Annotated in this window: 44 protein-coding genes and 1 pseudogene (1 of these 45 running past the window's edge); 12 read left to right on the plus strand and 33 right to left on the minus strand. The window is 57.9% G+C overall.

Features of this window, described 5'->3' with window-relative positions:
- The first annotated feature begins 118 nt into the window (after positions 1-118).
- Positions 119-946 (plus strand): ParA family protein, encoded by an 828-nt coding sequence (locus K6T25_RS15090; RefSeq protein ID WP_222918184.1) that lies wholly within the window; start codon positions 119-121, stop codon positions 944-946.
- 14 nt (positions 947-960) lie between these two features.
- Positions 961-1,377, plus strand: a complete 417-nt coding sequence (locus tag K6T25_RS15095; RefSeq protein ID WP_222918185.1) for a DUF7970 domain-containing protein — start codon at positions 961-963, stop codon at positions 1,375-1,377.
- Positions 1,378-1,410: 33 nt separating this feature from the next.
- Here the strand turns inward: K6T25_RS15095 and K6T25_RS15100 are convergent, their stop codons facing one another.
- The 11 genes from K6T25_RS15100 to K6T25_RS15145 form a co-directional block, all read right to left on the minus strand.
- Positions 1,411-2,013: a hypothetical protein gene (locus K6T25_RS15100; protein ID WP_222918187.1), complete on the minus strand. Its 603-nt coding sequence runs from the start codon at positions 2,011-2,013 to the stop codon at positions 1,411-1,413.
- 59 nt (positions 2,014-2,072) lie between these two features.
- Positions 2,073-2,714, minus strand: a complete 642-nt coding sequence (locus tag K6T25_RS15105; RefSeq protein WP_222918188.1) for a ribonuclease H-like domain-containing protein — start codon at positions 2,712-2,714, stop codon at positions 2,073-2,075.
- 129 nt (positions 2,715-2,843) lie between these two features.
- On the minus strand, positions 2,844-3,683 hold the full coding sequence (locus tag K6T25_RS15110; RefSeq protein WP_222918189.1) for a hypothetical protein: 840 nt from the start codon (positions 3,681-3,683) through the stop codon (positions 2,844-2,846).
- Positions 3,680-4,477, minus strand: a complete 798-nt coding sequence (locus K6T25_RS15115) for a helix-turn-helix domain-containing protein (RefSeq protein ID WP_225917877.1) — start codon at positions 4,475-4,477, stop codon at positions 3,680-3,682. Before K6T25_RS15115 ends, K6T25_RS15110 begins: the two co-directional genes overlap by 4 nt.
- 652 nt (positions 4,478-5,129) lie before the next feature.
- On the minus strand, positions 5,130-6,395 hold the full coding sequence (locus K6T25_RS15120; RefSeq protein WP_222918191.1) for a Cdc6/Cdc18 family protein: 1,266 nt from the start codon (positions 6,393-6,395) through the stop codon (positions 5,130-5,132).
- A gap of 545 nt (positions 6,396-6,940) precedes the next feature.
- On the minus strand, positions 6,941-10,546 hold the full coding sequence (locus K6T25_RS15125) for a hypothetical protein (protein WP_222918192.1): 3,606 nt from the start codon (positions 10,544-10,546) through the stop codon (positions 6,941-6,943).
- Positions 10,547-11,847: 1,301 nt separating this feature from the next.
- Complete coding sequence (locus tag K6T25_RS15130) at positions 11,848-12,534, minus strand: hypothetical protein (RefSeq protein ID WP_222918193.1); 687 nt, start codon at positions 12,532-12,534, stop codon at positions 11,848-11,850.
- Positions 12,531-13,097: a winged helix-turn-helix domain-containing protein gene (locus K6T25_RS15135; protein WP_222918194.1), complete on the minus strand. Its 567-nt coding sequence runs from the start codon at positions 13,095-13,097 to the stop codon at positions 12,531-12,533. The genes K6T25_RS15130 and K6T25_RS15135 overlap by 4 nt, the downstream gene beginning before the upstream one ends.
- Entirely contained in the window at positions 13,094-13,435 is a 342-nt protein-coding gene (locus tag K6T25_RS15725) for a PadR family transcriptional regulator (protein WP_222918240.1), read from the minus strand. Before K6T25_RS15725 ends, K6T25_RS15135 begins: the two co-directional genes overlap by 4 nt.
- Before the next feature lie 9 nt (positions 13,436-13,444).
- Positions 13,445-13,690, minus strand: a complete 246-nt coding sequence (locus K6T25_RS15615; protein WP_225917878.1) for a DUF7563 family protein — start codon at positions 13,688-13,690, stop codon at positions 13,445-13,447.
- Entirely contained in the window at positions 13,687-13,995 is a 309-nt protein-coding gene (locus K6T25_RS15145) for a hypothetical protein (RefSeq protein ID WP_222918195.1), read from the minus strand. The genes K6T25_RS15615 and K6T25_RS15145 overlap by 4 nt, the downstream gene beginning before the upstream one ends.
- Before the next feature lie 208 nt (positions 13,996-14,203).
- Here K6T25_RS15145 and K6T25_RS15150 point away from each other — a divergent pair, with 208 nt between their 5' ends.
- Positions 14,204-14,464 (plus strand): helix-turn-helix domain-containing protein, encoded by a 261-nt coding sequence (locus K6T25_RS15150; RefSeq protein WP_222918196.1) that lies wholly within the window; start codon positions 14,204-14,206, stop codon positions 14,462-14,464.
- An 816-nt stretch (positions 14,465-15,280) separates the two neighbouring features.
- Here K6T25_RS15150 and K6T25_RS15845 read toward each other — a convergent pair.
- Both K6T25_RS15845 and K6T25_RS15155 read right to left on the minus strand, forming a co-directional pair.
- Positions 15,281-15,496 (minus strand): annotated as a pseudogene (locus K6T25_RS15845) (ISNCY family transposase); the annotation flags it as partial.
- Positions 15,497-15,608: 112 nt separating this feature from the next.
- Positions 15,609-16,514, minus strand: coding sequence for a DNA adenine methylase (locus K6T25_RS15155; protein WP_222918198.1), 906 nt, complete (start codon positions 16,512-16,514; stop codon positions 15,609-15,611).
- 150 nt (positions 16,515-16,664) lie between these two features.
- Between K6T25_RS15155 and K6T25_RS15160 the strand changes: the two genes are divergently transcribed.
- On the plus strand, positions 16,665-16,871 hold the full coding sequence (locus K6T25_RS15160; RefSeq protein ID WP_222918200.1) for a DUF8069 family protein: 207 nt from the start codon (positions 16,665-16,667) through the stop codon (positions 16,869-16,871).
- 2 nt (positions 16,872-16,873) lie between these two features.
- Here the strand turns inward: K6T25_RS15160 and K6T25_RS15165 are convergent, their stop codons facing one another.
- The 8 genes from K6T25_RS15165 to K6T25_RS15200 form a co-directional block, all read right to left on the minus strand.
- The gene (locus tag K6T25_RS15165) at positions 16,874-18,403 is read right to left on the minus strand and encodes a DNA-methyltransferase (RefSeq protein WP_222918202.1); all 1,530 of its coding nucleotides are present in this window, start codon (positions 18,401-18,403) and stop codon (positions 16,874-16,876) included.
- A gap of 76 nt (positions 18,404-18,479) precedes the next feature.
- Entirely contained in the window at positions 18,480-21,407 is a 2,928-nt protein-coding gene (locus K6T25_RS15170) for a DNA methyltransferase (RefSeq protein ID WP_222918204.1), read from the minus strand.
- Between the two features lie 129 nt (positions 21,408-21,536).
- The gene (locus K6T25_RS15175) at positions 21,537-22,526 is read right to left on the minus strand and encodes a hypothetical protein (RefSeq protein WP_222918206.1); all 990 of its coding nucleotides are present in this window, start codon (positions 22,524-22,526) and stop codon (positions 21,537-21,539) included.
- On the minus strand, positions 22,523-23,656 hold the full coding sequence (locus K6T25_RS15180; RefSeq protein ID WP_222918208.1) for a hypothetical protein: 1,134 nt from the start codon (positions 23,654-23,656) through the stop codon (positions 22,523-22,525). Before K6T25_RS15180 ends, K6T25_RS15175 begins: the two co-directional genes overlap by 4 nt.
- A gap of 72 nt (positions 23,657-23,728) precedes the next feature.
- On the minus strand, positions 23,729-24,157 hold the full coding sequence (locus K6T25_RS15185; RefSeq protein WP_225917879.1) for a hypothetical protein: 429 nt from the start codon (positions 24,155-24,157) through the stop codon (positions 23,729-23,731).
- On the minus strand, positions 24,150-26,120 hold the full coding sequence (locus K6T25_RS15190) for an AAA family ATPase (RefSeq protein WP_222918210.1): 1,971 nt from the start codon (positions 26,118-26,120) through the stop codon (positions 24,150-24,152). The genes K6T25_RS15185 and K6T25_RS15190 overlap by 8 nt, the downstream gene beginning before the upstream one ends.
- A 3-nt stretch (positions 26,121-26,123) precedes the next feature.
- Positions 26,124-26,318, minus strand: coding sequence for a hypothetical protein (locus K6T25_RS15195; protein WP_222918212.1), 195 nt, complete (start codon positions 26,316-26,318; stop codon positions 26,124-26,126).
- 45 nt (positions 26,319-26,363) lie between these two features.
- Positions 26,364-28,415 (minus strand): DEAD/DEAH box helicase family protein, encoded by a 2,052-nt coding sequence (locus K6T25_RS15200; protein WP_222918213.1) that lies wholly within the window; start codon positions 28,413-28,415, stop codon positions 26,364-26,366.
- Positions 28,416-28,578: 163 nt separating this feature from the next.
- Between K6T25_RS15200 and K6T25_RS15205 the strand changes: the two genes are divergently transcribed.
- A complete protein-coding gene (locus K6T25_RS15205) occupies positions 28,579-31,143 on the plus strand; it encodes an HNH endonuclease signature motif containing protein (RefSeq protein WP_222918215.1) in 2,565 nt (854 codons plus the stop codon).
- Positions 31,144-31,183: 40 nt separating this feature from the next.
- Here the strand turns inward: K6T25_RS15205 and K6T25_RS15210 are convergent, their stop codons facing one another.
- The 4 genes from K6T25_RS15210 to K6T25_RS15225 all read right to left on the minus strand — a co-directional run bounded on the left by K6T25_RS15210 (position 31,184) and on the right by K6T25_RS15225 (position 35,072).
- Positions 31,184-31,744, minus strand: a complete 561-nt coding sequence (locus tag K6T25_RS15210) for a DUF8115 family protein (RefSeq protein ID WP_222918218.1) — start codon at positions 31,742-31,744, stop codon at positions 31,184-31,186.
- 128 nt (positions 31,745-31,872) lie between these two features.
- Complete coding sequence (locus tag K6T25_RS15215; RefSeq protein WP_222918220.1) at positions 31,873-34,080, minus strand: type B DNA-directed DNA polymerase; 2,208 nt, start codon at positions 34,078-34,080, stop codon at positions 31,873-31,875.
- Positions 34,081-34,374: 294 nt separating this feature from the next.
- Positions 34,375-34,716 (minus strand): PemK-like protein, encoded by a 342-nt coding sequence (locus K6T25_RS15220; protein ID WP_222918222.1) that lies wholly within the window; start codon positions 34,714-34,716, stop codon positions 34,375-34,377.
- A complete protein-coding gene (locus K6T25_RS15225; protein ID WP_222918224.1) occupies positions 34,713-35,072 on the minus strand; it encodes a MarR family transcriptional regulator in 360 nt (119 codons plus the stop codon). Before K6T25_RS15225 ends, K6T25_RS15220 begins: the two co-directional genes overlap by 4 nt.
- Positions 35,073-35,583: 511 nt before the next feature.
- Between K6T25_RS15225 and K6T25_RS15230 the strand changes: the two genes are divergently transcribed.
- Positions 35,584-37,344 (plus strand): hypothetical protein, encoded by a 1,761-nt coding sequence (locus K6T25_RS15230; protein ID WP_225917880.1) that lies wholly within the window; start codon positions 35,584-35,586, stop codon positions 37,342-37,344.
- A gap of 130 nt (positions 37,345-37,474) precedes the next feature.
- On the opposite strand, the gene K6T25_RS15235 is transcribed toward K6T25_RS15230, so the two are convergent.
- The 6 genes from K6T25_RS15235 to K6T25_RS15260 all read right to left on the minus strand — a co-directional run bounded on the left by K6T25_RS15235 (position 37,475) and on the right by K6T25_RS15260 (position 45,919).
- Complete coding sequence (locus K6T25_RS15235) at positions 37,475-37,759, minus strand: DUF8156 family protein (protein ID WP_222918246.1); 285 nt, start codon at positions 37,757-37,759, stop codon at positions 37,475-37,477.
- Between the two features lie 2 nt (positions 37,760-37,761).
- Positions 37,762-38,508, minus strand: a complete 747-nt coding sequence (locus K6T25_RS15240) for a P-loop NTPase family protein (protein ID WP_222918225.1) — start codon at positions 38,506-38,508, stop codon at positions 37,762-37,764.
- 525 nt (positions 38,509-39,033) lie between these two features.
- The gene (locus tag K6T25_RS15245) at positions 39,034-39,225 is read right to left on the minus strand and encodes a hypothetical protein (RefSeq protein ID WP_222918227.1); all 192 of its coding nucleotides are present in this window, start codon (positions 39,223-39,225) and stop codon (positions 39,034-39,036) included.
- A gap of 119 nt (positions 39,226-39,344) precedes the next feature.
- Positions 39,345-39,803 carry a hypothetical protein gene (locus K6T25_RS15250; protein WP_222918229.1) on the minus strand — a complete coding sequence of 153 codons (459 nt, stop codon included), beginning with the start codon at positions 39,801-39,803 and terminating at the stop codon, positions 39,345-39,347.
- A 622-nt stretch (positions 39,804-40,425) separates the two neighbouring features.
- A complete protein-coding gene (locus tag K6T25_RS15255) occupies positions 40,426-40,854 on the minus strand; it encodes a hypothetical protein (RefSeq protein WP_222918231.1) in 429 nt (142 codons plus the stop codon).
- Positions 40,855-42,268: 1,414 nt separating this feature from the next.
- The gene (locus K6T25_RS15260) at positions 42,269-45,919 is read right to left on the minus strand and encodes a hypothetical protein (protein ID WP_222918232.1); all 3,651 of its coding nucleotides are present in this window, start codon (positions 45,917-45,919) and stop codon (positions 42,269-42,271) included.
- A gap of 159 nt (positions 45,920-46,078) precedes the next feature.
- Here K6T25_RS15260 and K6T25_RS15265 point away from each other — a divergent pair, with 159 nt between their 5' ends.
- Positions 46,079-46,348 (plus strand): hypothetical protein, encoded by a 270-nt coding sequence (locus K6T25_RS15265; protein WP_222918234.1) that lies wholly within the window; start codon positions 46,079-46,081, stop codon positions 46,346-46,348.
- On the plus strand, positions 46,326-46,685 hold the full coding sequence (locus tag K6T25_RS15270; protein WP_222918236.1) for a hypothetical protein: 360 nt from the start codon (positions 46,326-46,328) through the stop codon (positions 46,683-46,685). The genes K6T25_RS15265 and K6T25_RS15270 overlap by 23 nt, the downstream gene beginning before the upstream one ends.
- 17 nt (positions 46,686-46,702) lie before the next feature.
- Here the strand turns inward: K6T25_RS15270 and K6T25_RS15275 are convergent, their stop codons facing one another.
- A complete protein-coding gene (locus K6T25_RS15275; protein WP_222918238.1) occupies positions 46,703-46,993 on the minus strand; it encodes a hypothetical protein in 291 nt (96 codons plus the stop codon).
- Positions 46,994-47,596: 603 nt separating this feature from the next.
- Positions 47,597-50,260, minus strand: a complete 2,664-nt coding sequence (locus K6T25_RS15280; RefSeq protein WP_222918121.1) for a helix-hairpin-helix domain-containing protein — start codon at positions 50,258-50,260, stop codon at positions 47,597-47,599.
- Positions 50,261-50,399: 139 nt separating this feature from the next.
- Here K6T25_RS15280 and K6T25_RS15285 point away from each other — a divergent pair, with 139 nt between their 5' ends.
- From K6T25_RS15285 to K6T25_RS15300, 4 genes are all read left to right on the plus strand, one after another.
- On the plus strand, positions 50,400-51,557 hold the full coding sequence (locus K6T25_RS15285; RefSeq protein WP_222918122.1) for a hypothetical protein: 1,158 nt from the start codon (positions 50,400-50,402) through the stop codon (positions 51,555-51,557).
- Positions 51,558-51,634: 77 nt separating this feature from the next.
- Entirely contained in the window at positions 51,635-53,881 is a 2,247-nt protein-coding gene (locus K6T25_RS15290) for an AAA domain-containing protein (protein ID WP_222918124.1), read from the plus strand.
- A 346-nt stretch (positions 53,882-54,227) separates the two neighbouring features.
- A complete protein-coding gene (locus K6T25_RS15295; RefSeq protein WP_222918126.1) occupies positions 54,228-56,219 on the plus strand; it encodes a vWA domain-containing protein in 1,992 nt (663 codons plus the stop codon).
- A protein-coding gene (locus K6T25_RS15300; protein ID WP_222918127.1) for an MBL fold metallo-hydrolase crosses the window boundary here: on the plus strand, positions 56,216-57,671 show its 5' portion. Its footprint extends 809 nt past the window's final position; only the first 1,456 of its 2,265 coding nucleotides appear in the window; it begins with the start codon at positions 56,216-56,218; its stop codon lies off the right edge, out of view. The genes K6T25_RS15295 and K6T25_RS15300 overlap by 4 nt, the downstream gene beginning before the upstream one ends.

A 57,671-nucleotide genomic window follows, 5' to 3' on the forward strand; every position in this document is an offset into this window, starting at 1 on the left:
GGCTACGACCAAATTCTGTAGCAATTCGGCCCAGTATTGTAGTTAGTCTAGTTAGCCTAACTACCTAGCCTAACTCGGTAGGGTAACTACTAAGGCTCATAGAATAGATCCTCAGAATGTGCTAACGTATGCGACCTACTCGGAGTCCGGGGGGATTGGGAAGACCTCCCTGTGTGCAGCGCTCGCGAGAGCGCACTCCGACAACGGGCTCGATGTCCTCGTCGTGGATATGGACCCACAAAACGGCGACGTGAGCCGGTTGCTCGGCGTCGATGAAGATCGAGAGCAAGAGAACGTCGATACGCTCTCCCACCATCTCGTCGACCGACCACAAGGCGCGCTCAAGGACCTCGTCCGCGGGAGCGGCGAAGGATTCGACGTCTTGCCCGCGCACAACACACTCTCACGGCTCGCTGACTGGCTCGATAAGGCTGAGGCCCTCGCCGACGACATGGGTGAGGAATTCCATCGGCACGAACGCCTGTTCGAGGTGCTGCGCGACAGCGGTCTCGTAAACGAGTACGACGTGTTGATCGTCGACCCACCCGCGACAGAGGGGCCGCATCTCTACAACGCGCTCGCGGCGACGCGGAACCTCGTCGTCCCGACGGAGTTGTCTGGGAAGGGGATGGCCGCCATCGAGGGACTGTCGAGTCTCGTGACCGGGTTCGAGAAGGAGATCGGTGCCGAAATCGGTGTCCTCGCAGTCGTCCCGAACGGGATCAAACACACGACGGACCAGCAGCACTATCGCCAAGAGATCGAAGCACTCGGCTACGATGTTCCGATCATCATCGGTGAACGGTCGTCGCTGTTCGAAGGCTGTTGGCGCCAGCAGTGTACGCCGTTCCACCTCGTCGAGGAGCACCGCTCGCGAAAGCGCGACTACGAACAGGAGACGCTCGAGCAGCTGCGTGAGCTTGCGACGTTCATCGAAAACGCATGAGTGAGGGACCTACCATGAAAGCCGGATCATCCAACGACCCATTCAGCGACGACGACCAGGACGAACAGCCCGAGGAAGAGCCTGTCGAGGAGATTGACGACGAGGGGGCCGATGCGAACACGTCGGAGCCAGTCCCTGAATCGCGTCCGGAACGCGAGGAGGTCGTCGACGAGCGCGATACCAACAGTGGGTCGCGACTCGATCAGTATCCGTACAAGCTGCGTCGGGACTCCGTAAAAGACGAGCGCGATATGGTCCAGTTGTACGTTCAAAATTCAACTGAGCGGCGCTCAACAGCCCGGAAAGCCGAGTTTGAAGAAGAACATGAGGTGGATGTCTACCTGACCGACTGGCGTGAGGCAGCGTTCCTCGCCGGTGTTGAGGAACGCGGGATCGCCGATGTGCTTCGCGAGTGGGGATACGATTTGTAAGAGACTCTCTGATATCCCGTAGTTCGGTCAGAATTATTCGTCCGAACGCGACTGATCAAACCGATCTGAGTATTCTCCCTGTCTCGTCTCCTCGTTGGTCTTGTACCCCCGAAAGCGGACGTCTGGCGGATTGTGATGCGCCTCACGGACATCGTACCAGTAGCGATTGTCTTCCTGATACAGGCACAGAACCCAGTCTTCCTTCTTCCCAAGTTTCGTCGGCAGTTTGGCGCTGCTGTAGGGTCTCCTCGGGAATTCATCTAACACGATATCCTCGAGGTTCTGTGCTTCAGTTGGGGTAAAGAAGAGATATTTCCCGTCCTTAGTCTCGTTCGCATCATCGATTGGTCGTGAGTGTTCGACCCCGTGGTTGCTAAAGTAGTACACCCACCCGTCTGTCGTCGTTCGATCTACTTCATCAGGAAGTTCAGCTAGTGAGCGTAGTGAGTCTGGGCGAATCTCTTCTCGGTATTGGATACAGGCTTCGACGTACTCGAGGGCAGTCTCACGGAAGGTGCCATCTCTCGGTGGCGTGTCCTCGTCAGGTGGAGCGAAGTGTGTCAATTCCTCGAACACGTCATCAGTGAGGTCCGATGTCAACGACTCGCGCAGTTGTTCCAACCGACTATCGCTCACTACGCCCGGTTGAGTACCCAAGTCGGTGACACCGTTCGGTGGCGTAGGTTTGGATCGGGTCATGGTTCTTCGACGCCAATGTCGTAGTAGAACAGCCGAAAGTTTGCGTAGAGATCTCCCTCGAGGTACTCCTCTATCGTTCTCAGTAGATCGGCTTTGACTCCTGTTTCGCCGAAACGGGCGGCTTGGAGGTATGTCGGACCGAGCTCTTCCCCAAACCGAGTATTGTCAAGTGGTTCTCCCTTCCACATTACCTGCGGAGGATCCTCGCCGTAGGCCTCCAGTGACGATTCCAACGACGGGAATGATTTGCCCTGAGATCGCGCCAAGTCGACGCGGTCGTCCTGCATTAGGTCAACGTGTAACTCGGGACTGAAGAGGCTGGGTCTCTGAGCTTCGACACCAAGGATTTCGAGGCGGTCAGTGAGATAGTCGAGATCGAACCACTTCCCGTTGTAGGTAACAAGGAAGTCAGCGTCAAGCTGCTCCAGATATCGGTATGCAGACTGGATAACGTCCGCTTCGTCATCGCCACTGTTCCGGTGGAACATCTCGACAGAGGCCTCGTCAACCGGCTCATCTCGGTCGTGGATACCGATTCCAACCGAGACAGTCTCGCCGTCGTCGGGCTCCAATGACGTTGTCTCGATGTCCAGCGTCGCCACCCGGTCATGGCCGGGATCGTCTCTATCAATCTGCACGGATTACATCCAAGATGATACTAACTTAAACCTCCGTTTCGATAGAATCGGGCCACGTCAGATTACGCGTTTCCTCGGTTCTCAAGTACGCTTTCGCGTGGAACGTCGAAGGCGGCCGCCAAGTTGTAATCAGCGAGAGAATCGATCTCGTTGCCCCGTCGCACAGTATCCACCGTCGCTAGTACGCTCTGCGACACCATACTGCTCAAGATAGTCGATCCGAGCCCTCACTTCCTCTTCTGGAAGCGAGAGCTCGTCGGCAAGTTCGGAGATCGATTTCGGCGTGGTCTCATCAAGAGCGAGCTGCAGTTCGTAGCCATCCATATACCGTTCATGAATGTCAGGAACGACATCATCAAGGGGAGTTTGGATCCCTGCCTGTTCGTCTAGTTCCTCGAGGGCCTCGGAGACGTAGGTGACAAATCGCTCACCGCCGAGAAGATCAGCTTGCCGATCTAATTCTCGTTCAATCCCGTCGAATTCCAATCCTGTCTGCACGAGTGTGGCCATGTCACCGATGTCGTCTGGCCGGCCGGCAACGGATTTGAACAAGAAAATATCCTCGAAGGAGACGAGACCCACGGAGAGGGTGTCAGTCGACAGAAACGGCTCACTTCGGGCTTTCATTCCGTCACTGAAGAACAGCTTGTTGGCTATCTGGCGGTGGAACAGATCGATTTGGCACCCATCGTCGTTACGGACACAATGACGTGCTCCGAGCGCATCATACTCTTCGCCTAAGTCTGTGACCTCCTCGTATCCTAACGACTCAAGCCCTCCGAGCAGGCGCTTGTACCCATCTTCGTTTGCAACGACCAGGTCGATGTCTTTCGTCGTGTCCTTGAGATCACGTAACGACATCGCACCGCCGCCGATAAGATACGCATCAACGGGAGTTGCTAACGCATCCGCGATTCGCCCGAGTTCGCGTTCAATATACCCCCGGTCGAACCGGTTCCGCTTACTCATAGATCAATTTCGTAGTCTGCTGCGGTTTGTTTGAACTCTTTCCATTCTGGGAACTGGTCGCCCGAACGACTGCCGTCGGTTTCGAGATACTCACACAACGCTTCTACAAGCTCAACTAGACTCTGAGCGGCTTCTGGATCGTACTGGGTTGCACTCTCGCGAAGGGAATCAACGTCGAGCGACTGTGCAGCGATCAACAGCAGACAGTACGTCCGATACCGTGAGCCGTCGTCGATGAGGAGCGTGTGGGAAACAAGTTCTGCAGGAGAGATCCCAGCGAGGCGGTCAGACCGAATGTAGTACTGCCGTTGTTTGGTGAGCAGCGGGATTCCGAACTGTTCGAACGCCGGCGGCCCTGTCTCATAGAATGCGTCCGCATCAACGGTCGATTCACACGCGAAGAGGTACTCGTCGTGCCGCTCCCAAATGATATTCACACCACTCGTGTATTCTTCCGCTTCGAGTCGGTGGGCCTGGTGGCTGAGGCCCCGAGCAATCGACGGGAGCGTCGAGAATGGGTCGTTGACTCGGTACTGAGAGTTGTGTTTGCCAACGATGCCAACCATCTGGAGATCATCCAGTCGGCGATAGACTGTCGAGCGACCCAAGCCACTCAACTTGGCCAGCTCCGTCGCAGTGTGAGGGCCCTTAAGATAGTAGAGAATTGTGAGCCCAGCCCCTCCGAGTAGATCTGGAAAATCGACGTGCTGGTATTCGACAAAGAGTGTTTCCAGTTCTTCGACCGGCTTCGTCTCTGCGGGTGAGACCAACTTCTGCTCGTTGGTGGCTTCCACTCTAACAACCCCAGCACTCGCTAGTGAAGACACGAGTCGGGACGTCTGACTCAAACTCCTGTTAATCTCTCCTGATAGCGTACTAATTGATAGCTTAGAACCCTCATGCGCTACGAGCGCTGACAAAACATCGAATTGGCGTTTGGAGATCATATTGTCCCACAGAACGCAACCACTGTATATACTACTTTCTCTTTTTGGGACAACTAACTATGAGACAGACAAGTCAGATAGTAGATATTACAAGAATCGTATATGTTTTGATTGGGAGTTCGCCTGTCAAGGAGCGGACGGGGATCATCAGTGAGATTCTATTCGAACAACGGTGTGTTGGAGTCTGAATTACCCCACAATCAAAATTGTGGGATATAAGGAGAGCCAGTGGATCAATCAGTGCGCCGGTGGATATTGGATTCCAGAATACCGGCTATTCGGTGGGATTCACCCCCACCATTTCCAGTAATAGCGATTCCCCCTACCCCACGCCGTTGATATCAGCGTGCCCCAGGGCTCCGATTCACGATCGTTGATGTCGAGTTTTCCAGCGAGTGCGGAGAGCGCTGACTCAAACCTTACATCGGACATACCCCCCTCCAGTAGACACACCCCCAGTTTACATTGGACGCACCCCCGTCAGACGCGGTGCAGTCTGCTATTTGTGTCGGGGACGGAGCGTCTCTTCGACGAAGTCGCCAAGTCGTGAATCCGGTTCGAGGTTGTCGAGGACCGTCTCGATTTTCACGTCGAGCTCGTAGCGGTTCGTCTTCCCCAGGCCCTGCCCACGACCGCGGGTCTCTTTCGTGAGGATCCCGCTGTCAGCAAGGTCGTTGAGTTTGTCGCGGAACCGGCGCTCGGAGATCGTATTGGCGTCAACGTCGTTGCAGAACACCTGGTAGATATCGTGGAGATCCTTCGTCTCTGCCGCCTTCGTGCCGGTGATCGTCGCCTGTGTCACAGTCAGCAGCGCGAGTGCACGCTGCATCGGCAGCGAACGGATACCTCGTTCGACAGCGGCGCGCTCGAGGTACTCGTGGGCTTCTTGGACGTGCTCGGCTGTGACCGCACCCTCGCCGGCTTCGTCAGCAAACCGGCATGCCCGGAACATGAGCTTGATCGCCTCGCGGGCGTCGCCGGAGTCTTGCGCGGCGTACGCCGAGGCCAGCGGGATCGCATCATCAGCGAGAACGTCGCTTTCGAGGGTTTCAAACGGGTTGTCAGGGTCGGAGAACGACGTATCGCGAAGGCCGCCAGCGGCACGTCGGGCAAGAATATTCCGGAGCTGGTTCGCATCGTAGGGTGCGAACTCGATCTCATCCTCGCCAAGCGAGGACCGAACGTCTGCGTTGAGATTGTCGCGGAACCGGTAGTCGTTCGTGATACCGATCAGCGAGAGACGCACGCCCTCAGGATTCGCCCTGGACAGCTCATACAACACGTAGTCATCGTTGCCGATGGCGTCGATCTCGTCGAGGATCACGATCACGGTGCCGCCAATCGCCTCGAGCTCCGAGATGATCATCTCGAAGAGCGTCTTCTTCGGATGTCCGCTCGGGAGTTCCTCACCTGGTCCGTACTGCTTCTCGCGAAGCGCCTTGATCAGGTGCGTCATCACGTGGTACGACTTCTCCATCCCCTTGCAGCGGACGTGGACCACGCAGACATCTTTGTCGTGCTCGTCAGCGTACCGCTGTAATTGACTCGTCTTCAGGCTGATCCCGACGGTTTTCCCTTGGCCAGTGGGACCGTAGACGAACGCGTTGATCGGGTCGTATCCCTGAGCGGCGGGCTCGAGCGTCGAGTGGAGGTTATTGAGTTCAGCCTCACGCTCGGGGAGCGTCTCGGGTTGGTAGGTCTGTGTGTTCGGATTTAACCGATCCATGTCGGCGAAGATGGTGTCGTCGCCGCCGAACGAGCGCATGAGTCGTTGCTCTGACGGGGGCGAGTTAACCCTTCCGTCCGCGCGATGGGTGCCCGTCCGGTAGCGGGGGGTGTGTCCAATGTAAACTGCGTCAGTGAGGTCTCGGTGTGCCGAAGGGAGGGACGGGGGTGCGTCCAATGTAAACTCACGAGAGAGGGGCGGGAGAAGCGCTGAGGCGGTCGAGCCGGTTCTAATTGTGGGCTAGTTTTATCATCCACTGGTTAGTATACGGACCGTACTAGACTAGTGTCGTGCAGTGAAGTGGTAGCGTGGCTTGTGAGTTTGAAGATCGGCCTACCTTTTTGAGGTTTACATTGGACGCACCCCCCCTCCCCGTGGGGGTAGATCGTCAGCAGCGTCGAGTACCGCGGAGGCACACTTTCTGAGGAGACCAAGGACGGTCTCGCCGTCCAAGTCGCTCGGATCCATCGGATTCAGGAGTAGAAGTGTTGTACCACTGAATGGTCGTGAAATAGTATTCAGTTCTCTCATCAAAATCTTGCTACCCCCTGCAATCCCAGTTTCAGTCAACACTCACGCCAGTCTTACTCCCCTGCAACCAACGCCGTCTGGCGGTTTTCGAGTCCAGCAGGTAGCCGTCCGACTCTCGCGACCGTCATGGCTTCTTGGTCGGGAGCCTCGTCGACGAGCGTCGCGATGACCGGCGCCCACGCTCCCAAGCGGCGGTCGAGCGCTCGGAGCTCGCCGATGTCGATGTCTTTCGGTGGGCGCTTCCAGACGTCGGCACCGAACGCCCCGTCGGGATTGTGGAGGAGATCGGCGTCGTCGAGGAGCACCAGTGCACCCCAGTTGACGTGGCCATCCTCGTGCATCGCCGCCATCCACAGCTCTTCTTCGTCGTCGAGCGTTCGAACCCCGCCATCACGGCTACTCCACCACGGAGACACTGTCGCAACCAAGAGGCCATCATCTTCGCGAGTCACGAACTGCAGACCTTCGAGATCCTCGCGAATGGTCCGCCACATCGATTCAGAGATGCCCACACGCTCTTCGTACAGTTCGCGTGCTCGCAGTGGCTCGTCTGCAGCGAGCAGTTCCTGAAGACACTTGCCCGCCGACGGTGGAAGCGTCGGGAGGACGTGCTCGGGAGATATCTGCGAGAGCGCGTACTCAATATCGCGAGTGGTCAGCTGTTCGGTCCCTTCGCGAGCTGGCAGTGAGTGGACCGCTTCGGCGATCGCGAGGCCCGATGTCCGCCAGGCCTCGCCTCGGGCAGTCATCGCGACCAGCACTCTCGCAAGGCGCTCGATATCGTCTGAGTCAGGGTTCACCCACTGAGAGCGGTCGCCGCGCAGGTCCTCCCAGCCCTTCTCAGCGAGCTCGCGCTCGAGGTAGTCTCGCGCCCAGCGGTACGTCGACGCAGAGGTGACGCTGATGTCGATGACTGGGGCGTCCTCAGCGCCCTCTGCGACCGCCTCGCGGGGCTCGACCGCGCCGAGTGCGTCCTCGACGAACGGCCGGAGGTCATCGGCGCCGGCCGCGGTTGGGTCCGCAGAGCCGCCCTGGATGACCCACTGCGCTGTCGGCTCAGCGTGGCGGTCGGTCTCATCCATCTCCAGCGACAGGCGGTGTTTCAGCCGCTCGCCGTCCGTCTCGACCGTGTGTCGGTTGGCTGCGTGGTGGCCGAAGGTGAAATGCTTGGGCACGGTGTAGCGGAAGAAGTCACAGAAGTCCGCCAGCGCGCTCGGATTCCGGAGCAGGTTGCCGACGTTCGGGACGCGGATCGGGAACACCACCTCGATCCCGACTGCGTGCAGCAGTTTCGTGCCCATCGTGAGGATGCCCTGGCCGAGTTCTTTCAGCGCCTTCCCCTGCTCGGCGTTCTGGTACGTCTCGTCATCGGCCAGCAGTTCGAGTAGGTGTGCACACCGGCCGCGAACCCGGGCCACCCAGTTCGCACGCACCGTTTTGTCCGGGTCGACAGCTGGGTGATCGTCGTCGGTCGCGAGCCAGCCGAACTGGTGGCCGTATAGGTAGCCCTCGACATCGTCGTCGATGTCGAGCCCATCAAGCGGGATCCTTCCCAGATCGTCGCCGATCCGCTCGTCCATCGACATCTGCTCCCAGAGATGCGGGTCGAACAGCATCCGGCCCAGCCGCGTGAGCATGGAATCAGAGCCACCCCACTGCAGCGGTGCAACGAGTGTCGCCGTCTTTGAATTGAAGTTCGCCTGTGTCACCTTCCCCGCGCCAAGATCGTCACCGTCCTCGAGGTCGCGGTCGACGGACTCGGGAGCAGGATACAGCTCCTCGGTAGGAGTATCGACACTGGTCACAACAGCGTCTTGGGCCAGCGAGCGAAGGACCCGGTGCTGGAACTCCGAGCTGTAGCGGTGGTGGTCCGCATCGTACTCGCCGAAGTACTGCAGGTGCGTAGCGCCTTGTGGCGGCTTGACGCGGGCGATATCACGGTCGAGCGACCGGGCGGTCGGCGGCAGTCGGTCGGTGCGGTCGGCGGTGGCGGTCTCCCCGGCGGGGTCCCCCTCCCCGTGGGACGGCTGGCGCTGAGCACTACACTTGTTGGTGCTATTGCAGGGGGTAGCAAGACCGGTCCAGTTTGCCTGCTGCTCAGGATGGACCAACACGAGGGCGTCGTTCAGTAACTCCGCTGCAGCAGCACCCAGCGGCGTCTGACGCCACTTGTGTCCGACCTGTTCAGCTAATCCTGCGTCAGCGAGATCGGCTAGGTAGCCGTACACAGAGCCGTCTGCAGCGAGACACACACCAGTCTCGACGACCGCACTCGCACGCTGGAGATCGTCCTGAGAGAGTGCTGCAAGGACACTATACTTCTTCGTGGACCCACGGCCGGCGTACTTGCGAGCCGCTCGATACGCTTCGAGGGGAGCCGGTCGATCGTGGCCGTCCGCGCTGCGGGAGTGGAACCGGTCGCGGGTTTCAGTAAGACGCTCATCGGTCCACACAGGGAGCGCCTCTTCGAGCTCGCCGAACAGCTTCCCATCGAGCCCACCAGGGACAGTGATGCGGACGTCGACGACGATCGAGAGCACCTCGAGCACGTCGAGGAGGCGCTCAATACGGCGTGTGTCGTCGCCGGAGAGCACGTTCAGCCACTCGCGGCGGTCCAGCGTCACCCGGAGGCGGGGCGGCCGCTCGCGAAGCGCAAGCGCCGGCACGACGGACCTGATGAGATCCTCGCGACCAAAGCCCTCTCGGGCAGCATCTTGCCCGCTCGCGAAAGCGGTGAGCGTTCGAAGCAGCGTCGCCCGTGTCACCTGCCGTTCGGCGTCGGCTCTCGAGATGGAGCCGTCTGCCGTCAAGGAGAGTCCAGCGCGTCGGCGGACCGCGTCAATACGGTCCGACCACGTTTCACCAACACCCTCGACTGCAGAACTATCCTGGTAGATCAACGCGAACTTCGCGGCGGCGTGCGCCCACGCGCCGTTGCCAGCCACGATTCCGCGTTCGTGAATGAGGACGTGTGCCAGCTGGTGGGCGGTCCGCGCATCAAAGTCACGTCGGCGCGCGAAATCGGCGATACCGCCGATCGTCGCCGGCAGAAGCGCTTCGAGCAGTCGGTCGGTCTCAGTCACCGTGGGTTCGAGCTCGGAAACCTCCGCTGCAAGTGACTGTTGGCCACCGTCGACGAACGTCTGGCCCGCTGTCTCGAAGGCGAGGGTAGTCTCATTAGTGACCGCCGGCAAGTCGGCAACGTCCTCGACCTCGATCGCGTTGGCCTCGTCGACGGGTGAGCGTACTGGGAGGTCCTCGTCCGGGCGGACCGGTGCGGGTGCGTCGACGCCGAACTCAACCTCGTCGGCAAACGCCTCACGCTGTGACGTCCGCTGGCGTTCCGCCAACTGCTCTGCTTGCGTTTGGAAGACGTCCTCATACTCGGGCGACCAGCCGTCGCTGATCGACGGCGCCCAGTAGACCTGGTCGCCCTGCTCGGCGACAGTCTGGTCGGGGTGCGCCTCCCCAGCTCGGTCTGCATTGAGTCGCGAGCGGATCTCACGGAGCTCCGCAACAGGGCCAGTCTCGGTGTACCGGACGTTCCGATGGAGCCGAGTGTGTTGGCACCTCGGGCACGTGATCGCGACTTGGTCGGCCTTCTCGACGATGAACAGCCCGTGGCAGTTGGGACACTCGAGCAGTCCGTGGCTGCTCACTGCCCCACACCCCCGAGTGACTGTCGGCGAGTGGATACAATTGGGAGTCCAGTTGGTAACAAGAGGGCGAACACCGTGGGCTGGGGGATGTAGAGCATCGAACGATCTATGGGGAGTGCGACGTCGAGACAGCGAGACTCGTGACTACGCGGGAATACCGCCGAAACGCCCGGCTATAGGCGAGAGAGGGCGCGAGCGCGCTGCACAGCGCCGTCGCTAGTCGGGGGCAAACTATTTCATGGGGTCCGACCAAGAAGCAGGTAGTTGGGCCAAGTGTGGGAGGATCGCGGTCGATCCCCCCATTCTTCTTGGTCGGAGCCCGTTTGGGTAGTGCCTGCTTTGTCTGTTCGATGCGGTCGCTTCCCCCCTTAATATGAGTACCGCCGTTTGCGGTCGGGGAGTCCGCGTCGTCGGTCGGATTGTCTGACGCATGCGTGACGAACGCGCCACTACTGGGGTGCTGATGGGATCGGGCTGGCACCGCGACACTAGCCGGTCGCCGTGGGGCGGACGTCGTGATGTATCGAGTATCGTGCATGGGGCGGTTTCGTCGCTTGAGCCGTTGCTGGACAGCGCTGCAGCTGCTCGGGGAATACCGTCGAGCGTGAGTGGCAGCGATACCACTCCTCGACTGGGGGCAAGCTATATTTTCCCGGGCTCTACAGAACTGAGTGGTTAGCTGGGGGGAGGAAGGTCGTACCTTTCCTCCTCTGCTCTGTAGAACACCAGTGAGCCGTGGGGTTGTCCTTTGCTTCCATTAATCTCGAACCCATCTTCCGTAATAACGCTTGGGCGATTTTGGATTTCAGCCATCGCGCCGTCTGACGATTGGGTGGCGATCGTCGCGGGCTGTCGCACACCACACTCTGAGGGGTCACCATAGGCGGCAACCGAAACGGGGCAATCTTTTTATAGATGGTATCTGAAACGACCCCGGCTCGATTCAGCGTGTTCTGTTGAATGGGTGCCTGTTGACGTGCACGAACAGTACAGACGATTGGAGAGCCTCGGAACACACGCCACTCTGAATGGCCCGGGCAGTCATCTACCAACCTCCGTTGATGACGGGGTAGATGATCACAGTGCGTACAGAATTGTTCGGCCGCACTGGGCTGCTCTTCGAGTGCGGCGATCAGTGACTGATGGTCGTCCATCGGCTTGCGTTCCTCACGAACGAGCTTGGCCAGGACTTCAGTCGTGGGCTGTGCGTCAGCGTCGGGCGTGTCAGCGTTGTCACTCATGGTGTCGGTGTGTGGCGGATTGGTTGGCGGGCGAACGGCGGACGCGGTGGTGTGGCGCGCCTACTCGTGGTCACCCCGCTGTGGGGTCAGTGTGCACTCAGCGGGCTGTTCGCCGTCGCCTGCGTCGAAGTGCGCAATCGCCCAGCGGGCGTGCGACGCGATATCGACGAGGGCCTTTGGTACCACTGTCGTCGTTGCCGGGAGCGTGCAAACGATCTCGTCGTCATCACCGGCTGCATCAACGACCGGAGTCTGGGATTCGAGGACTGTTTTGAATTCCTGGGTGGATAGTGTTTCATTGACGGCCTGATAGGCGGTCCACCGATCATAGCTTTCGCGCACCACCACCAGCGATGACCGCGGGTCGCGGACGAGCTCGCTGAGACGGCGGTTCACCTCCTCGACGCTCATGTCTAGGTCGGCCGCGCAGGTGACCGCCGAGAACTCGGTCGGGAATTCGAAGGAGTCTGTGAGGTACTTCCAGATCTCTCGTTTGTCCTGCCAGCTGCGGGTTCCAAGAATTGTGATCGAGTTTTGGGGGGTATCTTCGTCGGGGGACACGTTATCATCAGGGGTGCTGGTGATCGGGAGGCGGTCTCCGGCGGTCGTTTCGACGATCACGGTGTGACCGCGGCTCTCAACGACAGTGACCGGGTCGTCGCGGCTGTCCCACGTGAGGATGTAGCCCTCATGGAGATCTTCGGGGGTGAACGGGGCGATCGCATAGGGTGCGGTGGGCGTGGTCATTGAGTGGAGCGGTGGGCACGCGCGAACGCGAGTTGCATCGCTTGACGGATGTGATAGCGTGCGTCGGCGTCGTCGGTCAGGTGGAGCGCTTCCTCGAGACGATCTGTGAGTGGGTCTGCAGCGAGTGGTCCGGGGAGTTGACAGTCACAGGGGCCGGCCCGGACGGTGCCCGGGCCAGTGACCGACAGGGACCTGACTGGGTCGCCGCAGTTGGGACAACTGGGGGCGGAGTCACCGATGTCGTGAATCGAGGAATGGGGGATACTCTCGATGTCGGTGGACTCCACGTAGAGGAGCTGTTGGCCAGCGTCGGTGAGGACGTACTTCTCGTCGATGTGCCTGACCAGGCCTTTGTTGGTGAGGTCGCTGAGTGCCTCGTCGTCGGGATCGGGGTTAGGGTCCGTCTCAGCCATGAAGTGGCTGCTGCCACGTGTGAACGAGTGCTTGGGTTGCTCACTGCGGTCGCGTTCACGCCGGGCGATGAGATTCAGCGTCGTGCGTTCGATTGAGGTGAGGTCGGTCCAGGCGATGTCTTCGGGGTCGACGTCGGGTGAGTTGTTCATTTGTCAGCCTCCGTGAGGACGGCTGCGAGGTCGTCCCGGCGACTACGGAGAAGCTCGTAGCCTGCGTCGGTGAGTTCATATTCGTTCGTACGATCGTCGACGCTTGTTTTCGTGATGAGCCCCTGGTCAGTGAGGTCATCGAGCGTTGGATAGAGTCGACCGTGATTGATCGCCTTGTTGTAGTACTCCCCGAGGAAGTCGCGAATCGCGAGGCCATAGGTGAGTACGTCCTCGCGTTCGAGTCGGGCGATCGCGTAGAGGACGTTGCCCTCAAAGGCGGTGAGATCCGTCCATGTGGGGTGGGGTGATGGTGCCGCCGTCGGTGACGTATGGGGCAGCGTGGGCGCTCACGAGACGACACCTCCAGTGGCGCGAGTACGCGCGTTGTGTTGGCGGGCTGGTTTGTCTTCGGGGTCGATGTGTGTGGGGTCACGCTTACCGGCGGCGCTGCTTCGTGAGAGGCGGGGCATCGAGTCGCAGGCCTGACAGCGGTGGGCGCGATCGGCGTCATCGCCGAAGACGCGCGCGAACCGCTCGGAGACGTGCCTGCCGCAGTGAAGACTCTCGGGGCGGTGGGTGGTGAGGCGATTCATCGGGGCGCCTCCGTGTTCAGTGCATCAGGGCTGGCGTGGCGAAGTTGTGCGTAGCGGCTGTCGTACGCGTTGGGGTCGGGGTCGGGCGCGCACCACTGGCAGATGGGACCGTCGTAGTCGTCGGGATCGATGGGTATCCAGTCAGTGTCGGTGTGCTGGAGCCCGGCGCGGCAGTGTGGGGTGTCCGGGTCGTTCGGATCAGGGTGGTGCGCTCGGGCGTCACGGCGCGCGTCGACGAGGTAGTGTGCTGGTTGTTCGTCGTCGTCTCCGGCACGTTGAAGCCGGGTGGGGCGTGTTGTGATCATGTCGCTTGCTGGAGCGGAATTGACCGCTCCGGGCTGGTTGCGACCCCACGCGGCGGTTCGGTGCTGGTACACCGGCCGCCGTAATGCGTGGGCGGGTCCGCCGCGTAGCGTCGCTTGTCTGCTCATATGCTGTAATGCACTTAACTATTGCCCATAGCCAACAGATCTCGGTAATCAGATTCATATCTCGAACAAAGAATCGTATTCTGTGACCAGAGGGCCGGATCCGTCTCACACAAAAGTCGATATTCTCAGGCAGTTCATAGAGACGCCTGACCCGGTCTTGTTCGTCTCTGAGGTATCCGAATACTTCGACAAGAGTGATGAATGGGCTCGTGGCAGGATGAACGAACTTGTTGAAGACGGCTATCTTGACAGCAAAAAGCCCGGTAGGCGGACGCGTGTATACTGGATAACGCGTGAGGGAAGAGAATACTACGCCTCCACGTCGGCCTCGGACAACCAGTAAATTCGGGTTCTGTGGCCAGGTTTCTTCGATTCCAACTCCCCACGATCTACTAGTTCGTTCAACCGTTTCCGAGCTCCTTCGGAGGACATCCCCCAGTCTTCCGAACACTCTCCCGCACTGAAACAGGGATCTTGTGAACTCTGAAAATACTCGAGAATCTCTGAATCGGTGATCTTCATTTTCCCAGCGGGCATCTACCTGTATCTCCAAACAGTTGCCCATAGGCAAAAATATTATGTGGCTAGTAGTACATTGATCTGGCAGGCACAGACGAGCCTCTTCGGGTGAATCTGTCTCAGAATCGCCCCGGTGGTTGGAACACCGGAGCCGGGCTGTGCCTGCGTCTGCTATGAACCAAGCAAGCCCGTCGCCTGCTAACGGCGACTCGACCAATAAGGGTACCGACGACAACCACATCCCAACACCAGCGAGGTGGTCGGTGTGAGCACCCGCGTCTACGGCGTTACCTGTGCCGGCTGCAGCTCCTTGATGCTCCGTGGGGAAGGCGACGTCCGGATCTGCTCGCGGTGCGAGACCGAGCACGCAGTTCCTGCAGGCCGATGAGTAACTGTCGCGTTGAGCAGCGTCGGCAAGCAGATCGCCTCGCCGATACGCTCGCGTTGAATCAGTCGGTCGTCGCCGTCAACGTGTTCGCTCCTGGTGTCGGCGCCCGCGATGGCTGGGTCGTTGAGGCGACGTTAGATCGCGCGTCGACCCCGACCGCTGTGTTGCGGACGCTTGCAGCTGGCAGCGCGATTGTGGTGGATGCGAGTCCGCAGGGACCGGCAAATATGATCGTGACCGCGACGATCCTCCCTCTTCGGTAACCTCGCTGAGAAGGTTGCTCACCAAAGAGACACCTCCGTAGTTCTCCGAAAGCGGTGTCGTGTCGCCAACATCTTCGACATTTTCAACGGGCTCCTGGCGAATCGCCATGTCCCTCGTGCTGGCGCACTCATCTTCACGCTCTGTCTGGCGCTTCGGGAGGTAGATCGCCGTCCCCGTCGGCCCGTAATCGAGGCGCCTCTTTTCAACAATATTGGGTTTTATTCCCCGACTTTTACCTAAATATTTAGTATTTGTAGCCGTTCTTGGAGCTGCGCATTATCTTCTATCTTCGGAACACGTTCCGTAACTTCCCACGTTAGAAGTTTTCCAGAGTCTGCTGGCGGCGTTGTGATCGGGACACATTCGTTATGATGACCTCAGCAACATCGCCACGTCCACTTGCATCTCGATTGATAAACCGAGGTGCTTCGACAAACTCCACTTCAAATCCATCGGCACTCTCATACAACTCACGTACCGGAGGTGAATTTGAAAGGACGACTGATACCCCTCGTGAATCTAGTTCCACTGCGAGATCACGAAGCCGGCGCTGATCGTCTCTGTCGAATCCCTCTGCTTGGTACTGAGTGAAATCAGCAGTCTTTGAGACCGGCTTGTACGGGGGATCAAAGTACACGAGATCACCACTCGATACTGCATTACTCACGTACTCGAAATCCTCATTGTAGATATCGACAGCCGAGAAGACGGCACTCACCGACCGGATCTGGTCCTCACGGACAAAATCTGGGTCATGATGTTTCCCGACTGGGACATTGAATTCGCCGCTTTGGTTCTCACGGTACAGTCCGTTGTATCCGGTCTTATTGAGGAAAATAAACAAGCTCGCCGCCCGGATTTTCTCCTCGGTTGTAAGTGAATCCTGATTGTGTAACTCCCGGAATTCCTTACGACGAGCATAATAGTACTCCTCAGTCTCTTCGTCGTAGTATTCGTTGTCACTAGAGCCTTCGTTCTTGTAGAAATGTGTGCGATTTTCCTCAATCAGTCGTTCTGGATAGTCACGAACAATCTCGTATAGAGTGACCAGCTTGGTATTCAGGTCGTTGATCGATCCTGCAGTAGGTTCTAAATCAAGAAAGACTGCCGCACCGCCAATGAACGGCTCATGATATGCGTCCCACTGCTGTGGAAACCGTCCTTTGATCTCAGAGAGAAGTGGCCGCTTTCCGCCAGCCCACTTCAGGATTGGCTCAGCCATTGATGACCGTCACTTGATACTCCGAGAATAAAAACACGGCTATCGGGTGACTGGGTGGATCAGCACCCGAGAACGGTCTTGCACTCTTCCCAACGATATCAGACGAGTATAACCCGACGATTTTAGCCGTGTGAAAATAGCTGTCAAGATATGACAGACTCACAGGAGGGGAGTGTTCACGGAATCTCCGAAGAACAGGCAATGGCAATTACAGAAGAATTGCTTGCCGATGGGACGGTGGAAATGGGAGAGGACACACCAGTAATCACACACAAACCGACGGGCTGGGAATTCGAGTCCACGATGAAATTGGCATACTTCCACCGTGGCTGGGAGCTCGGGCGTACAGACGATTAATTCTAGTCGAACTGCTCAAACCCAGCTTGGTAGTGGTCCGACGTTTTACGTTCCTCATCCATCGGATTGGAAACAGAGATTTCTAAGTTCGAGACCAACGGTGGCCAGCTTTTCGACCAATACCGCCCCCAGTCTCGTTCAGAGACGGTTTCGCCCCACTCCTGGCCAGTAAATACCTTCTCAACCCAATTGTGAGCACCATCCATGTACAGGAAGACGTCTCCGTTAGTAGAGGCCCGATCCTGATACTCGTCGATCGTCACGAACGCTGGTGAGAACGAAACGCCGTAGTAGTCGCCTGAGCCTTTATTCTCTGAGAGCATTCCCTCCATAGCGTCTCCAACTACGACGTCCTCGAAGACGCTGTCGTCCTCACAAACGAACTGAATCGTGGCACTGGGGTCCTCGTCATTGTCAAACTCCGCTGGGTCGCTAGAGACTGTGATGAACTCAATTTCTCCCTCGTTGATAGAGTAGTCACCAGAGTTGATCAACTCTTTGTACAGTTTGTACGCATATTTGTGGATACGAAGCGTGTATATCTTGCGTTGAAGTTCTGCTTGCGCATCGTGGAGCGTATCCTGTTTAGTCCCGACTTCTGCGAGAGCAGTCGGTCGGACGTGGTCCTCGTAGTACTCGATGTACTCGGAATTCAGCTCGAATCCGAGCGGTTTTCTATCAAGTGCCTCAGCAATCGCTAATGTGGTCCCAATCCCAGCGAACGGATCAAAGACGACGTCACCAGGGTCAGTTGCTAGCCGAACTATTCGTTCAACCAACTGCTCAGGGAACGGGCTTGGATGGAAACTAACCTTAGGCCCCCATTGGCCCTGTTTTGGAATGGGGAATTCCCAAACATTACTCGGGACCATTCCCTTAGGACTGTATCGTTCGGGATAGTTCACCCACCATTGCTCAAACTCATCAGTGTCGCTAACGCGGATTGCGTCTTTGTTGTAGGTGAAGTCGTCCGTCTTAGAGAACATTGAGACGTGTTCGTAGACGTTGCGCATCCGACCTTTCTGGTGCCATGGTCGAGTGCGAAGTTTGTCCCAAATGATGTTGTCTTCCATCCGCCAAGAGTCAGTCAGGGGATTATAGATCTCGTTACATTCGGTACAAATCATGGTCCCAGTCCCGCGATTGCGCTTGAGAGGGGCACCACACTCTTCGTCAGTGCAATGCGTCAACTGGGGGAGATTCTCTATTTCGTCAGCGATGTCGAACGGGAGCCTGACGACGCGGCCCTCTACCTTGTAGGTATCAGTGATGACCCAGAGGGTGGCGTCGTCAGTCGCGATGTTGTAACATTGCCGGAAGATCGACCGAATGTCGTCGAGAAATGATTCGTATGCTTGCTGACCAACTTGCTCGTCGTGGTCCCCATAGTCAATCAAGTCTGCATACGGTGGCGATGTGATGATCACGTCGACGAGGTCTTCAATATCATCGAACTCTTCTTCGAGCCGCTCCTGTAGATGTCGAGAGTCGTGTTGATATACCCGGTAGGGAGATGGGATGTCGGCAGGCATTTTTATCGAATTGGCATCCGACACGGCTACCAATAAATGGGCTGGTACTCGGTTGCAGAAGCGCAGAGGGGTCTCGTCAATCAGCCCCCGACGGCGTCGGTGTGGAGTACTCAATCACGAACCGGTTCTGGTTATTGGATGGTGTATTTCGAATGAACTCATGATCACCCGAGAGAGATCGTTCAACGGTGTCCATCGAGTGTTTGGGGTGGTTCACTTCGAGCCCGAGATTACTCAGGATTGGGGGCGTTTTGTCGGTCCCAAACGCCTCGACCCACTCCCCGCTATCCAGATCAGCTACTAACTGCTGTATGGCTATTGTATCGGTGTAAACGTAGTGGCGGCCGTCCTCGTAGAGAAACAGTTCATCCGACAGGCCTGGAATGTTGTCTTGTTGAACGTCTTCAACCAATTCACACGGCTTGAGGAACGTGACGTCTGCTTTAATTCCAAATCCTGAACAGGGCCGCTGGTTCATCGCTTCATCAGCGTTGTTTGCATAGTCCAACAGTTCGCGTGCGGTCGTCTCTTCGTCAACGACAAAAACTAGATCTACGTGGCCATGGATGTTTTCTGCAATCGATTGATGTCCAAGCTCCTGACTGACAGCGATAACGGACTGGATGTCCAGTTTACTTGGGCTGTCGAAACCACGGATTGAGGCCAGTTCTTCGAGCAGTTTTCGGGAATACTTCACTTGGCGGAGGCCACAGATGAGGTTTTCAATCGCATCTGTAGCATCATCCTCACGCCGCTCATAGTGCCGTTTGACATATTCTTGGACATCTGAATACGCGTCACAGTATTCCTGGTTGAGTTCAACACCAATCGCCCGGCGCTCCATCACCTCAGATTGAGCAACGACAACACCAGATCCTGCGAAAGGGTCTAGAACAACGTCTTTACTATCTGTTGATAGATTTAAGATTCGCTGAATCAGTTGAGGTGGGAGTGCAGCTGGGTGGTCAATTGTCTCCTCATTCCCCGTGAACGACCCCCTCGTCGGTGATTGGAATTTCCAAATGTTTTCTGGCAGTTTCCCCAGCGGGTGATATCGTTCGGGGAAGTCCGCCCACCACTTCTTGTATTTTGCAGGATCTGGCTGACGGATACTATCCATATCCAGCTTAAAGTCTGTGGTTTTACTGAAGCATAGGATGTACTCGAATACATTCCGTAGCCGCCCTTTCTTCGTATAGGGAAGAGCATGATTTTTATCCCATACAATAATGTCTTGCAAATGCCAAGAATCTCCTTGGGTGACGGTCTCACCACAGTTTGCACAAGTTACGTTCCGACCTGCAGGCTCATGAACACGTGAAAGAATGGAAGCGCCACAGCCGGGACACTCCAGATCGTTATCGATATTCTGGCAAATCCGAGCAATATCAAACGGCAGCTGTACGACCTCGTGATTTCGCCGGAAGGTGTTGACGACGACCCACAAGGAGCCATCGTTTTTCGTCATCGTATAGACATCCTTGAAAATATCCTGTAGCTGGGATAGATATTGGCTGTAGCTGCTCTGTTGGCCAACTTCGGCGGCATCTTCAGATCCATATTCCTTCATGTCAAAATACGGTGGCGAAGTAATCGTTGCATCGAGAAATCCCTCAGAAGAGTCAATATCTGTACTGGTTTTTTCACGAAGCTTTGGGAGGAATTCCTGCGTATCGCCATTGTGCAATCCGAATACATCATCAAGAGAACCAATTTCCACCTCCCGAGAGATCTGTTTTGAATCGGTCTCGTCGATAGTTTGATCGGATTCATTACCCGAGGCTCCACCGCTGCTTATCCGCTTTCTATAGTCTTTCCCCTCAGGGTGGTATTCAGACTGAGAGAGCTCCGACTGCATTTCCTCCCAAAGTGTGCTGTTCGTATCTAGCCGCGTTTTTTTGTTGTCCGTCGGGACTTCTCGGGTGTCACTAGTCGGTTGAATCTCCAACTCTCCGCCAAAGTAGTTGTATTGGTTATTTCGAGTTAGGTCAAAGAGGTCCTCGAAGACGGAAGTCATCAGAACACGTCCATTTGCGTAGATGTCTACTCCTTGCCGGCTTTGGTTTGGGCGGTATCGATATCTGAATCGGCCGCTCTGTGTGAGAACCTCAGGATACTCTTCTTCTGCCAAGGCGGTCATCGCATCAATATCCAATTTTCCACCCCGGTAGATTACATCGTACGTGACCCCAGTAGACGTTTGTATCTCGAATTCGTGGGTCGTCAGTGATTCTTCGTCTTCATAGATTGGGGTAATAGCAGGGACGGTGAATGATCCCTGTTCACCTTCAAGAAAGTCATGATAGTGGATGGTGATCTGGGTATCTTCGTGAGCGTTCAGTAGCCTCCGGAATAGCACTCCAAGTCGTTCTCTGATGTATTGCGCCTTGATTGAGAGAGAATTAGCAGCCGGCCAAACGTCACTCTCAAATTGCGTTCTGGCGCACGAAACTTGGATCCGTGTCCCGTGATCACTGTATGCTACTGCTTCAGCGAGATCTGGAATGCCCACTGTCCACTCATCTGGACCAGCATCACTGATCGGAAGGTCTCCTGTAATGGGTCCATTGACGTGTGTGAGCGGACCCTGTGAGGTCTGCGTGACTAGTTTGAACCAGTCTTTGTCGCTCTCAATACCGCGCTGTTTGAGCGATTGCTCGAACCAGGCGATACTGGCCTTGAGGCCCCACCCAACGTTATTTAAGATCCCATCTGAGACTTGTTTACTGCCAGTTCTGAAGACGTGGTTTCGAAGGTCATCACGCGAGATTCCAGGACCTGAATCTGCAATGTATGTTGTGACGGTATCTTCACCCCGGACAATAGAAATTGAAATATTGACCGGATTGTCTGGGTCATCGAAATATGACTCATCAGAAACCGTTGCGGCAACAGAATTGTCGATGAGTTCCTGGAGGGCATCAAGATAGTTTTCATGTTGCTTGGCCATTCCAGGCGCCAGCGTCTGAAGTTCGACTTCTGATTTGCAAGTATCGCTACTCATTGGTGAAAGTCGCAGACAACCATCCTGTGATTACACTCGGGCTGTCGGCTATTGGAGTGTAGTAATTATTCCGCGGCATATCAATTGATCGATGCCGCCTGCAATGCTCCAGTAGGATTTGTCATCGAATCAGCCCATATCCCAGAGGTCTTTGAGGTATTCTGAGTTGTATTTCTGAGGACCATCTGTTTTGACGTAGGTCTCGTGAGCCTCTAACAGGTCTAGAAATCCTGCCCGGGAGTTCTTATGATATCCATCGCGGAACGCTGGAATGGCTTGCTCATACACGAACTGCGCCATTTCATAATTGTAGTATAGATGTGGACCGATGTCTTCGATAAAAGCTTCAATCCCATCGAGAGTTGTAATTGAGATTCTAAGCTGGTCCTCTGATTCGTGAATCCGGGGGGAGTAGGGTTTGTCTTCCCAGTAACTGAGTAGATGTGGTTTCACTAGGATTTCAGGGTGTGAAAGGGTAATTCCCGCTGCTGGTGACATCGAATAGCCAATATCCCATTCTGAATTTTCACTAGTATTGAACCGGATTCGTCCCTTCGCGTCAAACATGCCTGCCACATATTCTGTTGAAATCTGGTCAGGATATGTTGTTTCAGGGAAGTCCTTTTTGACAGGAGTCTCGTCTAATTGGAACTCTTTTTTAAAATATTCAAATGTGTATTTTTTATTCGTTAATCTACTCCAATACGAATGTAATTCTGCCCACGTTTTGTAGAGTCGGAGGAATAATTCTCTGTCCGCACTGATGTTCTTCCCGCCGTACTCGTTGGCATAGAATGACAGAAACGACAGGCGTTCCGCAATTTGAATCCAATCACCACGCCCTAATTGACTCACCTCGATCAATGATTCATTGTTCCGTATTCTAACACGAGTTCCACTCGAGCGATTTTCGCTCGTTGTTCGTATCCCAGACTGCTCAAGAGAATCGACTATTATCCCTTCAATTAATTGGGAATCTCTGGTAGTGATGGTCAATGATGGGTCTAATCCGTACCCACCTGCGGTTTCTCTTGGTGCGAGCCGGGGATTACATAAGTAATCGATCAGCCCAATGAGATAGTCGTGAGGGACATCCAATTGCTCATTCGAGGGAGTCATTGGGCACCTGCTTCAGGGGTATTGAAGAATTGACCAGTCTCATTTGGCGGAGTGTGGTCAAGTCCTTTGTTTCTGTACTCATCCAACCGACTCCGATCAGCACTTGTTGTTAGGTTTACTCCGAAATGGTCTTCCAGCGCCTCAATCTGAAGATAGCAATCGAAGGCTTCGGAGTCCCGCTGAAGTCTCCGATACAGTCCTGCTTGGAATCGCAGCACTTGGGCAAGGCCTTCTTTCGCGTCATACCACGGGAGCGCAGAGCTATACGCCTCGGCACTCCGTTGTAGATGTCTCCATAGTTCAGAAGGCCACTCAGTGCCTCGACCGAGCACCTTACTAACTCGATAATATGCCTCTCCAAGCTTGAGAGCGTTCAATTTCGAATGTGCTGATTCAGCGTCGAACGTATCGCGATATGCCTCAAGTGCATCAATGACTTCCCGAAGCTTCTCAGCGTCGGCATCGACTAATCTTGCATCACCAATAGTATTCGCGATGATATTTTGTAACTGATCTATCTCAGTTTCTTGGTAGTCGTTGGCGAATTGCTCTATGATCGGGTGCCAGTCCAGAGACTCATCAAGTTCAACAACATCGTAGTATTGGAGCTTCTCAAACGTGTCTGATTTTGAGTCAATCCCGCCGTCGACTGATATTGTATACAAACTTGGCTCAGCTGGATCCCTCCTGAACATCACACGATCGGAGCCTGCCACGGTAACTACAGATGGATATAACCGGTCGAAAACCTCGTATTCGTGCAGGGTCAGCACTTCACCAGAGTTGACATCGATGATTTGAGCGGGTGCGCTATGCGGACAAACAATGATTGTCTCACCATCTTCTGAAATATCTACAACAGGTGAACTCTCGTCGGTTTGTAACTCGAACACCTGTGTTCCATCTGCTTCGACGACATGGATATGGGCTCCGGTAGACTTGCCGTACTCAATCCAATCAGCGAATATGAACCGACCAGAATCCGCGATTCCAACTGAACGAGGTTCAGAACACCGGTTATACCACGTGACAGAATCTTCCTGAAGTATGGCTACGTGGCCACGCTGATTTGATTTGTCGTATCGATATGCAGCAGTAAATTCACCCGACGGAGAGTCCATTGCTTCCATTCGAATATCCTGGCTGTCAGTAGTAAGGGTAAGCCAGTAAGTTTCCGACTGCATGTGGGTCTAACCTGGTGTTTAGGAGTCTTGTGCCAATTTAATCACGTCGGTAGAGAGCTCACTCAGGGCATCAGTCGGTCCCACGAGCTTTCCATGAAGCTCCTCCAACCCACTATTAGCATATTCTTGAGCGATTCGATAGACTTCTTTTTCATCACGGAGTACGTCGGTAGTTCGTGCATCACGTACTGCGACAGATTTGATGATCCACTTTTGATCGCTCTTCAACGAGCTGATATTGAAGAGCGCCTGACGGTCACCAGTTAGCGATGTTTTCCCGGTCTTCTTGCTGCCGTAAGCAACTGCGAACAGGAAGATTTCCATCCGCTGGGCTCCTTGAAATGGCGAGCCGTCGCTCTCTTGGAGCTCTTCGTACAGGTTGTCTTTAGACCGTTCAATACTCACGTCCCGTGGCGCGTCGGTCGACTCGTACTCTGTGTTACTCATAGGGAACCACCTTGGTCACTTCATTGGCGTATTCAAGTCGGTACTCGTTAGAGACACTGGGCTTAAGATTCGCTCGAACCTCATCGGTGTACTCCTCGTCGGTCATCAGGAACGTTATTTGGGAGTCATCAATGTACGATGGGAGATTGCGAGCGATTCGCTTCTTTGGCGTACTCGATATTCTTCCCAGCGGCGTGTCGATAATAATCGGGGCATTGAACCCACTAATCTGTGTGATTGCTGCGAGGAAGGAGAATGCCAACACTTGGCTCTCACCAGCAGATAACGACCCGATCTTGTTGTCGTTGCGCGGGCCTTCAACACGAACCTGATAATCGTCCCCGAGCTTGACTGTATATTCCTCTTCCTTCCAGATGATCTCGTTGAAGTATTCGTTCAGCTTCGCTTCAATCTCCGAGCGAACCGTTGAGAGGATATCCTCTTTAACTGAGACGAGCCGGTAACGAGATGTTTCGATAAATCGAATCCGCTTGAGGAGCTCAGCATTTTCCTCTTTCTGAGAGGCTGCTTCGTCGTATTCCTTCTTTTTCTCGTTTTTTAGTTCTTCAGCACTCTCGATTTCACTCTCCAAACGACCTTTCTTTTCGCGGAGTTTCGCAAGCTGATTGCTATACTCCTCTCGTTGGTTCTCTAATTCTTGAACATCGACATCATCCGGGATATCATAGGATTTCAGGTCCTCAGAGATTTCTTTGAGCTTCCTGTTGAGCCGCTTTTCTTCTTCCTCTGCTTCGACCAGGTCCTGACGAATCTGCTTAATTTCGTCAACTTCCTCAAAAGCATCATCAAGTAGGCCAGGGATGATCATCTTGCCCTCAAGATTATCCTCGTCTACCTCCGACATCTCCGACTTGAGACTCCGGAGGTGTTCTGTGCTCTCCTCTGTAATTGGTTCCCCACAAATACACGTTCCAGTTTCAATGAGTTCGTTGATGAACCAGTCTTGGATTTTGGGAGGAAGTTGGCCTTTCTCTGAGAGTTCGTCGAGTTTCTCTTTCGTATAAGTTAGTGATTTGTGAGCATACACTGCCGGGCCTGTCTGGACAAGCTCTTGACTGAGCCGCTCCTGTAACTGCTCAATCTCATCTTGTTTCTGTGAGAGGGCTCGAGTGAGGTTCTGACGGTCAACTTGTTTCTCCCGAACGTCGGGATCGCTGCTGTCACGCAGATCAGCATCGATTTTGTCTCGAAGATTCTGTGTATCTTCGATATTTTGTTTAGTGTTTTTGAGCTCCTTTCGCGTTGATTCGAGCTTTGAGAGAGCGTCTTCGTACTCCTGTCGCTTTTGTTCTGCTTCGCCGCCATCGTCGTCAATTTCGCGTCTTGTTTCAGCTTCTAGTTTCTCAAGATGGGTGATTGCCCTATCGAGCAATTCGATATGAGATACGTCCAGAAGACCACGGCGGACACGTTCTTGATATCCTTGTCCGAAGAAGTCGTCCAGCCGTTCGCCGTCAAATAAGAAGTACTCGTGTACGTGGGCGGGGAGAATCTGGTTGAGGCGAGTATTCGGTTGGTCGACAGTTTTCCAATCGCGGCCCAGCTTCTGTTTTAGTTGAAGCTCACCCAAGGTGCTACTGTACTTTCCATCAGGGAGCTTGACTGTCTTGAATTCTCGTTTGAATATATACTCAGGGGTCCCTTTTCCGAGCCGTAATTCTACATAGCCGGTCGCAGTTTCATTTCCATTAATTTCGCTCAGTCGCTTCCGGTTGACATAGGGGTACGATTCCAAGCCTGCGTCCTCCTTATCCGAAAGGTGTGTCTCTTTTCCGTAGAGACACAGCGTGATTGCATTGAGGATATTAGATTTGCCGGCTCCGTTCTGGCCCTCAATCACATTGATATTCTTCGATCCAGAAGTCTGGAGGTCGATTTCGACTTCACCAGCATACTGGCGGTAGTCTTTGATCGTGAGGGAAAGTATCTCTAAGCGGCTCATTTATTATGAGCTGTCCTCTTGCCAACTCTCAATGGTCGCATCGATGTATTCGTTGTAATCTGACTTGTAGTGGGGCTGGTCCATATCTAGATTCGAGCGCTCGAATCTCAGGATGTCGTCAATAAACTGACGGACGGACTCATCCTCGATGTCATCAACCTCATCCAGAATGAGCTCGTTCACGTCTTCCCGATCCATGCCACCAGCTACCGTTATGGACTACTTATGATTTTTGCATATAATTCAGACAGATGGATCTTCATCTCCGTCGTCTGTCGATACTCGGTATTGAATCCGTATCTCACCGATTGCATTTCTTGCCTGAATTTCGTTCTTCGCATGGGCTGCGAATTCCTCGAATCGCTTGAGTTCCTTCCTGAGAATGTTCCGCTCTGCATCTGCAACCGTGTCAGATGGATCGAGTGTCGGGACGACGATAAAATCGAAGATAGTGGATTTCTCTTTTCCAGGGGATTTGCGGAGCACCCGTCCCCTCCGTTGGATGAATTCCATTGGGTTGCCCGTATTTGACATTAAGATGGCTTGCTTGGTTGCTTCAACGTCGACACCCTCATCGAGGCATTTCATGGCGACGAGGGCATCGTATTCTCCCTCTTTGAATCCTGAGAGAATTCGTTGACGCTCCTCGCTGTCTTCTCTATACGTGAACTTGTGTTGGATGATCCCTTGCTCATTGAGGATATCCTGAACATGATCAATCTGGCTGGAATTCGTGTAGACCAAAAGATGGTCGATTGGGTCTAATCTATCAAGTACGGTGGACAACTGTGCATACTTGTTCTCAGCAGATTTGATGATGTTAGCTCGTTTTTGCGCTAAGCGCTCCACAACTTCATCATCAGCTTGGTCGTTGTGTGCAATACGGGCTAATTTCCGAGAGAGTTTTTGATACTCACTGAATTCATCAGCAGTGAGTTCGACAGGGACCGGATGGTACTCATACGGTGTGAGATATTCCGGAATCGCATCCTCAAGTGTGTACTCGAATACAGTCCCACCAAAGTACTCTAGGAGGAACTCTGTCCCCTCCTCATCATAGTAGCGTTCTGGGGTCGCTGACAGTCCAATTCGATACTCATACTCATCGACCAGCCCCTTTTGTTGATGATCCGATCCCAGATGATGCGCTTCATCGCCAATTAGCAGTGCGTTTTCAGAGAAGTTCTGAATCTGGTCAATGAAAAACTCATGACACAGTGTGGTGTGTGTTGTGAGTACGACCGCCTGGTCTAGGATGTCAATCTCAAGATTTTGCAGAGTTCTCGATAGATCACTTTTCCAGTCTGGATTATCTGTTCCATAGGCATACACTGGCGCCTCCAGTTGGAAGGCATCCATCTCAGACTCCCACTGAGGGGCTAAGTGAGTGAATGGAACTGCGATTACAACAAGACTAGGCCCCGAATCCTGGTTAGTTATCTCCTCAGCAGCCGCCAGTGCTGTAAATGTCTTCCCGGTTCCAGTTGCCATTTCGAATAGTCCCTTGCCTCCATTCGCGTGCCATTCATCCACTGCTTGGCGCTGATACGGCCGAAGGAGCGAAGCTCCTCCCTTGGACCCCCCAGTCGGGTCATCATATGGACGATAGTCATCATCTCGGAGCTGCGCGATGTCGTTCGCGACACTGTCGGGAATTGTGTACACCTCAACATCAGGGACTGCTCCCTCCCACAGTTTGTCAAATCGCCGTTCTTGGTGTGAAACGGCTTCTGCATCTCGTTCGCCTAACCAACTACAGTTGATTGAGTACGCTTCATAATTGCTGAGAGCGTGCTGGCTGTCATTCTGAGAGCCATGAAACGCGACTTTGTTCCCTGCTTCATCCCGCAGGATCCCAAACTTGTCATGGAAATCCCCACTCAGATCAACCTTAGGAACTGCAAATCTGATGTCAAGGATCCCATCAGCGATCATCCAGGCGATGGTATTGCGGGTATTGTATTCGAGATCGAAGCGAAGATTGGAAATTTCATCTTCAAGAGCCTCTCTGAGTACTTCATCCTGCTTTGCTTCAGAGCCTTTCTGCAAGGCTTCCCAGTCGTCTTCACCGATCATTGGACTGGTAATCCACTTGGCCGTCCCGCCATTTTCTGCTAAAGCAGCCATTCCTCTCGCCGCTGATCGCATCCACGAACTCGAGAAGTACCCAACACCGCGTTTGTATTTCGTTGCACGGGACAACAACGGCTCATAGAACTCAGAGACAAAATCGACCTCAGAAGTGTCAATAACGGGTGGGAACTCTAATTGGTCGAACAACTGGCTGTCAACCATCGTACCCGTTCATGCTCCGTTCACTGTCTTAACTGTACGGTGATTTGTACGGCTGATTTCTCAATATGCGAACTGCAGCAATTACCCCAAGCTGACCCATGGAAGTCGTCGAGTGCTGCCAGTGAGACAAACAGTTATACATTGAGAAGTGATTCCCACCCTCGTGGCAACGCTTCGAAATAAGACTACTAGCTCTGGTGTGATTGTTCGCTGGGTTCCTCACCCAACCCATAGCCGGCCAAGCACCTATCAAGTTCGTCGTCGAGCCGTTAATTTCCTCGCGGAAATTGGCTATGCTGTTCCATATGAAGGCGATGAAGTCGAAATTCCGTGGGACGTTTGTCGGCCATTGCGCATCCTTGGTGACCTCCATTTCAAATCAGAAACGAAGGGCCACCAGGACATCGGTCAAATCCAGAAAGTCTCAGAAACGTACGGCCAGTCGCTGTCAAATGAACAGCAGTCAAAACTCCGGTCTTATATTGAGACGCATGAGGCGTTTCAAGATCAACAACAGGAGTTGGAAGGAGAGCTGGATCATCTCCCGAGATTAAAAGAACGCCACCGGCCTGGTGGTGAAGAACCAGAGTCAACATCCGCTCGTCTTACCTCGTTTATAAAGGCAGCTCGCGGAGACTTGCTGGTTGGCAAAGCTAAAGGTCAGTCAAATTCAGGAAATACACACTTCAAGGCCTCTAACGGCACTGAATTGTCTATTGGGCCAGTCCGCCAACGCAAAATTCCCGAGCGTGTATTGGTGTGGCAGCTGTCCGGCGACCGGGGAATTTGTCTTCACGAGCAAGCATGGACGGCTAATTATATTGACTACTTCGAGCCCGGCGAACTCAGTCCAAATGGGACCCGAGTGGTGACATCGGAGTTCCAGCTAAATGAACTCGCTGAGTATCTCCAAGCACTCACACCACACTCAGACCAGTTACCGCCAGAGATACGCCAAGGCCCGAAAGTTATTGCTGCCAATTCGATTACTGAGACCTTGGCAATTGGATGGATTGACCAGCATTGTGTGTGGGTCAAGTCCCCCTGTACGCTCCAAGACAACGTTACAGTGGAAGTTATTGGAGCATCCGAGGCTGGAATTCATGCTCGGAGCGCTACCAGTGACACTCTAGAACAGGAATACACCCTCGGGGATGCGCTAGAACCAACTATTGTTTCCAGAGAGGAATCTACCACATGGGGACTCTATGAGGAGACTCTTGTCAAAATTCCTGCAGAGGTGCCAGAGTGGGTAACCACTCCAACTGTCGGTATTTCTGAGTTCAACGATAGGTACATTCAGGCGTCAGTCGATGATCTATCAGACCAGCGAAAGCCCTCTCCCGGTTCTGAAGTTGAGATTAACGATGGTGAGCTTGTCAATTATTCTGGCATACCGGTTGATACTGGAACAGAGTCTCCCAAAGTTTGGCAATATACCGCTGAGGTTACTGAGGTTTCACACGGTCAAGTCATCACATCGATTGTGCCGCGTGCTGAGGGGCTCGGACTCAATACCGGCGACGAGATTGTAGTAGATACTGACGTAGTCAATGATGGGTCATTATGGGGGGCATTAGAGGATATCCCTGTTACTGTTGAGGCGGATGAAACCCTTGTTGCAGGGGCTGTAAGAGCAACTGTTACCGAAGTATCTCAATCGCATATTCATGCGTCTTTTAATTCGTATGTGACTGAGACGCTGACCGAAGACTCACCATGGACTGAGGCTATGACTGAAGGGCTGGAGCAGCTCTCTACTGGCGCATACGATGCTGCGTTAGAAGCCTTCAAAATAGCGGAAAACAGCGTTACCCCGAGTGGTGAGGTCTGGAAAGCAGAAGCCAAGCTAAATCAAGCAATCACGAGAGCAGAAAGAGCCAGATCTGCCGGGCAGGTTGCAGAGGCATGTGACCAGTTTGAGCGCCTTACAAGAGATCTCAGTTCGGATCAACAGCGTTCGTCGGTCTGGGGACGAGTAGAAATCGAACGTACTGCATATCTCTCATTTATCCGCGCCTGTGAAGCGAAGCCACCTCGGGATTGGTCACTGTCACGGAACGACTACCTGAGCGCGAGTGTCGCTGCAAAAGAGCATCTGAAAGCTGCAGGTACTGCATATCAAGAACTCGATTTTTCGACCGATAGCCAGGCCCACTCTCATGTGCACCCTGTCGCCCTGTCCGGTGCAGCAACTATCGTAGAAGAACTACGCGGTGCATCGGATGAGATCGTGATGGCTACCGAGACGCTCCCTCAGAGGTGGTGTCCCATCCTTCACGCTCCCCCAGAGACGATATTGGCGACAACCCACCCGGATGTCGTTCCATTCCATTCACACCGCGAGCCCAGTGAAAGGGTTTCGCGCCTTCGTACTGAAGCAACCTCGGTGGGCGGGGAAAGTGAACTGGTAGAATCAGGAGCTAAGCTATTAACCTATGCAAATACGCAAGCAATCGCTTCGTACGTCCATGCGCGTTCGGAAGGCGTCTGTGAAGCGTGCGGAAATGATGCGGCGTTCGAAGCAATCGATGGAACGCCACATCTTGAACTTCACCACGTTGACGAACTCACTCGATCGGGTCCATTGACGCCAGCTCGTGTCGTGGCATTATGCCCGACGTGCCACGCACGGATCCACTATGGAGCTGATGGAGAGGCAGTGAATGAGGCAGTACGTTCGAAATTAACGGCCGGGCTCGGTGAGTTAGGAGCAGAGCGTTCCTGATTCTTCAGTTATCCCAGTAGACGGAGCGACAACAGAGTACTCATTTGATGTGGTCGGCAACGCCCATGCTGTCAACTGATTCTTCGACGGTCGGATCAGCAACTCCAGATTTCGAGCCCGTCCGGTTCAGGGACGTTACTCGGCAGAGTCCGCTTCGCCACCACGGCGGCGATGGAATGCAATTGCAACGAGACTGACGATGGCGATACCGGTGATGAACTTTGACCGTGACATAATCTTGATGAGCTGTCTGGAGGTCCTCAACGACCGCAGGTGAAGCATGCTGGAGCCCGACGCGAAGAGCCAGCCGAACAATCTCTGAACGATCGTACTTCTCGTCGACGTCGCGGTTGAGAGCCTTGCGAAGATCATCCCCAACCTGCTTCGACCGCTCAGGATTCTCCATAAGCGTGGTCAGTAACGCAGCAGCCGACTGATCGCGGAGTGCGATCGTCTTGCGTTTTCCGCCATTCTCGATGGAATCAAGCGCAGCAACGATGTCGTCGCCAGAAGGGTCGACGAAACACTCCGACAGCTGCTGGAACTCGTCGCCAGTGTTTATCAGCGTCGGCAAGTTCAGTAGGGACGAGAGCCGCTCCATCTTCCCTAGGAACTCGTCGGTGAACTCCTCAATGACTCGTGGATATCGTTGAACTGTCAGGGACGATCGTCTCGTAGGTGGACTTGTTGACCTTGGAAACAGGTTTACTGACGCCCCCAAACACAGACTTACCCAAACTCGCCCAGCGACGGCTCCACAACGCCCGACACCGCCCGCTGAATCCGCTCGCGATCCCACCCGAGCGGCGACACCACACTCTCGGCAGCCCGAATCGCCTCGCGCCGATACCACTCGACATCATACCGCCCCAACGACTCAAACCCCAACCGTACCCGCCCCAACCCCGTCGCCTCATCATCCACCACCAGATACTCGACGCGCTGCCCGGGTTCGAGCGCACAGTCCTTCCACTTCGCACGCTTCAACGCCGCCACCGTCACCGTCTCGTAGCGATACTGCTCAGCGCGCTTCGACACGCGCTGTGTCACCAGTAACTCGATCGGGTCCACCTCGCCCTCTTCCAACCGCCTGAGCCACCGCCGCAGCTCCCCGACGACGGCCTCCACGTCGTGGGTCCGGTCTAACGTTTGGATCAACGCCGCCTGCAGCCGCACAATCCACGCCGGCGTGTCGTCCTGGCGGCACTCGATCCCCCGGGTCTTCACTGCCTCACCCACACCCTCGTCAGGCAACTCCACTCCACGTCGCCGGCCGAAATACCGCGTCAGCGCCCCACCATCACTACCGCGGCGCGGACAGAAGGCGACCCACTCGAAGGCGCCCTCGTACTCCAATTCGATGCCCACCTCCGCACTCACTTCCCGAGCAATCACATCCAACTCCCGCCGCTCTCCATCCTTCACATCTGGCGCGGGCGTCACCCAGATCGAATCGACGATCCCGTGGAGCACACGCCACCCGCCGGCCTCGAGCGCGGCCTTCGCATCGAGCAGAATCTCCCGGGCAAACGCGTTGATTGCTTCGTGGCACTCGATGCGGCCGTACTTCGCGTTCGAGAAGCCCTGGTAGCCGAAACACGACACCAAAATCCACTTGATCGCCGCCGAACGCGATTCCAACGCCGCGATCTCTTCGGGATCGTCCGACTCACGAATTCGCTGTTTGATCGCATCCCGGCCGTCGATCAACGGACCAAGCACGGCGGGAAGGTACCCGTCGCGTTCACAGATCGAATATCCCACTTTTGGAACTCGTGGGGTATCACAGCAGCCACACCGCACCGTCTCGGGTGAGATGTTGTATTCACGGATGATGTTCGGATACAGCGAGGAGAAGTCGAGCTCGTGGACGTCCTCATGCACCCCCACTTCGGGCGCTAATGTCGTTCCGCCGCGGTCGGCGGTATCGAGTGTCGCCGCCGAGCGGAAGAACTCCGGGCGCCACGCCTGCCACGGCACCAACACGCCCCGCGAACGCGCCTCCCGGATCTGCATCGCGGTCAACACTCGCCCGATCGACGCCCAGCCGAGCTCCTCCAACGGCAGCCCAGCCCGCGCAACCAGATCGAGACAGCCCTCGAGGCCTGCCTCGTGCACAAAGAACGAGTTCGAGCGGTCGAGCAGCACTCTCCCCGGCACCGAATATCGCGCCGGCGAGTGACCGACGTTCCCGTAGCTCGTGTACGTCGAGGCCGACGCCAACTGTGTATAGCCCGGCTCTCGCCCAAGCTCGAACGGCCGCAGGCCATACTCCGCCGCTGCCTCGAACAACAGTGGGACGACCTCCGCGGTATCGACGACCAGCACGTCCGGGTCGACGCTCGCGACGCACTCGCCCACGGCCTCAACCACCTCTCGCGGCGTCGCACCAACGCGCTCACCGTCAACGGTGAGCTTGGGCAGGGCCTCTACCCCGGACTCGTGGGTCGGGAACCCAAGCTCGAGCGTCCGAAGCTCCCGCACATCCGTATCGGGCGCCGGATCTGTCCCGGTTTCAAGCGTATACCGGAACTGCCGCGTGAGATCGACATTGTAGCAGGTGTACGCATCGGCGCCCCCGAACTGCTGGACGCGGCGCGCGACCGAGCGGACGTCGTCGATCTCGCGACACTCGATCTTGAGGACCGGCCGGGCGTCAGCGCGGAACGTCTGGCGCCACACGTCCACTGAGAGCGACTCGACGGCCGCCTGCCCCCTGAGGAACGAGCGCAACTCCTGAAGCGCCTCAGTGAGCGCTCCACGCGCCGGCAACTGTACTCGCGGCGTCTGGCCACCATGCTCACCGTACAACTCCGAAACAGGCGCTCCGACGTACATCGTGGGTCGGTAGTCGTCGACGCGGGTGCGTTCGATACCGTCGGGCGTGAGGCGCCATTCGACGACCGTGGAGCCGTCGTAGTCGATCGCGAGTACCATCGCTATCGCTCACGCTCGACCGGCGTCTCGGCCGTCGTAGCGGTCTTACCGAGCCAGCCGCCCCGTGGTTCGGATCTCGGCGACGATTCACGCCATGGTCCCGTAGCGGTGATCACAGACAGTGAAAGACTGCAAGAGGGGATATGCCTCAGCCATCTAGAGTGAAAGTAGTCCACAGGTCTCGACCGGTCCAAGTTTCGGCTATTGTGGGGATAGTAGGCCGTTCCACAGCACTTCCGTACGAACTTCCAAGTACGTATCTCGGAGTCGCTGACAGGTGAAAGTAGATCCCGCTCACGAAGAAATGTAGCCGACCGTTTGCGTTTCCACGTCCGCAATGCGTTCGTCGACAAGCGAGGTCAGATGATATTCAACGTCTGCAGAGCTGTTGAGCGTCGCCAGCGACCACGGGAGGACGTGACTTCGGTTTCCAAGCGGTTCGCCCGCGTAGTCGTCATCGTGGAGCGTGAGCGATTCCTCGTGATAGGTTTTGGAGGAAATCAAGACTGTGATGAGCTGGACGCCGTGGGTAGCAAACTGCGGAGTCCCCAAGATGAGCATTGGGCGGCCCTTCTCGGAGAGTGGGTCAGTCCCCCAGATGATGTCGCCGCGTTCGAGGTCATCGAACGCGGTCACTGCACCCGCTCCATCTCATCAGTCTGGAGGTCCTCAAGTTGCTCCTCGCCATACTGCTCGGCTGCAGTCTCGTGGTGCTGGTGCAACCGATAGGCGGCTTGGAGTCGCTCTTTATCGTCCGTTATCGCCCAGTACGGACGCTTGTGTCGGACGAGCCCTCGTTCTTTGAGTCGTGAGAGAATCGCACTGACGGCGTCGGTATCCAGTTCGAGTTCCGCTGCGATCGTCGCCGCCTTCCACGCCCGGTCGTCGTGTTCGTCGAGAAACAGCACGATGCGCTCGGTGTCAGTCCGCTCCTCGAACTCGTCGGGGTCGGCGTTCTCGAACTCGTCGATATCGATCGTGCCGCTCGACATGTGCGAGTGTTGGTGCTGTTTGAACATAGCTGTTTGGACTGTTGGATAGCTGGCTCTGGTGCATCTATGAACTTCAACAGCGTCGAGTATCCGGATTTTGAAGCGCCGTAGATACTATTGGTCAGCTCTGTTGAAACCCTCGGTTGCTGACAGATCGTTGAGCCCCTGCTGCATACAACGCGCATATCTTGTAGAGAGTGTCTCTCGTTCGAAACGCGACCACGGGAAACCATCACGTGTTCCGACTCAAAGTGGTGGAAGCCTCCGATCCGTCGTGCTCAGTTGAGGTATGATAATGCTAACTTATGTACTTATATAACATATATTATTAATAATGAGTGAAAAAAGTCGTACGGATGTTGAAGGGTCGGATACTACCGATAGTACTCCGCTGGCGACACGGCGAGCGGTCCTCGCAGCGGGTGGGGCTGTCGCACTCGGTGGATTAGCAGGGTGTTCGGCGCTCGATGGGCTGTTAGAAAGTGCCAGCGAACAGGTCGTCGGAACGACGGTGTCTGCACCGGCGGCGTTGTACGCGGGTCGGCCGCCATCGACCGGATCGGCGGGGAGCGCCAGCGAGCAGGAGCGCAGCGCTCAGCCGCGGTTCTACCGCAACGGCCCGGCCGATGTCAGCCACATTCCGGCAACAGTCAGTCTCGACTCCCAGAATATCGAACTCGAAGGCTGGTCCACCAGCGCGGTAACGAAGGCCCCGGACTCCGACGGCGACTACACGCCCATAATCAAAGGGGCTCAGGCCCAGGACTACAACTCCTCGCGCTCCAACAAATACGAGTGGTGGGCCGGGCCCGACGAGGATGACGATGACGAGGATGGAGACACCCTCGACGCGATTCACGACGTCGAACTGGGGTTGCTCAGCCACGTCACCAGCGCCCAGGCCGCCGTAGCCCGAGAAGACCAGAACGCCGCCAGCACAGCCTTCGACGCGTTCATCGACACCACCGAAGACGCCCTCCGACCGGCACTCGACAAGTGTGGGACCGGCGTCTGTGAGACCGTCCGTGAAAATTCGGATGGTCGAGTACAAGGGATTCGGATCGCCCGGGGGGCCGTCGAGGAGGAGGACTGGGCCGCCGCACGGCGGGAACTCGAAGGCGTCGAGGAGATCGTCCTCAGCGATATCGAACGCCTCGACGACGAACTCGTAGCGCGCGACCCGGGCCGGCCGCGATTCATCGATATCATCGAGTATCTGCGGGACGCACCGACCATCGGCGAGTCGTTCTCAGTGTGTCTGCCCGACGCCAGTCTTCCGGGCGACCGTGGCTCGCTGGCCGAGGTTCTCACACTGGACCACGTGCTGGCGTACTTCGCGTCCTCGTACGAACCAGACGGGCGACGGACACCGTTCAACAACCTATATGACCCGGTGTGCTGCTTCGATTACACCGACGACAACTATATCGACCTCGACGGCCCCATCTCGCTCCACGAGGACGTCGCCCGCCAGAACATCCTCTCGGCGAAGCTGGACACCTACACTACCGAGAACCGGGCCATCGTCGGCGACGGTACTGATGGTGGCACCGTCGTTAGTGCCGCGGCGGCGTCGGCCGACACCGACGGGAAACGAGTCTTCCTCGCGTCCGGAGATGTCACGGGCGAGCTTATCCTGGGCGAAGACAGGGATATGGTGATGCCGGGCGATAATGTGTCGGTGGGTGACTCCGGTGGCGATGGTTCGGTCAGTCCATCGCTGGTCTGTCCCGTGACCGTGACGCCGGAGGACTGTCCGTGTCCGTTACCTGGGCTGTTCTACCTCAAGCGGGTCCGCAACGACGACCAGATCGTCTTCGCCGGCGGCTGGGTGCTCGACGAGGGTGCGCTCTTCGAGGATTCGGTGACCCTCCTGTTCGCGGAGGGGCCGACCGAGGTCGCGAGCGTGACCCCGGAGGACATCGAGAGCGACGACTACGATGACCGCATCGTCGAGCAGTTCTCCCGCGACCGGAGTCGATTCGGCTCGGCTTTGGTCAGTGGGGCCCCCGAATCTGTCGCCGACTCTGGGATGATGCCAGGCCCTCTAGGGGGTATCCTCGAGGGAGACAACGACGAGCAGATGGCTGACGGCGGTGGCGGGGGAGTAGACATCCTCGGGATGGAGGCGGAAAAGCTGGCTGTATCAGCACTGGACGCCCCGCTCGTTCATCTCGCTGGTGCCGGAGAGCTATCGAAGGGCGATAAGGTCGCAACGGGCAGGATCGAAACCGGAGTGATAAACTCTGGCGAGGAAGTCGACATCCTGTAAATGGGTGCCGAAAAATAAGCGTCGCGTTCGAATAGCACGCTGGGAATCAGTTGTATATCGATACTCTGCTGTATAGACGCTTTGTATCTCGCACGGCACTGTTGTCAGCGGTGAAGGGTTTCAACAGAGCCTATTGGTCGCACTCAACCGCGTCTTCAAGACGCGCCTCCAATTCCGCAACGCGCTCCTCGAGCTCGTCGATGCGGTCCTCCTGTTCGAGGTCGATGCTCACCAGCACCGGCGCAAGGCGGTCGGGGTGATTCAGGTGACTCGCAGCGTCGGCGTGCTCGCGAGCGTAGGTGAACAGGCGGTCGAGCAGCGGCTGATGGCGCCGGCGCAGCGCTCGCCGGAAGTCACTCCACTCCTCTTCCATCCGCCCGAGTACATCACGGAACGTCGGGTTCGTGCGCCCCACGCTCACCACCCCTCGGGGGTGACCGGCGACGTCGTCGACGATGCGCTCGGCGACTCCCCAGCGGTGTCGACCGGCGCGTCGACGGCGCGAGCGCGGTGCTGGAGGATCTCCCGCCAGAACGCGAGCGTCGTCTGGAGCCACCCGTCGCCCGTATGGTAGACGAGCGTCTCCGAATCGGACTCGGCGTCGTCGCTGGTGAACCGCGGCCCGAACGACGTTGCCTGGCAGGTGAGTGTCTCTCCAGCGGCGGCCTCGATCGGCGCCGACAGTTCGTCGTCGCGAGCGCGAGTGATCACGACCGGCAGGTTGCGGTCACGGGCGAGCCCAGCAAGCGTCGCGAGCCGCTGGACGAGCAACTCCTGGGCCTGTTCACGTGGGATGTCGTCCTCACGGTAGAGCAGATCCATTGCGGGGACAACTACGAGTGCCGGGTCAGTGCGTTCGAGCGCGGCGTTCGAAACCACCCGCGGCAGCCGATCGAGCAGCGAGGCGTGCTGATACGCTGTGAACCCACGAGCGACCGTGATCCGTTCCAAGTACTGCGGGTGTGGCGCAAGCGTCGCGAGCGTCGACGTCTGGACGTGCCCGCCGGCATCGACCCAGAAGGCGTGATCACCTGCCGAGAGGAGCTGGTCGAGGACGAGCGCGCACAACGGCTCGGCGCCGAGGTCGGCGTCGATCTCCAGGAGCGTCACACCCGCTTCGAGCGTGGGCAGTTCGACACCATCGTGCGGCTGGTCGCGATGCATACCAGATCGGACGGAGAGCACGCATAAGGGGCTCAGCCATGCGTGTGGAGTGGAAGTGAAAGTGAACAGCCCAGTGAGCGCAACCGTGTGACTTTCAGCCTGCTCGCGGCCGGTTACGACAGTTTCGTCTCTGCGGGCGTTTATCTCAGATGGAGTGTGTATGACCCGGAAGTGAACCCCGTCTTGGTGGCCATATTGTAGCGGTCGCGAGAAGCGGACCAACTGCAGTTAGAGACGGGGTCAGTCCAGTGGCAAACTAGAGAAGCGCAGTCGGCCAGCTCATTCCGCTCAACTCCCTCCCCCCTACCATACCCTCGTCTCCTGAAACGCGCGTGTACCTGATACTGGCCCACTGTCATTCTGGCCTTGCACTGCCCACTGTGTGGCCCTCCTCCCTCCGGCGGCGCCGCGGCGAGACCTCGAGGCACGTCGACGAGTAGAGAGTTGGTACGCAACTTGAGCTCGAGAAGTTGGACCGACGACAGTATCCCTCTACTGTAGACATCATGAAAATCCGCAGATATGTCAGAAATCAATCGATACAGCTGAGAGAGAATTATGCATGTTGGTCGTTGGCTCCAACACGGACGAGGCGATGATGGCGCTGAACGCCAGCACCGCGGTCACGACGAGCAGGAGGCCCGTCCCCATCACGATCGGGTTGGCTTGGATCCTGCGGGCGATACTGTTCTCGAACGTCGGTGTGCGTATGTGCATGGTGTTGCTGCTGCTGGTCGCGGAGCTATCGCTTCGCCTGCGGGCTGCGCAGGGGTGGCTATCGTGTCCTCGACCGTGGTACCGAGGTCCCGCTCTTAAGGGTAGCGCCGTTTGGGCCGCTACAGGTGCTTGTACTCGACGAAGACTTGGTCGCGATCCGCCTCACTGATCGGGAACTCCTCACTGGACAGCTGCTCCGCGACCGCCTCGTGGGCCCGCTCGAAGTTGCACCCGGCCACCGGGATGTACGCATCGTCGGCTACCTCGTCGGGGCCACTCGCCGCTGCCATCGCACTCACGTACGCGATGACCGGTTCCCCGGCCGTGATCGTCACCTCGGAGGTCTCCGGGTACTGCTCGCGGAACGGAGCCAGCGACACGAACTTGTCCAGACACTCCACCGAGCAGAACGACACCTCCCCGTAGTCCGCGTCCATCCCACCGACCCGCGCTCCTAACAGCAGGTCGAGGTTCCCCTTCTGTGGCGCTTCCCCACACCCCGGCGCGGCACACTCTCCGTCGATCGCGAGTTCGAACCCCTCCGAACCCCCCTCAGTAGTTGTGTCTGAAACGGGCACGACTCGCTCGGTACTCCGCTGACTGTGTGACGTCTTCGAAGTCATCTCGCCCGTCGACTGAGGACAAATGGCCGGGCTGGTTCCCCGTCGTAATCTCCCCCCGCTTGCCCCGGTGTTCTGACTCGTCTTCGACTGGGTGTGGTGGCTGTCGTCGATTGGTGTCTTGGGCTTCTTCCTATCAGGTTTCCCGAGTTGTTTGTCGATATCTGCACTACGGTTCTGATTCGTTGGCATGGTCTCCTGCAAGCAACGGCGGGTCCAACGAGTGCGGTGGCGGTCGCGGAGCTGGTGCGGCGCCGTCGCGGTCGCGGTTCGAAGCCGGGAGAGGTGCGGTCGATCCCGCCCCGCCGACGCAAGCACAGAAGGCGAACATCGTGAGCCGAGGCGCGCAGCGAGGCGCGGCGGGTCGACCGTGCCGACTCCCGGCTCAGGCTGGGGCACCACGATCGAGTCGGCGGTCGCTGTCGCGGTCGAGTTCCTGTATCAAGTATGTGGTAGGTTGGTGTTCGATGTGGGTACTGTCCCACCGACTCGATCTGCGTCTGTCCCTATGGGGCTCCCACTGGTCTGCCCCCCACTGGTCACTCGTCTCACCGAGAGTCTCCCCATGGGCCTCCCAGGGTCACTGGGCGATCGCTCGGCCGGATGTCGCCTGTGCGTAGCACCGGTCGATGGGCTGGTCGATAGCCGCGCGGATCGCCTCGGCTTGCGCTGGGGTGACGACCTCGTCGACGGGGCGTGTCGCGGCGCCGCCACTGCGGAACGATCGCCACGGGTTGTCCCCCCGGCTCGAGTCGTCGCGGTCGACGTCGACGATGGTGACTCCTGGGCCGACTGCCCACGGGATGTCGGACAGCCACTCGGCGTGCGAGTCGGTGATGTATCGAGATTCTGATAGAGCCTCCGGCGACTGCGGACCCCTCTGACCGGCGGTCAGGAAAGAGCCGGATGGCTCGTCTGCCCAGTCCCTTCCTCCCTGCGCCGACTGCCTCGAGGTCACCGCTCGGTTCGGGCCAACCCCCCACCACTTCCAGTATCCTCTACCCTCCATCTTCAGTCGCTATCGGCGACTGCCGATCCGCTGTGGCGGGGCCACTCCTCTGCTGGTCGATCGGCCAGTCGTCCATCCTCGGTTGTCGTCATGTCCAACCCCCCACCCGCTGATTCCTATATCAGCTCCCAGAGAGATCGAAGGTCCCACTGGCCGCTTGGCGGTGTCTTCGATTTTGCTTGGCCTGTCGGCCTTGGAGACAGGAGCTGTGCTCCGTAACGTCATATAGGGGGTTATTCAATACGGGCTTTATGTACCCCTCCCCTCGACGCAAACCCTGTAAAAAAGGGCAGTCAACTGAAGAGATGCTTGAACAAAGTATTCGTACAGATTTGAGGGTATCAGTGGCCAAAACGGGGATAAGCGTGATAGATTGCGAGATTAATAACTCCATTGTAGATTACCCTGTCCACACCCCTGTCCGGAACAAATTCACACCCCTATCCACCTATTGCCGTACAGCGATTTTTGATGATTGCATGATTGTAATAACTGAGAAGTGTATTTCCGATTCCGATATTAGCGATGGACAGGGTGGCGGACAACCCCTCAACCCGGTGCCGTATGGTTATTTTCAGGTTTAGCGGACTGCTCCCCCCCTGTCCGCTACCCCTGTCCGCACCCTTTCACCGCCGGTTGTCCTTTCATCATTATTCTGGTATTTAGAACTCATACTCCCGTAGAATGTCCCACACAAATTTTTCGCTGAACTACTAGGAGCCAAGGCGATCTCCTTCGACCGACCTCTTTGCGACGCCAAATGATATCCTCACTTCGAGATCATCCCATCCTGATAGTTGTACGTTTGCCAACCAATATAATAGATTACTCCACCATGAGTTACTGGGTGCTGGATTTGTAGAAGAAAGAAATTCTACGTACCGTAGGCCCTATCGAATGGCTTACCAACTGACTTTGGTTCCTGGGTGCTCCTGCTTTACCCTCAGAAGTATGATAATGAATATCCCGTCATCAATTGAACCGTGATACTCATTCGATAGTGTCTAAATCTCCTCCGAATTCCTAACTTCCCATTCAGCTCAATAGGAACGTCGCTTCCATGAGGGCCAGTCCAACAACCCAATTGAGTGGGAGTGAGGAACCGTTAGATGAGCCGATAGAACACCTGAATTTAATTAGATTATTCCCGCCTTTCCATATCGTATATATATGGACTCATCTGAGACTCTGACTTCCTAATTTGATGGGGGACCTACAATAGAGCACACCGATCCCCATGAGCCAAATCGGGTAGTTGTATTGATCACGGTTTGGTCCATATTGCCCGCAGTACTCCAAGGAGCAAGATTGCTCAATATTCCCAGCCCTCACAACCAGCCTTTGAACGAGTACCAATTTGATGCAGAACAGAATCTAATATATCTGGTAGGTTCTTAGTTTTCGGTGGGAGATTCTAGTCCCGTGGGCCGTCCGAACCAAGCCTCCTCTTCTTCATCATCCAGCCCGTCGGTGTGAGAGTTGCCCCCACAAGTCGACGCCTCCGATTACTATTCAGAGTCATCCGCTTCTTCTCACAGCCGATCTCCTCAACCAGCTCAGGCCAGTCTCCCTGGGGGCGGGGGTCAACACCATTGACTTCACAAAACTCCTCATACGCTGCCCAAGCGTATTTCGTTTTGACCGTGGCTTGGTTAGTATCTCGCTCGTCCCAATCCGGCTTTACATCAGTAATGTGATGTTCTGCGAAGGCCTCGAACGACTCCTCTTTGGTCACCCCGTCGACGAGGAAATCGTCCTCGGTAATCCGTTTACTTCTGCCGGGGTCGACACCGTACTCCTCGCGGAAGGCGTCGATGGTCGCGTTGAACTTCTGGTCGTCGACGATCATGTCGACGGTGACAGTCTTGTTTTCTTTAGGAACTTCTGTCTCTTGGATATCCTCTGGTTCGAGCGTCCCCAGTTCGAGGCCAGCCTCGTTCAGCAACTTCCAGGGGATCTTGGCATCGTCGCTGAGGATGGATGTCCGCTCTTTGATCCGGACCCACGTGTGGAGCTCTTCTTCGTCGGTGAACTCTCCCCCGGGGTTGTCGACCCGACGGACCCCCACCATGCAGGCCATATACGACAGCGGCGTGTAGGTGACCTGCCGCTTGTGGTCGTATGCGATATCGCGTTTGAGCGGGAGGAAGTAGTTCTCTGAGTCACCGATGTGGGCCAGTGGGTTCACGTCACGCTCACCCACGTCGTGTCCAGTGAGTGCGGTGATCGTCTGCTCGTAGAACTCGTTCCGGTTGCTGTTGGATCCGCTCTTGAGGTCCGGCCGGTCGGAGTCGGACCGACGCTCGTCCAGTTGCTCCACCGCACGGTGCTTCGTGAACTCGTCGTAGGCGTCGTGGTCCGTCGGATGGGTAATCGTGTGGGCCTCGAACAGCGGCTCCGTGAGCACCTCCACAGGCCCGCTCTCGTCGTCGCTGTCGTCGACCCACTTCCCGAAGTGCTTCACATCACGATGGAGGCTCTCCGACCCACGCACGGCCACGTGCCGACCGAGTGTGAGGTACGTGCCAAGCCCACTCTTCGCGAGCGACGGCGGGCGGAACTCCTCGCCGGCGTCCTCGGCGAAGATGTCCTCCGGCCCGCCCCCCGCGGCCGTGGCGACGACGTCCTCCCAGCCGGCACCGTCGGCAGTGACGATCGCCGTCTTTGCCTCCGCGAAGTCGATGTACTCGCCGATGGGCACCCGCGGGATGCCGTACTCGGTGTCCCACTCGAGAATCTCCATGAGTTCGGCTTCATCCAGCCCACTGCCGGCATAGTCCATGTGGGGGAACTCCTTGAACCGCAGTGGGATCTGGTCGGCTGTGGCCTCGTCGTCTTCAACGGCGGACCGCTCGCGGACGGTGACGTCCTCGTCTTCCTCGTCCAGACCGACCCCGTGGTGTTCCTCGAGATACGCGGTGATCTGTTGGCCCACCTCGCTCGTGAACGCCCGCCGAAGGGTGATGGTGTCCAGTAGGTTGGTTTCTACCGACGACAGGCCGTCCGTGTACGTGCTTGCTTGCGGCGAGACGCGTGGGACCTCCGCGGACCCAACTGTCTCCCGCAGCGTCGCCTCGTCGTCCTTGCGGCGCCACGTCTCCAACAGCGCCGACAGGTGCGGCAGCGGCGGGGCGACCTCGTAGAGTTCGTCGGTGAGGTAGTCGTCGAGGTCGACCTTCCGGCCGGCGATCCGGGGGATCTCGATGAGGAACGCGCCGATGCCGTTGTCGTCCAGCATCTTCGCGGTCTTGAGTGCCCCGCGCTCGCCGGGCCCGATTCCGTCGAACTCGACCCACTGGTTGATCTCGCCCCCGGTGGTGCCGAACCGGCCGTCGTCGTCGACGTCGACGGTGTTGTCGGCGTCGCTGTTGTCCTGCCAACTGAACTCCGCACGCTCGTTGTCTTGGACGACGTAGGCAACCGGGATGTCGTACTCGTCGATGATGTCCAGCAACTTGCTGACGTCGTCGTCGGAGAACTGGACGGTGACCGGCGAGAGACACGGGATCCCGTGGGCGTGGGCGGCGATCGCGTCGGCGATTCCCTCGGTGATCACGACGGGTTCGCCGGACCGAAGGCTATCGACGCCGTAGATCGGCTCCTCGCTGCCGATGTGGTTGTAGGTGGGGAGCTTCGCGTACTTCGCGTCCGACTTGGTGTCGTTCGGGTGCGGCCGTGCCTTCATCGTCCTCGAGAGGGCGTGGATGGGCTTCCCGTCAGCATCGAAGTAGGGGAAGAACAGCCGCCCGCGCCAGCGGGATTTGAGGACGGTTTCGGGATCGAGCTTCCGGATTTCCTTCCAGAGGTCTCTCCCATCGGCGGACTGGGTGGCTTCCTCGTCCTCGTCGTCGGCGTACAGGTGGGCGCTGATCACGTCCTCGATCTGTTCAACCTCGTCACGGTCGTCGCTGTCCTGGGCCAACTCCGCAGCGATATCCCACGTATCCACGCTGAAGAGGCCGGTCGCAAGGAGCTGTTGGACCGTGTGCCCTTCCTCGATCAGGTGCGAGATACCTGCGGTCTTCTTCGGAGGGACGTACCCGACGCGAGCGTCGGTGACGGTCTCCTCGCTCCACCCTCGTCCGATGGTGTTGGCCTTCTGCTGGCGGGCTTCGTTGGGACTGTCGATGGAGTCGTCCGTGGCTTGGCTCTCCCAGTTGGGGCCGGTGAAGTAGTCCATCGCGGTGACCGGGAGGTAGGTGAACGGCTCGCTGGTCACGATCGTCTCGCACATCCCACAGTCGCTCGGTTCGTACCCGTGATCAGACCGGGGGCACTCGTGGTGTTCGACCAACTGCGTTGGCTCGTCGTGCGTCCACGACTCGTACGGGGAGTCGTTCTTGGGGCCGACGGGATCGCCGTGTTCGGCGTCCACCGTGTCGCCGTTCTGGGGGTCGATGTGTTCCACGTCGTCTGGTTCGTCGGACCCACCGGTATCCAAGGACGCATGACCCGACCGGGCCTGCGGCGGGAGGTCCTCGACCGTCAGCGGCTCGCCGTTCTTCTTCGTGAGGCTGTTGAGTTCCTCGGTCGTGAAGGAGATTTGTGTGGAGCCCTTGGCAACCTCGGGCTTCCCGAGCTCAGTGAGCTCAGACTGCGTGATGTCATGGAGGTCGAAGAACTCCCGCTTTACACTGTGGCGCGGCTCGGCGTTGAGAGTCGCGATCGGTTCCTGTGTAGAGTTCTCGTGAGCGTCCTCGTGGGCGGCCACGCAGTCGGGACAGAACACGCTGATCGTACAGTGGTCGCACTCGACGTCCGGTGCGGTGTGCCAACTGCCGCCGTCGGCGTAACACGGCGTCGTGTCGATCCGGGCGATGGCCTTCTCTGCGTTGCAGGAGTCACACGTCCCGCTCAGGGTGCAGAACTGGCACTCGGAGACGTACACGTCGTGTTCGGGCCACTTGCTCGGGTCGGCGTGGGCGGTGTCGACTTCTGACCGATCGAGTTCGCCGCAGGGCGTGCAATACGACTCGTCGACGTAGTCGATGAGGTCGTTGTACGCGCCGTTCGTTCCGATATAGTCGTCCAGTTGGTCGTGGTAGTGGTCGGTGAACCCCTGCACCCTCGGACCCCAGTAGTACCGTATTTGAGGATCGCCACGAGGTCGTCGACGATAGACGAGACCTCCTTGTTGTACACGACTATCCCCGGCTCCTTCGTCGCCTCGTGGAAGTTGATCCCGACGACTTGGTCGAAGCCTTCGGACCCGGGTTCGATCCACATGACCTCATCCATCCGGTTGTCGGGAAGTTCCGTGATCGCCGCCGTGAATAATAAGACAGTCTCCACCGTTGTTGACGGTATGGAAACAGCCGCCCCCTCAACCCGGCAGGTCGTTGCGGTCGCGATACTGCTCCAGTTCGTGTTCGCGGGGGCGCTGTTCGCTGGCCACCTTCCCACGAGTGCATACCACCTCGGCGCGGCGAGCGTTGCGTTCCTCGCCGGCGGGTACCTGCTGGGGGCGTCCGTTGGTCAACCTCACCAGGTTTGAGGCGGTAGCGGCGCTGCTGTTGATCGGCAGCGGCGTTATCTGCGCCGACGACTGTGCGCTCTCAGAGTCGGTTCCACCACTGCCCGGATTTGTCCACCTCACGACGCCCGCCGTGAACACTAAGACCGAATTCGACGTAGTGGGGAGTATGAAAGCGAACGCACCGTCGGCCAGCCAGGTGGGACTCGGAGTTGTGGCTGTCTCGAGTGTGCTTTTCGCCGCGAGCCTTGCTGGGCAGATCACGTACGCCCAGCTCACCCTCGTGTACGCGATGATCGCCCTGCCAGCGGGCGGATACATGCTGGGTCGGTCGCTTGGTCAGCCCAGCGGATCTTGAGAGACTGGCGACTGTCGTTACTCGTCAGCCTCGGTGCATACGAGCCGGTAGTCGATGTCGCGCTCGTCGAGGAGGTATTCAATCATCTCTAGGTAGTCCTCTCCATAGGCGGTGGACTGCACCGGATCGGAACGATGGTCGCCTTCATGTATCTGGTCCTCTGGGAACTCCAGCGTGTCCATTCCCCCACCGAGCGAGGTCATCACTACCATTATGTCTCTAGAGTCCCCTCTGTAATCCCACTCGCCGTTTTCTACGTTGATGTACCCGGTCTGAGTTCCGTGCTTGAGGATTTGGACTTCGGTCATTATCTTTCCGACCCTTCGGTGCTGCTGTGTGTTAGGGGTTATTTGAGCCATTGATGACGGATTGACTGGTCTCGTTTCTCAGGAGGTATTTACCCTACTCTTCGCCAGTGTGGCCTTCTTTGCAGGCGGATATATGCCAGGGACATCCTTTGTGAACCCCAACCGGAGTTGACCACCTTCCAGTCCTCTACTGACTGAGACCGCTGGGATTATATTGGAACTCGTTGCATACAGCCCCCTCAAGCAGATGGTCAGTCCTTCGTCCTCGGGTTCCAGCTCCGACTGAGATCTACGTCTTGATGTTGCGCCCACCGGAGGCGCGCTCCCCGTCGCTTGAACCCTGCTCCGACCCGAAAGCGCGCTCTACCACCCCGCCGGAGCCGAGACGGGTTGGCGTCGACGGGTTCCGGCGAGAACGCTCACAGCGCATGCACCGTCAGTCGCGCAGTCCGACTGACAAGCCACCAACCCATACCTACACAACCTCTCTTCCAAGCCTTTCGGTACTATTCCTCAATTTTGAATGTGTGTTATAGAGCTAGCTTCTGGTTCGTCCTCTGTGTTTCCATCACAGTTGGACAGGAGAACAGGTCCCGTCAGCACTCAGGACACCGAAAGGAACAGCCATAACGGAACCGATACGATCAATTTCTCATCTTCGGGACTCTGGAATTGCTCGATCTTATCGCCTTTTGACAGCACGATTCCGAACGGTGCTTCACCGTCGTGGATTCGGTGGTGGACCGGCCTTGATCCTCTGGAACTCTCACTATCGTCAGAGCCACCCCACTCGTACCGTTCGTACCGGCCCAGATAGCCGCGATCGTCAGCAGCCTCAAGCGGGGCGATTCCATCCCAGTACCCCTCGTCGCCGTTCAGAACGGTATCAAGACGGCGTTCGTACTCGCTTTCTTCCTCCTCCCGACGAAGGTACGTCTCTGCTGCCTCAACGACACGGGCTGCGGTCGTCTCTGTGAAACCAGGAATTTGAGCGAGATGATCGGGATCTGCTGCAGCAAGTGTTCCAACCGTCCAATGAGTCTCGGATTCTTCAAAAACGCCAGCTGGCGTCAGGTTTGGATCGTCTCCGTCTGTCGACGGATTCCAGAGTGCCTCTCGTTTGGAGGAGCCGATACCGCGAACGTCGCCCAACATATCGTATAGCTCGACGGCGTCGACGATTTCGGTAGCAGTCTGAGAATCGATCCCATCCGCGTTAGAGATTTCTTCGGCGGACTGACTCCACAGGTCCTCTAACCGGTCGACGCCGGCTTCTCGAAGTGCAACTTCGACAGATTCGTCAAACCAATTTAATAGCTCGTCTGCGCTGCCAGCTGGCCCCGTCGGTGGTTCTCCAACCGTTGGTTCGTACCGAACGAAATCGTGGAGTTCCGCGTCGGGAGAGCTGCTCTGTCGATCGAGGAATTCGCCGACGGCCGCGACCTTTTGATCGAGTTCTTCTCCAGTCGTATCCAGGCCTATCGGGATGGGGGCGCCCGCGACTTTCGGGATGAACTCGACGAACTGATCGTCGCCTTTCCAATAGTTGACGACCCCAGCGTTTGGGTCGTGTCGGTGGTTGAAATTGTAGCTGAGCCGCATGATATGGTCGAACGCGACCATGTACTCGAGGCGAGAACGAAGTTCAGCGTCAGCCATAGTGATATCATCTAAGTCCCGCCAACAGAGTGCATTTGCGAGGCCAACGTCTCGAAGGGCAACACGCAGCTCACGCGGTTTCTTGTTACCGTATCCGTCGCTGAACGTGAGGAGGACCATCTGTTCGAGCGTATCGAAGTACTTGTTCCGGAGTGTGCGCCGGTCGACATCGAGAATCCAATCGTCGGTCCCACTGTCACCGAGTAGTTCGTCGTATTCGAACGGTTCTGTCTCCATTGTGTGGGCTGCCCATGAGTAGAGGCGACCAAGATCCCGTGTCCGATGTGGCCGGATCGAATCGAACGCCGGCGCTTGTTCGTGGATCGTGCCGAGTGTCTCGTCGAGGACATCGGTAGCGACGCTGGAGAAACCGGAGGAATCGGAGGACTGAGCCGAGTTGCGGAGATATGCGCGGATCTCACGATCGGGGCGGTCGAATACGTCGTCTTCAATTCGTAATGAGAGATACCCACCGAGTAGCAAATACTCCTCGAGCGCGGTGGTAATCCATTCACGCGGGGAGTTTGTATCGCCCGTTCCGACCCAATCGTCGATCTCCGAAAGTTGCTCCTCGTAGCGAGTGAGTGCCGCCACTATCCGCTCTGGGTCGTCTTCGGTAATCGCACCTTGGAAGCTCCGCCTTAGGTCAGACCCACTGAGTCGATACGTATCGGGGTCGTGAACGTCTTCGATTGAGTCACCGCGTAGCTGAGCGCCGTAATCGATATCGATACGCCGGTCAGGATCGGCACCTTCGAAAATCGGGAACCTTCGCTGGAGGTAGTCTCGGAACTTCGGCGGAATAACCGTCTCAATATCGTACTGTTGGGGCGGGAGACGCATTTGATCCCGCTCCGGATCGTAGAGTTCCCGTTCGACAGTTTCCTCAGCGACACCGGTAACGACGATTTTCCGTGCTGGCGTTTCGTCGAGTAATTCAGAAATCAACTCACCCCACCCAGACTCATCTGGGTCGCTGGCGAGAGTGTGGATGTCGTCGATAAAGACGTAATGGCGAGTCTCATCTGGGTCTCCATCGAGAATTTCATCGCTAAAGTAGTCGACGACCTCCTTGATCTGCCGCTCGGGCCGCAATTGGAAGGCTGGGTCCGCGTCTAACGGGAGATACAATACTCGGTCTGGACCGAGTTCAGGCAACTGTTGAACGAGCTTTGCGTACTCGTTATCGCCCGCTTTGGTAGTGTGGTGATACTTGTCGATGGCCCACGCGGCCCGGAGTTGAGAGACGTCTGTAAAGGGTAGATTTTGGTCGTCAGCGTCGGGTAATGTCCAGAGGAGTTCCCGAAACTCCTCGTCGACGAACAACTTGATCGACTGTGACAACAGCGTCGTTTTTCCCGTATTCTCGGGACCGGTGATGGCGAACAATCTCGTGTCGTCGCCGTCTCGCCAGCCGTCCGCCCACGTGAGCTTGTCCAGGGTGCCGAAGAAGTCGGACTTGTAGAACGCCCAGTCCTGTTCGATATCGATACTCCCGGGTCGGTTCGGACGGTAGGTTGCCTCCGAACTCGACCACCAGTAGTTGATATCGTGTATCCGCTCCCGGAGCGCATCGAACGACCCGAATCGGGAGGCAGCGTCGGTCATTACACTCGTACTCACCGGCCTCCCACTTAAAATCACGATAACGCATTTCGATGTGGAATACGACGACACTGCTGAAAAAGAAAACAATCCAATGTAGTTTTTCAAAACGACTAAGTGCTGTCACACAGTTGGAGCGTATATGGCCACGGCCCAGAACGTCACCGTCGACTCGGAGTCCAACGAGGTTCACATCGACTCGCTCACAGTCCACGACGAGGAACTCGCGTCGTTCCTGTCAGATGCCCCTGGCGAACCTGAAGCGGCGGTCGAGCGGGCGCTCCGCGTCGGTGCGTCGACGCTCGAACTCGCCGACACCACCCGAGAAGTCGAGTACGTCCGTCGCGAGTTCGACACCCTACGCGAGGCGTTCGCGGACGAGGTGGCGGAAGTCGAGCGCGAGTTCGAGGACGCGTTCGGCGATGACGGCGAGTTCGAAGGCCGACTGGACGATGCGTTCGGTGAGGGCGGTGCGTTCGCTGACCGTCTCGATGAGCAGTTCGGCGAGGAAGGCGAGGTGATCCAGCAGGCGCTCGACCCCGACAACGACGGATCGCCGCTGAACCGGATCCGACAGACGTTCCGCGAGGAGATCCGCGAGCTCAGCGAGAAGTTGGAGCGACAGGCCGGTGCCGAGGAGGAGCGCGAACTGAGTCACCGGTCTGGCTACGACTTCGAGGACGACGTGGAGGAGTTGCTCGCGGACGCAACGTACAACACGAGCGACGACGTGGAGCGGACGGCCGAGACCGAGGGGGAACTTCCCGGCCGCGACGTCGGTGACTTCGTGTACACGATCGGCGAGACGGGCCAGCGCATCGCGGTCGAGGCGAAGAGCGTCGAGGGGTACACCCGGCCGAAGATCGATGAAGAGATGGCCGACGCGATCGAGAACCGCGACGCGGACTTCGGTGTGTTCGTCAGCGAGTGCGAGTCGTTCGTTCCCGACACCGTCGGGTACTTCCAGCCGTACGACGACTACGTCTGTGTCTCGCTGTCCGCCGACCGCGACGACGAGGTGGACGAGTCGTTCCTGCGGATCGCGCTCAGCTGGGCGCGGACGCGTGCGATCCAGCGGCACGTGGACGCCGGCGACGACCTCGACCCCGAAGAGGTGCAGTCGCGTGTCGAGGCGGTGCGCGACGAACTCGACCGGATCTCCAACGCCAAGCGCAAGTGTACCGAGATGCAGTCGACCGCGGACGACGTGAAGGGGCTGTTGGACGGACTTCGCGACGACGTGATCGTCGAACTTGACGGGATCACGACGGAGCTGAGCAAGGCGAGCGACGGGGCGTGAGTCGAGAGCGGCCCGCCGCAGATCCCGACGTGGAGCGAACGTTTACTACCCGATACGCGGATCCCCCATCACGATAGATGTCCCTCCTGCTGGAGAACGCCATCGGCGCCGTCGATTTCGAGGAGGTCACGCTTCGTCCCGTCCAGTCGATCGGCGGCGCCGGCGTCCTCGACGAGCCGCTCCCGCTGGACGTGGTCGGTGGCTACGCCGAGCATCACGACGTCCTCAACGCCGACGGACACGGCGTCGTGTTGCCGCTCCATGGTCTCGATGATGCCGAGTTGACCGGAGAGGCCGTCCGCTACCGCGAACACGACCTCCGTGGCCCGATGTTCGGCGGCCGCGGCGCCGACGGCGACGTTGAGTGGGTTGCCGCCGATGGACTTGCTGCCTCCGAGACGGCCGCACGCCTCCGCTTTTGGCACCCGGATCACGTCCCCGACCAACTCCCGTCGTATCACGTCTCGCCAGTCGCGGCGGTCGAACCGGCCCGAAACCCGCTTTCAGACACCGAGACCCTCGTCGACGGCCTCCGCGAGTACGTCGCAGAGGAGCGCGACGCCGCACGCGAGGCGAACCGGGAGCGTGCAGAGCAGGGCCCGACCACCCAGTACCAGCGGAACAGGTCTGCCATCCCGTCACTCGACTGTGTCGCCGTCGAGGACGGCGAACACGTGTTCCGTGTCCGAGAGGCCCCAGACATCGGACTACACATCGACGACGAGTCGGCCGACCGCTACGGGTTCGTTCGCGACGAGTTCGACATCCACGAGGGTAACGAAGTGCTGATCAACGCGCCCGAGGGCGTCTCCCACGAGGAATTCCCGGTCCGCGCGACGGTCGCCTCGACGCGCGGCCGAGACCTTCGACTCCGAGTCGCATGGGACGCCGTCGAGTCACGGTCGTCGGTGGGAGCGATCCTGAACCGACCACGTGATGGCTATGGGCTGTCGCCGCTGCTCAACCCGGTCCCGTTCGAACGCCAGACCGAAGCGCTGGATGCGCTCGCGGACACGCCGATGGCAGCTGCGTTGGCGGGAGCGGAGCCGCTCACGTTCGAAGACGACGCCAAGGCCGCCAGCGAGCCACTCGACGACGAACTCAACCAGGACCAGCACATCGCCGTCGACCACGCGCTGTTGGCCGACCGACTGTTCTGTATCCACGGCCCGCCCGGAACTGGCAAGACGCGGACGCTCGTGGAGTTCGTCCGACGGTCCGTCCAGGCGGGCCGAGATGTCCTCGTGTGTGCGGACTCGAACCAGGCCGTCGACAACCTCCTCGTGGGGTCGAGTACAGACGACGACGCCGACGAGGGCTCGCTCCACGCGTACGGGCAACACGGTACCGACGAGTTCACGATCCACAGAGCCAACGCTCGCCGGTCGAATAACCGAGTGGTTCGGGCACACTACGGCGACGGCAACAGCGGGAGCGCCGACGTCGTCGCGACGACGAACAGCAGCGCCGGGCGACTCGCCCGCGAGTTCGACGTCCTCGTCCTCGACGAGGCGACACAGGCGACGTGTGCGTCGGCGTGCGTTCCGCTGTCACGGGCAGAGAAGGTGGTCCTCGCGGGTGATCATCAGCAACTCCCACCGTACACCGCCGCCGAGGGACCGGTTTCCTCCCGGTACGGCTCGTCGCTGTTCGAGCACGTGTACGCCGACGGCGGCGTCTACGAGGGCGTCGGCGTCCAACTGCGGACTCAGTACCGGATGCACCGCGATGTCGCCTACCTCCCCAACCGACTGTTCTACGGCAAGTCGCTGCGCAACGGACAGGCAGTCCCCGAACTCTCGAACCACGACACTATTGCCGCCCACTCGTTCGGCGGCCGCGAGGAGCGCGTGAACCACTCGCTGCGCAATCCAACGGAGGCGCGCTTCGTCGCGATCCTCGTTGAGCGACTCCTCGACGACGGCCTCGACCCGGTCCAGGTCGGTGTAATCACGCCGTACACGGCGCAGGTGGATCTAGTGCGCGACCGACTGGCCGATGTGAACGACGGCGACGGCGTCGTCGTCGACACGATCGACGCGTTCCAGGGGAGCGAGCGCGAGGCGATCGTCATCTCGTTCGTGCGGAGCAACGAAGCGGGCGACCTCGGCTTCCTTGGCCGCGCGGACGACGGGCCGCGTCGACTGAACGTGGCAATGACGCGCGCGAAGCGTCACTGTGCGCTGGTCGGCGACTGGAACACGCTGCGAGGCCACCGGCGTGAGGCTCCGCGAAACGACTGTACGGACGTGTACCAGTCAATCTACTCCGATCTCGAGAGCAGCGGTCGCGTCACGAAGCCCGATCCATCACTACTTCCCTGAACTGAGTTATATTCTCTCGGTCGTCCATGCGGCTGTCGATGAGTACCCGATGTCGACGGACGTAGACGACCCCCGTGCTGACCGCTCGAGTGTCGACTGATCCGGATGGCCCGTCAGATTTATAACCTGCTCGTGACTCTACAGAGGTAGGAAACGCATAGAAAATATTATTTTGCGAATTGCACGGCGACTGCCCACCCCCAGCTCACCCCCCATGACAGCTTCACCTTCAGCAGCCGACGACGACCGACGGACCATCACCGGCCAGTTCGTGTCCCAGCGAGCCGCAGGCGAACGCGATCGGGTTTGGCGGCTCCGATTCGAGACGGCGGACGGCCCGGTATCCGTGTTCCTGCATCCAGAGCGCGAACACGTGCGGTACGACCTCAAGACCGGCGAGTCGTATCGGCTCAGCGATGCTCGCGTGTGTCAGATCGCCGACTGTGAGGAGTTCGGCGAGTGTCCCGCGTGCGGCGAGCCGCTGCGAGAGTGGCACGCAATTGACGACTACCCTCCGGTTCGGGCCGTCCTCGACGAGTTCGACACCGGAGAGACGGTGTACGTCGTCGACGCCGAGAGCCGAGTCACGACCGCGGACGAGGACGACGACCCGGACGGTGACCAACTCGTCGACGACTGGCGACCGTGGCAGACGACGCCCGAGCCGGCGGCGTACGTCTGTACCGACTGCGGTCGCGAGGCCGACCCGCGGTACCACGGGGGAGATGCTGGCGAGGGTGGTGAGCTGCTCAATATGAGCGCCCCGGCCGACCCGAGCGCGCCGGTCGCATCTACAAACAAGAGCATGGGGCTCGCGACCGGCGGCGCGACGGATGCGGGGAACTTCCGAGAGAACGTCCGTGAGGGGCACGTCCCACAGCCGGATGCGCTCACGTACGAGGGATTGGTTCACGACTACCGATTCCCCGCGCGCGGCGACACGGACGCGGAGGGTTTGTTCGTCCCGACCTGTACGCAGTCCGTGTCGTCGAATCCGCTGACTGGTGAGGTGGAGCGGTATCTCTCAATCGGACTGGACTCGTCGCTGTCGACGGAGGAGTTCGAGCGTCCCGCGCTCGACTTGGTCGCCGTGCTTGACGTCTCCGGTTCGATGTCGAGCGCGTTCGACGAGTACTACTACGACCGTTCGGGTACGCGCCGCCGCGCCGATACCGACGACAGTACGGTCGACACCAAACTGGAGGCGGCGACGAAGTCGCTGTGTGCGCTGACCACGCAACTCGACGACGATGACCGACTGGGTGTCGTGCTGTACGACAACACCGCACACGCCGCTAAGCCGCTCCGACTCGTCGGCGACACCGACATGGCGGCGATCCGCCGACACATCCGCGCGATCACCGCACACGGCGGTACCGACATGAACGCGGGCTTCGAGGTGGCCCGCGATCTGTTCGACGCCGCCGATCACGGGCAGGCCGACGAGGCGGGTCGAGAGCGTCGCGTCGTGTTCATGACCGACGCCATGCCGAACACAGGCACGACGTCGACTTCGGGGCTCGTCGACGGGGTCGACGACGCCGCAACCGACGGCGTGTTTACCACGTTCGTCGGGATGGGGCTGGACGCGAACGCCGACCTCATCGCGGAGTTGTCTGCGGTGCGGGGGGCGAACCACTGCTTCGTCCACTCCGCGACCGAGTTCGAGCGCCGACTCGGCGAGGAGTTCGACTGTCTCGTGACGCCGCTGGCGTTCGACCTCTCGGTCGACGTCGACGCTGACGGCTACGAGGTAGCCGGAGTGTACGGCTCGCCCTCCGCGCGACCTGATGACGGAACTGCGCTGGAGGTGACGACGCTGTTCCCCTCACCGACCGAAGACGGTGAATCACGCGGCGGCGTGATCCTCGTCGAACTCGAAGCGAGTGACCCCGACAGGGACGCCGCCGCAGATGCTGGCGAGATTACGCTCACGGCGTCGTGGGTCGAGCGGGACGGCACATCCGACGAGACCACGGTCACGGTCACGCCGCGAGTGGCAGGCCACGACGACGACGCGGTGTGTAAGGCGGTCGCACTGCGACGGTACTCCGCGGAACTCCGCGAGTGGGCCAAGCGTGTTCGCGAGGGGGACAACGGTGACGAGAGCGGTCCGATCGACGACTGGCGCGACCTCGAACGGGCGCGGCACAATCACCACGAGCGGGGGTCAGTCCGGCTTCGCGTGTCCGACGCCGACGCTCAGCGGTTCGAGCGGCTTCGGGAGTACCTCCAAGCCGTACGGACGGTCGTCGACGACCCTGATCTCGATCAAGAACTCGAGGTGGTGTCCGAGCTACTCGACCACGGGCGAGCAGACCAGGAGGTGCCCCGGTGAGCACCAACTCGTCGGGTGCGAGCGGGATCACCGAGTCTGGAGAGTACCCTGTCTCCTTCGGCTACCAACACGCCAATCCCGGCGCGGGTAACGAGTCGGTCCTCCTACGGTTCGGCTACCCCGGCGGCGACGGCGACGCGTGCCTGCTCGTCGATGCAGGGCGGAATGTCGATCCCTCGGAGCTTCTTCGGCCCGAGGACCGGCTGGTGGGCGTCTGTCTGACCCACGCGCACTTCGATCACTACCGTGCGTTGTCGGGCACGCTCGACGGCGACGTTCCGCTGTTCGCTTCGCCAGACACGGCGGCGATGATCGACGACGTGCTGACCGTCGCAGCGACAGAGCGCGGCATCCAGCGATCCGGTGCGGTCGAGGAGGCGGTCGTCGCGATCGACGGTTGGACCGACGTGTGTCCGGGCGTTCAAGTCCACCCGCTACCGGCCGGGCACGCGCCAGGTGCAGCGGGGTTCCTGGTCCGGTTCACCGACGCCGAGGAGGCGCACGACGTCGTCATCACCGGGGACTTCACGCTCACCGACTGCGCGGGCTACCCCGGCTTTGACACGGGGTTGGCCACCGACATCGAGTGTCTGTTCCTCACCGCGGCGACCGACCCCAACGCCGGCGGGACGCTCACCGACGCCCTCGCGGACACCGTCGAAGGCGCGCTCGCGGGCGGTCGCTGTCTCGTTACCTGTGGCGCGCTCACCGGCGTGCACGTCGCCCGCCTGCTCGCCGCCGTGAACAGCGAACTCGGCACCGACGTACCCGTCCGACTCGTCGGCCAAGCGGCGAAACTGTACGAGACGCTCGGGTTCGAGCACGACGACGTGGAATGCGTCCCCGTGTTCGACGATCCGCACAGTTGTCTGAGTCCCGGAACCGTGACGATCGCCGGACCGGGCGTGCCGAACGAGGAGAGCAGCGGCCGACTGTTCCGGGCGCTCGAACAAGACACCGCGGCGACGGTCGTACAACTCGTCTCGAGTGGCGGGGACCCGGTGACACGCGGCGGCTGTACGACCACCGGCTACGCGTTCTCGAACCACCCGACGGAGGATGACCTCCGTACGGTCGTCCAGTCACTCGAGCCGGCACAGACGGTGATCACACACCAGCGCGGCCGAACAAGTCGGTTCAACGAACTTCCGTCGTGCGTGCGTGCCACCGGTGATGGGGACTCCTACACCCTCTACGAGGCCGGCACATGGGTCCGCCCCGATTGGATGACTTCCGTCCGCAAGCGAGACAACGCGGGCGGACTCCGCCTCGGAGCCTTCTCCGACGCGTTCGACGACCTCCCGCTGCCCGAAATCGACCGTGCAGCGGTGCCGATGTTGGCCAACGAAGGCGTCGACGTCACGGTCATCGAAGAACGGATCGAGGCGGTCGACCGCGACGACACCGCGCCTGAGCAGAACGACAAGCGCGACGATGAGAGCACGAACGACA

The sequence above is a fragment of the Halobaculum rubrum genome (assembly GCF_019880225.1).
Classification (GTDB): domain Archaea; phylum Halobacteriota; class Halobacteria; order Halobacteriales; family Haloferacaceae; genus Halobaculum; species Halobaculum rubrum.

What these genes read in the sequence shown, in the direction of transcription:
- K6T25_RS15095 (WP_222918185.1), top strand. Translation starts at nt 961, where the DNA reads ATGAAAGCCGGATCATCCAACGACCCATTCAGCGACGACGACCAGGAC.
- K6T25_RS15200 (WP_222918213.1), bottom strand. Translation starts at nt 28,415, where the DNA reads ATGGTTGACAGCCAGTTGTTCGACCAATTAGAGTTCCCACCCGTTATT.
- K6T25_RS15195 (WP_222918212.1), bottom strand. Translation starts at nt 26,318, where the DNA reads ATGGATCGGGAAGACGTGAACGAGCTCATTCTGGATGAGGTTGATGAC.
- K6T25_RS15290 (WP_222918124.1), top strand. Translation starts at nt 51,635, where the DNA reads ATGTCCCTCCTGCTGGAGAACGCCATCGGCGCCGTCGATTTCGAGGAG.
- K6T25_RS15245 (WP_222918227.1), bottom strand. Translation starts at nt 39,225, where the DNA reads ATGCACATACGCACACCGACGTTCGAGAACAGTATCGCCCGCAGGATC.
- K6T25_RS15185 (WP_225917879.1), bottom strand. Translation starts at nt 24,157, where the DNA reads ATGAGTAACACAGAGTACGAGTCGACCGACGCGCCACGGGACGTGAGT.
- K6T25_RS15165 (WP_222918202.1), bottom strand. Translation starts at nt 18,403, where the DNA reads ATGCCTGCCGACATCCCATCTCCCTACCGGGTATATCAACACGACTCT.
- K6T25_RS15240 (WP_222918225.1), bottom strand. Translation starts at nt 38,508, where the DNA reads ATGCATCGCGACCAGCCGCACGATGGTGTCGAACTGCCCACGCTCGAA.
- K6T25_RS15110 (WP_222918189.1), bottom strand. Translation starts at nt 3,683, where the DNA reads ATGAGTAAGCGGAACCGGTTCGACCGGGGGTATATTGAACGCGAACTC.
- K6T25_RS15130 (WP_222918193.1), bottom strand. Translation starts at nt 12,534, where the DNA reads ATGACCACGCCCACCGCACCCTATGCGATCGCCCCGTTCACCCCCGAA.
- K6T25_RS15215 (WP_222918220.1), bottom strand. Translation starts at nt 34,080, where the DNA reads ATGGTACTCGCGATCGACTACGACGGCTCCACGGTCGTCGAATGGCGC.
- K6T25_RS15285 (WP_222918122.1), top strand. Translation starts at nt 50,400, where the DNA reads ATGGCCACGGCCCAGAACGTCACCGTCGACTCGGAGTCCAACGAGGTT.
- K6T25_RS15145 (WP_222918195.1), bottom strand. Translation starts at nt 13,995, where the DNA reads ATGATCACAACACGCCCCACCCGGCTTCAACGTGCCGGAGACGACGAC.
- K6T25_RS15265 (WP_222918234.1), top strand. Translation starts at nt 46,079, where the DNA reads ATGACCTCATCCATCCGGTTGTCGGGAAGTTCCGTGATCGCCGCCGTG.
- K6T25_RS15135 (WP_222918194.1), bottom strand. Translation starts at nt 13,097, where the DNA reads ATGAACAACTCACCCGACGTCGACCCCGAAGACATCGCCTGGACCGAC.
- K6T25_RS15255 (WP_222918231.1), bottom strand. Translation starts at nt 40,854, where the DNA reads ATGGAGGGTAGAGGATACTGGAAGTGGTGGGGGGTTGGCCCGAACCGA.
- K6T25_RS15160 (WP_222918200.1), top strand. Translation starts at nt 16,665, where the DNA reads ATGACAGACTCACAGGAGGGGAGTGTTCACGGAATCTCCGAAGAACAG.
- K6T25_RS15225 (WP_222918224.1), bottom strand. Translation starts at nt 35,072, where the DNA reads ATGTCGAGCGGCACGATCGATATCGACGAGTTCGAGAACGCCGACCCC.
- K6T25_RS15170 (WP_222918204.1), bottom strand. Translation starts at nt 21,407, where the DNA reads ATGAGTAGCGATACTTGCAAATCAGAAGTCGAACTTCAGACGCTGGCG.
- K6T25_RS15155 (WP_222918198.1), bottom strand. Translation starts at nt 16,514, where the DNA reads ATGGCTGAGCCAATCCTGAAGTGGGCTGGCGGAAAGCGGCCACTTCTC.
- K6T25_RS15175 (WP_222918206.1), bottom strand. Translation starts at nt 22,526, where the DNA reads ATGACTCCCTCGAATGAGCAATTGGATGTCCCTCACGACTATCTCATT.
- K6T25_RS15180 (WP_222918208.1), bottom strand. Translation starts at nt 23,656, where the DNA reads ATGGAAGCAATGGACTCTCCGTCGGGTGAATTTACTGCTGCATATCGA.
- K6T25_RS15280 (WP_222918121.1), bottom strand. Translation starts at nt 50,260, where the DNA reads ATGACCGACGCTGCCTCCCGATTCGGGTCGTTCGATGCGCTCCGGGAG.
- K6T25_RS15190 (WP_222918210.1), bottom strand. Translation starts at nt 26,120, where the DNA reads ATGAGCCGCTTAGAGATACTTTCCCTCACGATCAAAGACTACCGCCAG.
- K6T25_RS15210 (WP_222918218.1), bottom strand. Translation starts at nt 31,744, where the DNA reads ATGGAGCGGCTCTCGTCCCTACTGAACTTGCCGACGCTGATAAACACT.
- K6T25_RS15615 (WP_225917878.1), bottom strand. Translation starts at nt 13,690, where the DNA reads ATGAATCGCCTCACCACCCACCGCCCCGAGAGTCTTCACTGCGGCAGG.
- K6T25_RS15120 (WP_222918191.1), bottom strand. Translation starts at nt 6,395, where the DNA reads ATGCGCTCGTTCGGCGGCGACGACACCATCTTCGCCGACATGGATCGG.
- K6T25_RS15275 (WP_222918238.1), bottom strand. Translation starts at nt 46,993, where the DNA reads ATGACCGAAGTCCAAATCCTCAAGCACGGAACTCAGACCGGGTACATC.